This window comes from Micromonospora sp. NPDC003241, assembly GCF_053589795.1.
Genome location: NZ_JBSFSO010000019.1, coordinates 1 through 55428 on the forward strand (window position 1 = coordinate 1; position 55428 = coordinate 55428).

55 protein-coding genes, 1 tRNA gene and 1 pseudogene are annotated in these 55428 nt (G+C 71.8%); 33 read left to right on the forward strand and 24 right to left on the reverse strand.

Annotated elements, in window-relative coordinates; translation table 11 throughout:
* Window positions 1–129, forward strand: a pseudogene (locus ACWDVW_RS16965) (site-specific integrase); the annotation flags it as partial.
* An 85-nt stretch (window positions 130–214) separates the two neighbouring features.
* Here the strand turns inward: ACWDVW_RS16965 and ACWDVW_RS16970 are convergent.
* Window positions 215–286: transfer RNA gene (locus tag ACWDVW_RS16970), tRNA-Lys, on the reverse strand.
* Between the two features lie 134 nt (window positions 287–420).
* Between ACWDVW_RS16970 and ACWDVW_RS16975 the strand changes: the two genes are divergently transcribed.
* Both ACWDVW_RS16975 and ACWDVW_RS16980 read left to right on the forward strand, forming a co-directional pair.
* Entirely contained in the window at window positions 421–906 is a 486-nt protein-coding gene (locus ACWDVW_RS16975) for an anthrone oxygenase family protein (RefSeq protein ID WP_449949535.1), read from the forward strand.
* Window positions 907–1074: 168 nt separating this feature from the next.
* On the forward strand, window positions 1075–2157 hold the full coding sequence (locus tag ACWDVW_RS16980; protein ID WP_449949538.1) for an NAD-dependent epimerase/dehydratase family protein: 1083 nt from the start codon (window positions 1075–1077) through the stop codon (window positions 2155–2157).
* Between the two features lies 1 nt (window position 2158).
* Here ACWDVW_RS16980 and ACWDVW_RS16985 read toward each other — a convergent pair whose 3' ends face one another.
* From ACWDVW_RS16985 to ACWDVW_RS17005, 5 genes are all read right to left on the reverse strand, one after another.
* Window positions 2159–3388: a hypothetical protein gene (locus tag ACWDVW_RS16985; RefSeq protein WP_449949541.1), complete on the reverse strand. Its 1230-nt coding sequence runs from the start codon at window positions 3386–3388 to the stop codon at window positions 2159–2161.
* Between the two features lie 59 nt (window positions 3389–3447).
* Window positions 3448–4140, reverse strand: a complete 693-nt coding sequence (locus ACWDVW_RS16990) for an ABC transporter permease (RefSeq protein ID WP_449949544.1) — start codon at window positions 4138–4140, stop codon at window positions 3448–3450.
* Window positions 4137–4955, reverse strand: coding sequence for an ATP-binding cassette domain-containing protein (locus ACWDVW_RS16995; RefSeq protein ID WP_449949547.1), 819 nt, complete (start codon window positions 4953–4955; stop codon window positions 4137–4139). The genes ACWDVW_RS16990 and ACWDVW_RS16995 overlap by 4 nt, the downstream gene beginning before the upstream one ends.
* The gene (locus tag ACWDVW_RS17000) at window positions 4952–5290 is read right to left on the reverse strand and encodes a PadR family transcriptional regulator (protein ID WP_117229357.1); all 339 of its coding nucleotides are present in this window, start codon (window positions 5288–5290) and stop codon (window positions 4952–4954) included. Before ACWDVW_RS17000 ends, ACWDVW_RS16995 begins: the two co-directional genes overlap by 4 nt.
* Before the next feature lie 94 nt (window positions 5291–5384).
* Complete coding sequence (locus ACWDVW_RS17005) at window positions 5385–6104, reverse strand: PP2C family protein-serine/threonine phosphatase (protein ID WP_449949550.1); 720 nt, start codon at window positions 6102–6104, stop codon at window positions 5385–5387.
* A gap of 62 nt (window positions 6105–6166) precedes the next feature.
* Here ACWDVW_RS17005 and ACWDVW_RS17010 point away from each other — a divergent pair, with 62 nt between their 5' ends.
* On the forward strand, window positions 6167–7324 hold the full coding sequence (locus ACWDVW_RS17010; protein ID WP_449949553.1) for an AAA family ATPase: 1158 nt from the start codon (window positions 6167–6169) through the stop codon (window positions 7322–7324).
* A gap of 46 nt (window positions 7325–7370) precedes the next feature.
* On the opposite strand, the gene ACWDVW_RS17015 is transcribed toward ACWDVW_RS17010, so the two are convergent.
* Window positions 7371–7913 carry a helix-turn-helix domain-containing protein gene (locus ACWDVW_RS17015; protein ID WP_449949556.1) on the reverse strand — a complete coding sequence of 181 codons (543 nt, stop codon included), beginning with the start codon at window positions 7911–7913 and terminating at the stop codon, window positions 7371–7373.
* Between the two features lie 59 nt (window positions 7914–7972).
* On the opposite strand from ACWDVW_RS17015, the gene ACWDVW_RS17020 reads away from it, so the two are divergent.
* Window positions 7973–9427 (forward strand): benzoate/H(+) symporter BenE family transporter, encoded by a 1455-nt coding sequence (locus tag ACWDVW_RS17020; protein ID WP_449949558.1) that lies wholly within the window; start codon window positions 7973–7975, stop codon window positions 9425–9427.
* 24 nt (window positions 9428–9451) lie between these two features.
* On the opposite strand, the gene ACWDVW_RS17025 is transcribed toward ACWDVW_RS17020, so the two are convergent.
* The 4 genes from ACWDVW_RS17025 to ACWDVW_RS17040 form a co-directional block, all read right to left on the reverse strand.
* Complete coding sequence (locus tag ACWDVW_RS17025) at window positions 9452–9826, reverse strand: hypothetical protein (RefSeq protein WP_449949561.1); 375 nt, start codon at window positions 9824–9826, stop codon at window positions 9452–9454.
* A gap of 273 nt (window positions 9827–10099) precedes the next feature.
* Complete coding sequence (locus tag ACWDVW_RS17030; protein WP_449949564.1) at window positions 10100–10369, reverse strand: hypothetical protein; 270 nt, start codon at window positions 10367–10369, stop codon at window positions 10100–10102.
* Window positions 10370–10450: 81 nt separating this feature from the next.
* A complete protein-coding gene (gene mscL, locus ACWDVW_RS17035) occupies window positions 10451–10924 on the reverse strand; it encodes a large conductance mechanosensitive channel protein MscL (protein ID WP_449949567.1) in 474 nt (157 codons plus the stop codon).
* Window positions 10925–10963: 39 nt separating this feature from the next.
* The gene (locus tag ACWDVW_RS17040; RefSeq protein WP_449949569.1) at window positions 10964–11644 is read right to left on the reverse strand and encodes a FadR/GntR family transcriptional regulator; all 681 of its coding nucleotides are present in this window, start codon (window positions 11642–11644) and stop codon (window positions 10964–10966) included.
* Window positions 11645–11694: 50 nt separating this feature from the next.
* Between ACWDVW_RS17040 and ACWDVW_RS17045 the strand changes: the two genes are divergently transcribed.
* Window positions 11695–13011, forward strand: coding sequence for an MFS transporter (locus ACWDVW_RS17045; protein ID WP_449949572.1), 1317 nt, complete (start codon window positions 11695–11697; stop codon window positions 13009–13011).
* A 10-nt stretch (window positions 13012–13021) separates the two neighbouring features.
* Here the strand turns inward: ACWDVW_RS17045 and ACWDVW_RS17050 are convergent, their stop codons facing one another.
* Window positions 13022–13378, reverse strand: coding sequence for an STAS domain-containing protein (locus ACWDVW_RS17050; RefSeq protein ID WP_396741258.1), 357 nt, complete (start codon window positions 13376–13378; stop codon window positions 13022–13024).
* Between the two features lie 166 nt (window positions 13379–13544).
* Between ACWDVW_RS17050 and ACWDVW_RS17055 the strand changes: the two genes are divergently transcribed.
* Genes ACWDVW_RS17055 through ACWDVW_RS17080 form a run of 6 tightly spaced genes read left to right on the forward strand, consistent with a single transcriptional unit; the run spans window position 13545 to window position 19130 of the window.
* Window positions 13545–14405, forward strand: a complete 861-nt coding sequence (locus ACWDVW_RS17055) for an STAS domain-containing protein (RefSeq protein WP_449949575.1) — start codon at window positions 13545–13547, stop codon at window positions 14403–14405.
* The gene (locus ACWDVW_RS17060) at window positions 14405–14821 is read left to right on the forward strand and encodes an STAS domain-containing protein (protein WP_449949577.1); all 417 of its coding nucleotides are present in this window, start codon (window positions 14405–14407) and stop codon (window positions 14819–14821) included. The genes ACWDVW_RS17055 and ACWDVW_RS17060 overlap by 1 nt, the downstream gene beginning before the upstream one ends.
* Complete coding sequence (locus ACWDVW_RS17065; RefSeq protein WP_449949580.1) at window positions 14818–15237, forward strand: ATP-binding protein; 420 nt, start codon at window positions 14818–14820, stop codon at window positions 15235–15237. Before ACWDVW_RS17060 ends, ACWDVW_RS17065 begins: the two co-directional genes overlap by 4 nt.
* On the forward strand, window positions 15225–16247 hold the full coding sequence (locus tag ACWDVW_RS17070; protein WP_449949583.1) for an ATP-binding SpoIIE family protein phosphatase: 1023 nt from the start codon (window positions 15225–15227) through the stop codon (window positions 16245–16247). The genes ACWDVW_RS17065 and ACWDVW_RS17070 overlap by 13 nt, the downstream gene beginning before the upstream one ends.
* On the forward strand, window positions 16244–17593 hold the full coding sequence (locus tag ACWDVW_RS17075; protein ID WP_449949586.1) for an ATP-binding protein: 1350 nt from the start codon (window positions 16244–16246) through the stop codon (window positions 17591–17593). The genes ACWDVW_RS17070 and ACWDVW_RS17075 overlap by 4 nt, the downstream gene beginning before the upstream one ends.
* A 1-nt stretch (window position 17594) precedes the next feature.
* Window positions 17595–19130: a SpoIIE family protein phosphatase gene (locus ACWDVW_RS17080; protein WP_449949588.1), complete on the forward strand. Its 1536-nt coding sequence runs from the start codon at window positions 17595–17597 to the stop codon at window positions 19128–19130.
* Between the two features lie 19 nt (window positions 19131–19149).
* Here ACWDVW_RS17080 and ACWDVW_RS17085 read toward each other — a convergent pair whose 3' ends face one another.
* The gene (locus ACWDVW_RS17085) at window positions 19150–19371 is read right to left on the reverse strand and encodes a helix-turn-helix transcriptional regulator (RefSeq protein ID WP_396741244.1); all 222 of its coding nucleotides are present in this window, start codon (window positions 19369–19371) and stop codon (window positions 19150–19152) included.
* A gap of 188 nt (window positions 19372–19559) precedes the next feature.
* Here ACWDVW_RS17085 and ACWDVW_RS17090 point away from each other — a divergent pair, with 188 nt between their 5' ends.
* The 4 genes from ACWDVW_RS17090 (at window position 19560) to ACWDVW_RS17105 (ending at window position 22619) form a co-directional block, all read left to right on the forward strand.
* Entirely contained in the window at window positions 19560–19802 is a 243-nt protein-coding gene (locus ACWDVW_RS17090; protein WP_449949592.1) for a flavin reductase, read from the forward strand.
* A 62-nt stretch (window positions 19803–19864) separates the two neighbouring features.
* Complete coding sequence (locus ACWDVW_RS17095) at window positions 19865–20401, forward strand: PadR family transcriptional regulator (protein ID WP_449949595.1); 537 nt, start codon at window positions 19865–19867, stop codon at window positions 20399–20401.
* Complete coding sequence (locus tag ACWDVW_RS17100; RefSeq protein ID WP_449949598.1) at window positions 20398–21099, forward strand: ABC transporter ATP-binding protein; 702 nt, start codon at window positions 20398–20400, stop codon at window positions 21097–21099. The genes ACWDVW_RS17095 and ACWDVW_RS17100 overlap by 4 nt, the downstream gene beginning before the upstream one ends.
* Entirely contained in the window at window positions 21096–22619 is a 1524-nt protein-coding gene (locus ACWDVW_RS17105; protein ID WP_449949601.1) for an FtsX-like permease family protein, read from the forward strand. The genes ACWDVW_RS17100 and ACWDVW_RS17105 overlap by 4 nt, the downstream gene beginning before the upstream one ends.
* A 72-nt stretch (window positions 22620–22691) precedes the next feature.
* Here the strand turns inward: ACWDVW_RS17105 and ACWDVW_RS17110 are convergent, their stop codons facing one another.
* Entirely contained in the window at window positions 22692–24788 is a 2097-nt protein-coding gene (locus tag ACWDVW_RS17110; protein WP_449949604.1) for a S9 family peptidase, read from the reverse strand.
* Between the two features lie 83 nt (window positions 24789–24871).
* Here ACWDVW_RS17110 and ACWDVW_RS17115 point away from each other — a divergent pair, with 83 nt between their 5' ends.
* Window positions 24872–26215 (forward strand): FAD-binding oxidoreductase, encoded by a 1344-nt coding sequence (locus ACWDVW_RS17115; protein ID WP_449949607.1) that lies wholly within the window; start codon window positions 24872–24874, stop codon window positions 26213–26215.
* A gap of 10 nt (window positions 26216–26225) precedes the next feature.
* On the opposite strand, the gene ACWDVW_RS17120 is transcribed toward ACWDVW_RS17115, so the two are convergent.
* A complete protein-coding gene (locus tag ACWDVW_RS17120; protein WP_449949610.1) occupies window positions 26226–28283 on the reverse strand; it encodes a SpoIIE family protein phosphatase in 2058 nt (685 codons plus the stop codon).
* A 177-nt stretch (window positions 28284–28460) separates the two neighbouring features.
* Here ACWDVW_RS17120 and ACWDVW_RS17125 point away from each other — a divergent pair, with 177 nt between their 5' ends.
* Entirely contained in the window at window positions 28461–32831 is a 4371-nt protein-coding gene (locus ACWDVW_RS17125) for a HAMP domain-containing protein (protein ID WP_350697478.1), read from the forward strand.
* Window positions 32828–33388: a response regulator gene (locus tag ACWDVW_RS17130; protein ID WP_449949612.1), complete on the forward strand. Its 561-nt coding sequence runs from the start codon at window positions 32828–32830 to the stop codon at window positions 33386–33388. Before ACWDVW_RS17125 ends, ACWDVW_RS17130 begins: the two co-directional genes overlap by 4 nt.
* A gap of 102 nt (window positions 33389–33490) precedes the next feature.
* Here the strand turns inward: ACWDVW_RS17130 and ACWDVW_RS17135 are convergent, their stop codons facing one another.
* A complete protein-coding gene (locus tag ACWDVW_RS17135; protein WP_396741226.1) occupies window positions 33491–33826 on the reverse strand; it encodes an STAS domain-containing protein in 336 nt (111 codons plus the stop codon).
* A 139-nt stretch (window positions 33827–33965) separates the two neighbouring features.
* Here ACWDVW_RS17135 and hemL point away from each other — a divergent pair, with 139 nt between their 5' ends.
* The 7 genes from hemL (at window position 33966) to ACWDVW_RS17170 (ending at window position 41709) form a co-directional block, all read left to right on the forward strand.
* Window positions 33966–35300: a glutamate-1-semialdehyde 2,1-aminomutase gene (hemL, locus tag ACWDVW_RS17140; RefSeq protein ID WP_449949616.1), complete on the forward strand. Its 1335-nt coding sequence runs from the start codon at window positions 33966–33968 to the stop codon at window positions 35298–35300.
* Window positions 35301–35304: 4 nt separating this feature from the next.
* The gene (locus ACWDVW_RS17145; RefSeq protein ID WP_131053678.1) at window positions 35305–35952 is read left to right on the forward strand and encodes a histidine phosphatase family protein; all 648 of its coding nucleotides are present in this window, start codon (window positions 35305–35307) and stop codon (window positions 35950–35952) included.
* Window position 35953: 1 nt separating this feature from the next.
* Entirely contained in the window at window positions 35954–36532 is a 579-nt protein-coding gene (locus tag ACWDVW_RS17150) for a TlpA family protein disulfide reductase (protein ID WP_449949619.1), read from the forward strand.
* Window positions 36532–37392 (forward strand): cytochrome c biogenesis CcdA family protein, encoded by an 861-nt coding sequence (locus tag ACWDVW_RS17155; RefSeq protein WP_449949621.1) that lies wholly within the window; start codon window positions 36532–36534, stop codon window positions 37390–37392. The genes ACWDVW_RS17150 and ACWDVW_RS17155 overlap by 1 nt, the downstream gene beginning before the upstream one ends.
* Entirely contained in the window at window positions 37392–39101 is a 1710-nt protein-coding gene (locus tag ACWDVW_RS17160) for a cytochrome c biogenesis protein ResB (RefSeq protein WP_449949623.1), read from the forward strand. Before ACWDVW_RS17155 ends, ACWDVW_RS17160 begins: the two co-directional genes overlap by 1 nt.
* Window positions 39101–40162 carry a c-type cytochrome biogenesis protein CcsB gene (ccsB, locus tag ACWDVW_RS17165; RefSeq protein ID WP_449949626.1) on the forward strand — a complete coding sequence of 354 codons (1062 nt, stop codon included), beginning with the start codon at window positions 39101–39103 and terminating at the stop codon, window positions 40160–40162. The genes ACWDVW_RS17160 and ccsB overlap by 1 nt, the downstream gene beginning before the upstream one ends.
* Before the next feature lie 65 nt (window positions 40163–40227).
* Window positions 40228–41709: an AAA family ATPase gene (locus tag ACWDVW_RS17170; protein WP_449949629.1), complete on the forward strand. Its 1482-nt coding sequence runs from the start codon at window positions 40228–40230 to the stop codon at window positions 41707–41709.
* Between the two features lie 29 nt (window positions 41710–41738).
* On the opposite strand, the gene ACWDVW_RS17175 is transcribed toward ACWDVW_RS17170, so the two are convergent.
* Complete coding sequence (locus ACWDVW_RS17175; protein WP_449949632.1) at window positions 41739–41939, reverse strand: hypothetical protein; 201 nt, start codon at window positions 41937–41939, stop codon at window positions 41739–41741.
* 90 nt (window positions 41940–42029) lie between these two features.
* Complete coding sequence (locus ACWDVW_RS17180; protein WP_449949634.1) at window positions 42030–42314, reverse strand: hypothetical protein; 285 nt, start codon at window positions 42312–42314, stop codon at window positions 42030–42032.
* 432 nt (window positions 42315–42746) lie between these two features.
* Here ACWDVW_RS17180 and ACWDVW_RS17185 point away from each other — a divergent pair, with 432 nt between their 5' ends.
* Together ACWDVW_RS17185 and ACWDVW_RS17190 are read left to right on the forward strand one after the other, a co-directional pair.
* Entirely contained in the window at window positions 42747–43538 is a 792-nt protein-coding gene (locus tag ACWDVW_RS17185) for a helix-turn-helix domain-containing protein (RefSeq protein WP_449949636.1), read from the forward strand.
* Window positions 43526–43717, forward strand: coding sequence for a DUF397 domain-containing protein (locus ACWDVW_RS17190; RefSeq protein ID WP_449949638.1), 192 nt, complete (start codon window positions 43526–43528; stop codon window positions 43715–43717). Before ACWDVW_RS17185 ends, ACWDVW_RS17190 begins: the two co-directional genes overlap by 13 nt.
* Window positions 43718–43780: 63 nt before the next feature.
* Here ACWDVW_RS17190 and ACWDVW_RS17195 read toward each other — a convergent pair whose 3' ends face one another.
* On the reverse strand, window positions 43781–44665 hold the full coding sequence (locus tag ACWDVW_RS17195; RefSeq protein WP_449949640.1) for a transglutaminase-like domain-containing protein: 885 nt from the start codon (window positions 44663–44665) through the stop codon (window positions 43781–43783).
* A 232-nt stretch (window positions 44666–44897) separates the two neighbouring features.
* Window positions 44898–46310: a hypothetical protein gene (locus ACWDVW_RS17200; protein ID WP_449949643.1), complete on the reverse strand. Its 1413-nt coding sequence runs from the start codon at window positions 46308–46310 to the stop codon at window positions 44898–44900.
* 223 nt (window positions 46311–46533) lie between these two features.
* Here ACWDVW_RS17200 and ACWDVW_RS17205 point away from each other — a divergent pair, with 223 nt between their 5' ends.
* Both ACWDVW_RS17205 and mqnP read left to right on the forward strand, forming a co-directional pair.
* Window positions 46534–47994, forward strand: coding sequence for a menaquinone biosynthesis decarboxylase (locus ACWDVW_RS17205; protein WP_449949646.1), 1461 nt, complete (start codon window positions 46534–46536; stop codon window positions 47992–47994).
* On the forward strand, window positions 47994–48908 hold the full coding sequence (gene mqnP, locus ACWDVW_RS17210) for a menaquinone biosynthesis prenyltransferase MqnP (RefSeq protein WP_449949648.1): 915 nt from the start codon (window positions 47994–47996) through the stop codon (window positions 48906–48908). The genes ACWDVW_RS17205 and mqnP overlap by 1 nt, the downstream gene beginning before the upstream one ends.
* Window positions 48909–48996: 88 nt before the next feature.
* Here the strand turns inward: mqnP and ACWDVW_RS17215 are convergent, their stop codons facing one another.
* Window positions 48997–49983, reverse strand: coding sequence for a terpene synthase family protein (locus ACWDVW_RS17215; RefSeq protein WP_449949651.1), 987 nt, complete (start codon window positions 49981–49983; stop codon window positions 48997–48999).
* Window positions 49984–50158: 175 nt separating this feature from the next.
* Between ACWDVW_RS17215 and ACWDVW_RS17220 the strand changes: the two genes are divergently transcribed.
* The gene (locus ACWDVW_RS17220) at window positions 50159–50788 is read left to right on the forward strand and encodes a UbiX family flavin prenyltransferase (protein ID WP_449949653.1); all 630 of its coding nucleotides are present in this window, start codon (window positions 50159–50161) and stop codon (window positions 50786–50788) included.
* Window positions 50789–50817: 29 nt separating this feature from the next.
* On the opposite strand, the gene ACWDVW_RS17225 is transcribed toward ACWDVW_RS17220, so the two are convergent.
* On the reverse strand, window positions 50818–51084 hold the full coding sequence (locus ACWDVW_RS17225) for a BldC family transcriptional regulator (RefSeq protein WP_350697461.1): 267 nt from the start codon (window positions 51082–51084) through the stop codon (window positions 50818–50820).
* A gap of 268 nt (window positions 51085–51352) precedes the next feature.
* Here ACWDVW_RS17225 and ACWDVW_RS17230 point away from each other — a divergent pair, with 268 nt between their 5' ends.
* Window positions 51353–51811 carry an Lrp/AsnC family transcriptional regulator gene (locus tag ACWDVW_RS17230; protein WP_449949656.1) on the forward strand — a complete coding sequence of 153 codons (459 nt, stop codon included), beginning with the start codon at window positions 51353–51355 and terminating at the stop codon, window positions 51809–51811.
* A 22-nt stretch (window positions 51812–51833) separates the two neighbouring features.
* Entirely contained in the window at window positions 51834–52925 is a 1092-nt protein-coding gene (locus tag ACWDVW_RS17235; RefSeq protein ID WP_449949658.1) for a PLP-dependent cysteine synthase family protein, read from the forward strand.
* 12 nt (window positions 52926–52937) lie between these two features.
* Here ACWDVW_RS17235 and ACWDVW_RS17240 read toward each other — a convergent pair whose 3' ends face one another.
* Both ACWDVW_RS17240 and ACWDVW_RS17245 read right to left on the reverse strand, forming a co-directional pair.
* Window positions 52938–53567: a putative glycolipid-binding domain-containing protein gene (locus ACWDVW_RS17240; RefSeq protein ID WP_449949661.1), complete on the reverse strand. Its 630-nt coding sequence runs from the start codon at window positions 53565–53567 to the stop codon at window positions 52938–52940.
* 55 nt (window positions 53568–53622) lie between these two features.
* Window positions 53623–55251 (reverse strand): DEAD/DEAH box helicase, encoded by a 1629-nt coding sequence (locus ACWDVW_RS17245; protein ID WP_449949663.1) that lies wholly within the window; start codon window positions 55249–55251, stop codon window positions 53623–53625.
* Window positions 55252–55428: the final 177 nt, after the last annotated feature.

Below are 55428 nucleotides of genomic sequence, written 5' to 3' on the forward strand. Positions count from 1 at the left end.
CACCCCCGGGCGGCGATGCAGATCCTCCGGCACGCCCAGTTCGCCATCACGATGGAGATCTACACGGTGGTGTCCTCGGCGGCCACCCGCGACGCCCTCAAGCGACTCGGCAGCGCACTGGACCGATGACGCGGCTACTGCTGTACTTCGCTGCTGTACGAGCCATGCTGACGAAGACAGCGACCCTGCAAAGGGCCGCTGAACTGCGTAAGAGTGGGCCGCCAGGGACTCGAACCCTGAACCTATGGATTAAAAGTCCACAGCTCTGCCATTGAGCTAGCGGCCCGCGCGCTCAGGTTACCGGACACTGCGGGGATCGGGCTCGCGGCTGTCGAGCAGCCGTCGATGGCTGCTCGGTGGCCGGGTGGTGCCGGGTTGGCAGGATCGGCTCGGACGTCGGTTCGACAGGGGGAGGCGAGCGTGCCGGAAGGCGTACGGGTCGTGGTGCTGGCCGGGGGCGTGGCGGCCACGGGGCTGGTGGCGGGGCTGTTCTTCGCGTACGCCTGCTCGGTGATGCCGGGGTTGGCGGCGACCGACGATCGGACGCTGGTCGGCACGATGCAGTCGATCAACCGGAAGATCATCAACGGCTGGTTCATCTCGGTGTTCCTGGGTGGGCCGGTGCTGGTGGCGGTGGCGATCGTCGGGTACTTCGGTGACGGCGGGGCGGTGCTGTGGTGGTTGGTCGCCGCGCTGGCCCTGCACCTGGTGACGTTCGGTGTAACGGCGCGGTGCAACGTGCCGCTCAATGATCAGTTGGACGCCGCCGGGTCGGTCGACGGGATCACCGACCTGGCGGTGATCCGGCGTCGGTTCGAGGTGCCGTGGGTGCGCTGGAACCTGGTCCGGACGGGTAGCTCGGTCGGGGCCTTCGCCAGCTTGATCGGTGCGCTGCTGGCGCGGTGACGGGCTACGGACCGTCGGCCGGGTGGCCACGGCTTGAAAAGCGCGCCGGCGGATGAGGGCGCCGGGCGCGCAGGGCCGGGTCGGTCGGACGGCCGTCGGTGGACCGCCCGAGCGAGCCCGGAGCCAGGTGGGACGCGTGGAAAGCGACTGACCGGGTACGGACCGGACATGCGGATCGTGGTGGTGGGCGCGAGCGGCAACATGGGTACGGCACTGCTGCGTCGGTTGTGGCGTGAGCGCGGCGTGGAGATCGTCGGAGTGGCGCGGCGGCTGCCGCACGCGGGGGCCGGTGAGCCGTACGAGGGGGTGCGGTGGCACTCGTGCGACATCGGGCGGGCTGGTGCCGCCGACGAGTTGACCGAGGTGTTCGCCGGGGCGGACGCGGTGGTGCACCTGGCCTGGCAGATCCAGCCCAGCCACGACCGGCAGGTGTTGCGGCGTACCAACGTGGGCGGCAGCCGGGCGGTGGTGGACGCGGTGCTGCGGGCGGGCGTACCGGCGCTGGTGTACGCGTCGTCGGTGGGGGCGTACGCGCCGGGGCCGAAGGACCTGCCGATCAGCGAGCGGTGGCCGGCGACCGGGGTGGCCGCGTCGTCGTACAGCCGGGACAAGGCGGCGGTGGAGGAGACGCTCGACGGGATCGAGCGGACCCACCCGGGGTTGCGGGTGGTTCGCCTGCGGCCGGGGCTGATCTTCCAGCGGGAGGCGGGTACGGAGATCAGCCGCTACTTCCTCGGGCCGCTGGTGCCGGTGCGGCTGCTCCGGTTCGGGCGGCTGCCGTTGGTGCCGGCCAACCGTCGGCTGCGGATGCAGGCGGTGCACGCCGACGACGTGGCCGACGCGTACGCGCGGGCGATTCTGGGTGATGCGCGCGGCGCCTTCAACGTCGCCGCGGACCCGGTGTTGACGCCGGAGCTGGTGGCCCGGCACTTCCACGGCTGGACGGTGCCGGTGGCCGCCCCGGTGCTGCGGACGGCTGCCGCGCTGACCTGGCGGGCCCGGTTGCAACCGGTCGATGCGGGGTGGGTCGAGCTGGCGTTGAGCGCGCCATTGATGTCCAGCGAGCGGGCCGCGACCGAGCTGGGCTGGCGGCCACGGGTGGACGCGGTCACCGCGCTCAAGGAGTTGGTGGCCGGTATGGCCGAGCGCGCCCACACGGCCAGCCCGCCGCTCTCCGCCACCCCCGACCTGCCCGGCCGCCCCGCCGCCCTGCTCAAGGCCCGCCCCGCCGGCCAGGGCAACCCCTACTGACTCAGCGGACGGTGGAGGTGGTGATGGTGGGGGCGGAGCCGGCGCCCTGGTAGAAGATGCCGGGTTGGGTCTGGAAGCCGTGGCTGGGGTTGCGGCGCAGGGTCGAGTTCTCGATGCGCAGGGTGCCGGTGCGGTTGTTGCTGACGAAGAAGATCGCCCCGCCGCCCTCCTTGGCGTCGTTCCCCTCGATCACGGTGCCGGCGACGCGTACCGAGAACTCGTTGCCGTCGGTGTAGATCGCGCCGCCGCTGCCGCCGCCGGGGGTGCCGGAGCGGGCCGGGTTGGCGCCGGTGCCGACGGCGGCGTTGTCCCGCAGCACGCTGTTCAGGATGACCCAGGAGACGCCGATGCTGCTCAGTGCGCCGCCGTTGGCGCAGGAGCCGCCGGTGAAGGTGCTGTTGACCACGTACACGGGTTGGCCGTCGTGCTGGTCGAGGACGCGGATGGCGGCGCCGCCCACGTCGGGGCCGGTGCGGTCGCAGCGGTTGCCGACGAAGTGCGAGTCGACCACCTTGAGGCGGCCACCGCGTACGAAGATCGCGCCACCGCCGCCACCGTCGACGCGCTGGCCGGTGGAGTCGCCGTCGGCGAAGGTCAGGTTCTGCACGGTGAGCTGCGGGTGGTCCTGGTTCTGGCAGCGTGCGGTGGTCCAGCCCTGGAGGACGTCGCAGGTGTTCATGTAGAGGATGCGGCGCTTGCCCTGCCCACTGAGCGTGATCTTGCCGCCGCCGTCCAGCACCACCTTCGGGCCGTTGGCGTTGCGGACCTTCGCGGTCGCCGCCATCGTGATGGTCAGCGGGTCGGGGCCGCAGTCGAAGGTGATGATGCCGCCGGCCGCGACCGCCCGCACCACCGCTGCCGAGGTGCAACTGGCCGGGGTGCCGTCGCCGACGGTGCGGGTCGGGTTCGAGGTGTCGACCGCCTGGGCCACGGCGGGCACGGGTGCCGCGTCGGCCGGGGGCGCGCTGTCGCGTACGCCCGGACTGCCGGCCGCCCTGGTCGGGTCGGCAGCGGCGGCGGGGGTGCTGAGCGCGGCCTGGCCGGACGGGCTCGTCTCGGCACTCTGGTGCTGTCCGGGCGGTACCTCGGAGGTCGGCTCGGCAGGGTCGCCGCCGGACGCCGGCTGTTGGACGCTTCGCGGGTCGACGCGGGGTACGGACGGGCCGCCGCAGCCGGTCAGACCGACGGCGACACCGAGCGCGACCACGGGAACAAGGGATCTGAGACGCACCAGGTGATGCTAGAGCCTGTGCCGAGGTCCGCGACCGGTCGCGGACCCCGGGGTGACTTTCAGGCGGCCGGTACGTGGTGCAGGTGCCGGCGGCGGCGCAGTCGGACACTGAACACGCCCGCCACGGTCACGGTCAGCAACAGGGTGACCGCCAGCCCGTGCAGGACGCCCCGGGCCAGGTAGCCGTCGTCGACGTGGTCCACCGCCCAGGTGGCGATCTCCCGGCTGGACCAGAACGGGGTGAGTTTCGCGCCCTGACTGGCCGGGTCGAGCAGCATCTGCATCGCCACCACGGTGAGCAGCAGCAGGGTGCCCTCCAACTCGCGGGGGAGCAGGGCGCCGATCAGCATGCCGAACGGCGCGGCCACCGCCACGCAGCAGAGCATCGCCACGGCGATCCCGGCGTACCGCACGTTGGTCGTGTCGAAGACGGTGAGCAGGAAGAACGGCACGGCGATGGTCAGTCCGAGCGCCCACAGGCCGAGCATCCGGCCGAGGTACAGGTGGTGCGGCCGGTAGCCGGCGAGCCGGAGCCGGGGTTCCAGCTCGCGGGCGGCGCTGGTGGCGAAGAGCGCGGCGGTGCTGACCGCCCAACTGATGCCGAGGAACAGCGCCCGGATCGACTGCCCGACGTGCGAGTCCCGCCGGATCATCCAGAAGACCAACGGCATCAACAACAGGAGCAGGAGTACGCCCCGACGACGCGCCAGTTCCCGCAACGTCATCTCGGCGACGGTGGCCAGCCGCTTCACGCCCGACCTCCCTGTTCGGCGGAGGTCAGGTCGAGCACGACGTCGACCCGGTCGAGTTGGTTGAGCAGGTGCGTCACCACCACGATGGCCTTCCCCTCGTCGCGCAGCCGGGTCAACTGGTCCCAGAGGTTGACGTAACTGCCCTGGTCGAAGCCCTGGTACGGCTCGTCGAGCAGCAGCACGTCCGGTTGGGCGAGGGTGGACATGGTCAGGTTCAGCTTCTGGCGCGTACCGCCGGACAGGTGGCGGGCGAGCACGGCGCCCTCGGCGTCCCAGCCGAGGTTCCGGGCCGCCGCCCGACCGGCCCGCCGGGCGGGACCACGAGCCACGCCCTGACCGGCGCCGACCAGCACGAAGTGCTCGTCGGGGAGCAGGAAGTCGGCGGTGCCGCCCTGCTGGGGGCAGTAGCCGAGCCGGCCGGAGACGGTCACGTCACCGCTGTCCGGCGAGATCAACCCGGCGCAGATCCGCAGGAAGGTGCTCTTGCCGCAGCCGTTCGCACCGACCACGGCGGCGATCTGTCCGGCCCGTACGGTCAGCGAGGCGTCCCGCAGCACCGGACGCCGCCCGTACCGCTTGGTGATGCCCTTGGCGGCCAGCCGCACCGGCCCGGGACGCGGGCCGGGAGCGGTGCCGATGCTCTCCACGATCGCGGCGGCGTACGCCTGTGGCGGCCCGAAGATCTGCCACGGGTCGCCGCCACCCTCGCGCAGGTGTGTGGCGGCCTCGGCGACCACGTGCCGGGCGGCGTCGGTCGCCACCCGGCGCTGGTACAACTCGGCCGCGAACGCCCGCAGCCAGTCGTCGGAGTTCACCTCTCGACCCCCTTCGAGACGATGCCGGTCACCGGCGCCACGAACGTCAGCCAGGCGTTACCGCCATTGTGTAGCGCCGCCCGCCCGTCGTCGGTGAGCTGGTAGTACTTGCGGGCCGGTCCCGACCCGCCCTCCCGCCACTGCGCGGTGACCAGGCCGGTGCGCTGCAACCGCAGCAGCACCGGATAGAGCGTGCCGCCCTGGATCGGCCCGACGCCCGCGGCGTCGAGCGACTGGGCGAGCTGGTAGCCGTAGGACTCGCCCTCGCGCAGCAGGGCCAGCACGCAGAGGTCGAGCACACCTCGCAGCCACTGCCCACGACGATCGGGATCCACCCGCCGAACCCTAGTGGCGCTACCTAGATGGCACAACTACCTAGTTGGGCACGGAGGTGCCCCGGGACCGTTGCGGTCCCGAGGCGGCGGCGGCTCAGCCCGGCACGACGTCGGAGATCACCACGGTGACGTTGTCCGGCGCGCCGGCCTGGTGGGCCAGCTTCACCAACTGCTCACCGCACTGGTGGCGGTCGGTGTGCAGGCTCAGCGCGGCGGAGATCGCATCGTCGGTCACGTAGTCGGAAAGCCCGTCACTGCACAGCAGCAGCCGGTCACCGGCCACCACGGTCACCGAACCCATCGTCGGCGGCGCGTCCGCCCCCTGCACCGCACGCGTCACCAACGACCGCTGCGGATGGTGCCGGGCCTGCTCCGGGGTCAGCGTCCCCTGGTCGACGAGCGCCTGCACGAACGTGTCGTCCCGGGTCAACTGCCGCAGCTTGCCCTCCCGCAGCAGGTAGCAGCGCGAGTCACCGACCTGCGCCAGCACCAGCGTGTCGCCCGCGAGCAGGGCGGCCGTGAGCGTGGTGCCCATGCCGTCCCGGGCGGGCTCGGCGGCGATCGCCGCGTGGATGCGTTGGTTGGCGGTGCTCACCACGGCCCGCAGCGCGTCGGTGGCGGCGTCCGGGACGGTGGGCGGGATCAGCTCGTCCAGGATCCGGATGACGATCTCGCTGGCGACCTCACCGGCGGGCAGCCCACCCATGCCGTCGGCCACCGCGACGAGGCGCTCACCAGCGAGCGCGGAGTCCTCGTTGTTGGTGCGGACCAGGCCGATGTCGTTGAGGATGGCCGAGCGGAGGATCAGCGTCATGGGTCAAGCTTGCCAAGAACACCCTTCCCGCGTCTCTACGCACTACTGCGTAGGGTTGAGGAATGTTGCCGATGTCCATGGTCGGGCGCGCCGACGAGCTGGCTGAGCTGGGCCGGACGTGGTCCACCGTGGCTGGTCGGAGGCGTCGAACACCGGCCGTCGTGGTGGTCACCGGGGGTGCGGGCGTCGGCAAGAGCCTGTTGGTCGCCGCCGCACTGGACGAACTCACTCCGCGACCGGCGGTGGTGCTCAGCGGCGCCGCCCGGGTGCACAGTCCGGCACCGTACGACTGGCTGGCCGCCGTGCTCAGCGGACGCGACCCGGACCGGCTCGACCTGCCGGCCGACACCGTGCCGCCCGACGCGCTGGCCTGGCTCGCCCAACAACCCACCGCACCCCGTGAGCGCTACGCCCCCGACACGCTGCTGCGTCTCGCCGTACGGGCCGTCCGGGTGCTGGTCGGCACCGGCCCGGCCGTCCTCGTGGTCGAGGATCTGCACGCGCTCGACCCGGCCAGCCTCAACCTGATCGGCGAACTGGCCACCGCCACCAGCCTTCCTGCCCTGCTGGTGGTGGCCACCCGACCCGCCGCGCACGCGGTCACCCCGGAACTCGCCGGCCGCACCCTGGCGCGCCTCTGCGGCGTACCCGGGGCGGTACGCCAGCACCTCGGGCCGCTGCGCCCGGTCGAGGTGGCCGAGGTGCTGACCCAGGTGTACCCCGGCCACCCGCTGCCCGGCCGACTGGTACGCGGTGTCTGGCGGAGCACCGGCGGCAACCCGTACGCGCTCACCGAGCTGCTCGCCGCGTACTCGGGACAGCCGCCCGAGGCGCTGCTCTCCCCGGCCGACGTCCCGCCCGCGTTCGACGTACGGCCCCGGTCTCGCGGTCGAGGTGTCCCGCCGGCCGAGCGTGGGTCCGGCGCGTCGACGGCCGCGCCGGTGTCCGAGGCGTCGACGGCCGGCGGTGGTCCGGCGGCGGGGGTGTCGGGCGGGTCGGGCTTGTCGGTCGAGTTGACCGGGCGGGAGGTGGAGGTGCTCGACTGCCTGGTCGCCGGGATGTCCAACAAGCAGGTGGCCCGCACACTGGGCATCTCGGTGCGGACGGTCACCGTGCACGTGTCCAACCTGCTGCGCAAGACCGGCTCGGCCTCGCGTACCGAGGTGGCGCTCTGGGCGGTACGCCAACGGCTCGCCGAACCCACCCCCGCCGAGATGTAAGGAGGGGACCCTTCCTATACACGAGGCGTTAGTAGGGGTCCCCTCCTTACACCCGGGGGTAGCGCAGGAGCAGGCTGGCGGCTACCTCCTCGTCGCCTACGGCGGCGTACAGGTGCGGTACGTCGGACGTCCAGCGCAGGTGACCACCGGCGGCGGCGGTCAGCGGCGCGTCGACCGGGCCGGCGCGTAGCACCCCGGCGAAGACGGTGATGTGCTCGGTCACCCCGGGTTGGTGCGCGGGGGAGAGCTGGCCGGGGCCGGGCGCCACCCGCAGCCGGTACAGCTCGTACGTGGCGTCCGAGTCGTCGAAGACCTCCAGCAACGTCGCGCTGACCGCCGCGCCGCGTACGGTCGGCCCGGCCGACGGCCCGGAGAGCACTGCGGTCAGCGGTACGCCGAGCTGCGCGGTGATCGCGTACAGCGTCTCCAGGGTGGGGTTGCGGACGCCGTTCTCCAGTCCGGAGAGCGTCGCCTTGCCCACCCCGGCCAGCCGGGACAGCGCGGAGAGCGAGATCCCGCGTGCCTCGCGGAGGGCGCGGACCCGGTGACCGATCGCGACGGTGTCCGAATCTGGTGGTGGCTGCGACACCCCGCTATGGTGCTACACGCCGCTGTTCCGTAAACGGAACGGTTGGGAAGGGGTGGGTCATGGCGGGACGGACACAGCCGATCCTCGCGGGAGTGGTGACCGCACTGGTCGGGTTCGCCAGCTCGTTCACGGTGGTGCTGGCCGGGTTGCGGGCGGCCGGCGCGAGCGAGGCGCAGGCCGCCTCCGGGCTGCTCGTCCTCTGCGTCGCGTCCGGGCTCTGCGCCGCCTGGCTCGGCCTGCGACACCGGATGCCGCTGAGCATCGCCTGGTCCACACCCGGTGCGGCGCTGCTCATCGCGACCGGCCCGATCCCCGGTGGTTGGCCGGTCGCCGTCGGCGCGTTCCTCGTCTCGGGCCTGCTCATCGTCGCCGCCGGCCTGTTCCCGGTGCTCGGCCGCGCCGTCGCCGCGATCCCCAAACCCATCGCCGGGGCCATGCTCGCCGGGGTGTTGCTGCCGCTCTGCACCGCACCGGTACGCGCCCTCGTCGACGTGCCGCACCTCGCCGCTCCGGTGCTGATCTCCTGGTTGGTGCTGCACCGCTTCGCCCGGCGCTGGGCGGTCCCCGGGGCGCTGGTGGTCGCGGCCGGCGCGATCGCGCTGACCACCTCCGGCGGCGGCACCGGCGGACTGCGCCCGGTGTTCGAGCTGACCGCACCGGCGTGGAGCCTGTCGGCGCTGATCGGTGTGGCGCTCCCGCTGTTCCTGGTGACCATGGCCGCGCAGAACGTGCCCGGCACCGCCGTCCTGGTCGGCTACGGCTACCGGCCCCCGCTCGGCTCGGCGCTTCGGACCACGGGACTGGCCAGCATCGCCATCGCGCCCGCCGGTGGCCACGCGGTCAACCTGGCGGCGATCACCGCCGCACTGGCCGCCGGACCGGACGCACACCCCGACCCGGACCGCCGCTGGATCGCCTCGGTGACCGCCGGCATCGGGCTGGCGCTGCTCGGCCTGGGTGCCGGGGCGGTCACCACGCTCGTCGGCTGGGCGCCCCCCGTACTGATCGAGGCGGTCGCCGGACTGGCCCTGCTCGGCGCGCTGGCGACCGCCCTGACCGCCGCGCTGGCCGACCCCACGGTCAGGGAGGCCGCCGTGGTGACCCTGGTGGTCACCGCCTCCGGGGTGTCGCTGATCGGCATCGGCGGCGCGTTCTGGGGCCTGGTGGCCGGCTGCCTGATGCTGCTCCTCTTCCGCTCCCGCCGCCCCACGCCGACGCCGTCGACCCCGGCCGCCGAGCCCGTCGCATTCGCTTCCGCCAGGGAGCCCGCCGCGTCTGCCTCGACCGTGCCGCCCGGGTCCGCTCCGGCCGGGGAGTCCGTGCCCGGGTCGGTTCCGGCCGGGGAGTTCGCGCCGGGGTCCGTTCCGGCCGGGGAGTTCGCGCCGGGGTCTGCTCCGACCGAGGAGTTCGCGCCCGGGTCCGTTCCGGCCGGGGGGTTCGCGCCGGCAGCAGAGTCCGGCCCGGCTGCGGAATCCGCGCCGGCCGCTGTTCCTGGGCAGACTCGGAAGTCGTGAGCGGCGCCGGGGCGTAGGCGGGGGTCAGTCCTCCGCGGGGAGGTCGGCGGCGAGGACGTCGAGCCGGACCTCTCCGTCGACGACGGTGTTGATCTGGTCGGCCAGCACGTAGACGGCGCCGGTGGGGACCAGTTCGGTGGAGACCTTCAGATAGCCGGTACGCAGCAGGCGGGCGGCCAGGTCCGCAGGTACGTCGGGTTCCTCGGTGGCAGCGGACTCGATCAGCTCGTCCAGGCTGCTGCCGGGATCGGCGGTCGGCGCCTGCACGGTCACGGCGTTCGGGTCACCGCGCTGGACGAGGTCCACCGTGCCGACGTCGAGGCCGGCGGCGTCCACCACCCGCATGCCGGTGGTGACCCGCGAGACGGTGGCCTGTTGATCGATGCCCTGCTGCTCCATACCCCGCGCGGTTCCCGCCCCCCACTCCCCCTAAACCACCCACCCCCCACCCCACCCACCCCACTCCACCCACTCCTCTGCTCCGCCTCTGCTCCGTCTCTGCTCCGTTGATCAAGAAGTTCGGGTCGCGTTCGCGGCGGTGGCAGCGCGAAAACTTCTTGATCAACGCGGGCTGAAGGCAGCAACGCGGGCCGGGGGCGGCAACGCGGGCCGGGGGCGGCAACGCGGGCCGGGGGACAGCGGGGCGGGCCGGGGGGCAGCGGGGGCGGCGGGTTAGCGGGGTGGGGAGTGGTGGTCGGTGGGGGTGGTCCAGGGGGATGGGGGGCGGGGGGAGAGTTCGCGCCAGGTGTCGGGGCCCTGGAGCAGCGCGCGTACCGTTTCCTCGGCGTCGTCGACGGTGTCGTACTCGTAGAACCGGGATGCGCCCTCGGCTCCGCCGGCACGCTGTTCCACGTACCAGCGGTCGGCGTCCACTCGGAGGAAGACGTCCCGCCGGGCCAGCCGCCCCCATTTCCCGTTCCACCAGTGCTTTCGCTGCTCCATGGCGGGACTCTATCGAACATGTGTTCGACATGGAGCGGCCCCTGCGGGATTCCCACAGGGGCCGATGTGCGGGTGCCGGGTTCAGCGCCCGGTGGGCGGTTCCTCCCGGCGGCCGAGCACGTCGTCCAGGGCGCCGCGCTGCTGAGCCGGGGTGGTCCGGCCGGAGGCGACCAGGGCGTCCCGGATCTCGGTGAGCAGCTTGACCTCCTCGCTCGGCGCCGAGGGCGGCGGCTCCTCGCCCCGCTTGCGGCGCTCGGCCAACTTGTTCATCGGGAAGACGACCAGGAAGTACAGCGCCGCTGCGGTGAGCAGGAACGTGATCAGCGCGTTGACGAAGGCGACCCAGTCGAACGGGATGCCCCGAAAAGTTGGCGCCGAGCCCTCGATGCCCTTGTTGCTTCCCGTGATCAGCACCACGAAGACGCGGATCAGCGGTTCCAGGAACGACTTGGTGAGCTGCGTGACCACGCCGGTGAACGCGGCTCCGATGACGACGCCGACCGCGAGGTCGACGACGTTGCCGCGCATGATGAAGTCTTTGAAGCCCTTGAGCATCCGTACTCCTGAGGTGTCCGGTATTTCGTCGAGGACAACCTATGCCTTGGGTGCGGACTCCAGGAAAGTGCCGGCCTCCCGGGCCGCAAGCTCCGGGTCACCGGCCCGGATGGCGGCCACCAGGCGGCCGTGGTCGACGTGCCGGTCCGGTGTCAGGGCGTCGCCCATGGCCTGCGTGACGGTGCTGCGCAGGGCGGTGGCGACCGAGGCGTACAGCTCGGCGAGCATGCCGTTGTGCGCCGCCGCGACGACGGCGGTGTGCAGCGCGACGTCGGCCTCGACGAACTCGGCGACCTCGCCGCCGCGCCAGGCCGCCTCGCGGGCCGCCAGCGCGGCGTCGAGGGCGGCCAGGTCCTCGGCGGTACGTCGGCGCGCGGCGAGCCGGGCGGCCTCCACCTCGAAGGCACGGCGTACCTCGATCACCTCGGTCATCCGGTCGTCGGTGAGGCGGCGGGCCACCACGGGTGCCAGTTCGTCGGTGGAGAGCACGTAGGTCCCGGAGCCCTGCCGGCACTCCAGCACCCCGGCGTGGGCCAGGGCCCGAACCGCCTCGCGGACCGTGTTGCGCCCCACGCCGAGATCCTCGACGAGTTGCGGCTCGGTCGGGATGCGGCTGCCCACCGGCCATTCGCCGGCCATGATCCGTCGCCGCAGTCGGGTGATGGTCTCGTTCGTCCGTCGGCCCCGGGGCGGGATGGCGGAATCAATCGCTGGTGGCACTGGTTACAGCCACTCGCAGGAATTCATCCCATGATTGTAGGTTCGAGGTCATGACTCCGCCAACCGCCGGCACCCCCGCCCCCACTGCCCCGACCGCCGGCGCCGCACCCGCCGCGAGCGGGGACGGTCCGACCGGGGACGGGCCGGTGGGTGGGTCGGAGCGGGCGCGTACCGGATGGCTGCTGCTGGTCGGGATGTTGCTGGTGGCGCTGAACCTGCGGGCCGCGATGACCAGCCTCGGCGCACTGCTCGACGAGGTACGCGTCGGATTGGCGCTCTCCGGCACGATGGCGGGCGTCGTCACCACCCTGCCGGCGGTGGCGTTCGCGGGGCTGGGCGCGACCACGCCGTGGCTGGTCCGGCGACTCTCCGCGCCGCGACTGCTGGTGCTGGCGATGATCGCGCTCACCGTCGGGCAGGCGCTGCGGGTGCTCACCGACTCCGCCGTGGTGTTCCTGGTTACCAGCGCGCTCGCGCTGGCCGGGATCGCGGTGGCGAACATCCTGCTGCCGATGCTGGTCAAGCAGTACTTCCCGCACCGGACCGGCCTGATCACCGGGGTGTACATGATGACGTTGACCGCGGGGGCGACGGCGGCGGCCGCGGCTGCGGTGCCGGTGGCGCACGCCTTCGGCTCGTGGCGCGCCGGACTCGGTGTCTGGGCGGCGCTCGCGGCGGTGGCCGTACTCCCGTGGTTGCCGGCGGCGCTGCGGACCGGTGGGGCCGCGCGGCGGGTGGGTCGGCACGGCGGCCGGGCCCGCGTCCGGATCAGCCCCGGGCGGACCCGGCTCGGCTGGGCGATGGCGCTGTACTTCGGTGCGCAGTCGCTGAGCGCGTACGCGATCATGGGCTGGCTGGCCGTGCTGTTCCGGGACGCCGGTTTCCGGCCGCAGGACGCCGGCCTGCTGCTGGCCGGGGTGACCGCGCTCGGGGTGCCGATCGCGTTGCTGATGCCGACGCTGGCCGGCCGCCTGGGCGACCTGCGGCTGCTGGTGCTGGCGTTGACCGCCGCCTCCAGCGTGGCCTATCTGGGGCTGGCGTTCGCGCCGCATGGCGGGGCGTTGCTCTGGGTGGTGCTGCTGGCGCTGGGGCAGGGCGCGTTCCCGCTCATCCTGGCCACCATCGGGCTGCGTGCCCGGACGGCCGACGGCACGGTCGCGTTGTCGGCCTTCACGCAGAGCGTCGGATACCTCATCGCGGCGCTCGGGCCGCTGCTGGTCGGGATCCTGCACGAGTCCACCGGCGGCTGGACCGCGCCTCTCGGTTTCCTACTGGTCGCACTCGCGGTGCAGACCGGGGCGGGAATCGTCATCGCTCGCCCTCGATACATCGAGGACGAGCGAGGCCCGGCCGTGGCCGGTGGGTAACGCGGTGGGGTCAGGAGGAGGTGGGGGTGGGTTCCCCCGCGACCGCCTGGTCGACCGTCGGATAGGTGTGCAGGACCTCCACGAGGCCACTCACCTCGAGGATGCGCAGCACGCCTCGTTGCGGCGCGGCCAGCCGGACCACTCCGCCGGCCTCGTCGGAGCTGTTCTTCGCGCGGACGAACACCGACAGACCGGTGGAATCGCAGAACGAGACCTCCGACAGGTCGAACACGAGGCGGCTGCGCCCCTTGTCGAGCAGGTCGGTGATCTGGTCCTGCAGTTGCGGTGCGGTGGCCATGTCCAGTTCGCCTGCGACCGCCACCACGACCACGTCACCGCGTTGCTCCGTGTGCACCGTCAGGGACATATGCCAGACCTCCTGTTTATCGGAGGAACGGTATCCCACACGGGGGCCGGTACGCAGAACGGGAGCACGATGAGGTGTCCACCGTCATTCCCTTGCTTCGCGACAAGTAGTTTGAGGGCCTGCGGTGATAGAGTCCGGCCGGTCCAGGTCTAGGGGGGGTAGTGCGATGGCGTTGAGCGCTGACGAGAGTGGTCGCTTGGCCGACCTGCTCACCAGTCAGGCCGGACAGATCGTCCAGCGGTGGACCGAGGTCCTCGCCGCACAGTTGCGGGGCCGGCTCAGCCAGGCCGAACTGGTCCGGCAGGTGCAGGAACTGCACCGGGCACTGGTGGACGCGCTCGGCAAGGGCGTGGGCGACCTCGCCGCCGAGGAGGCCACCGAGCTGCGGGCCATTCTCGCCGAGGTCTCCCGTGGGCAGGCCCGGCAGGGCTTCACCGCCACCGAGACCGCCAGCGGCGTGTTCGCCCTCAAGGAGGCCCTGCTCGCGGTCATGGAGACCGAACAGGGCGCCGGCACCCTGCGGGACTACGTCGCCTTCTCGGCGCTGGTCGACCAGATGGGCCTGTTCACCTTCGAGACCTTCGTCCGCACCCGCGAGAGCCTGATCGCCGACCAGGCGGAGCAGCTTCTGGAGCTGTCCACCCCGGTGGTCAAGCTCTGGGAGGGCGTGGTGGCGGTGCCGCTGGTCGGCACGCTCGACTCGGCCCGCGCCCAGGTGGTGATGGAACGGCTGCTGCAGACCCTGGTCGACACCGGCTCGCCGTACGCGATCATCGACATCACCGGCGTACCGGCGGTGGACACCCAGGTCGCCCAGCACATCCTGAAGACCGTGGTGGCGGCCCGCCTGATGGGTGCCGACTGCATCATCTCCGGCATCCGGCCGCAGATCGCCCAGACCATCGTCGCGCTCGGCATCGAGTTCGGCGACATCGCCACCAAGGCGAGCCTCGCCGACGCGCTGCGGCACGTGCTGCGGCTCACCGGCGTCGAGGCGAACCGACGCCAGCCCCGCCGGGAGGCCTGATGGAGCGGGTGCCGATTCTCAAGATCGGCGACATCCTGCTGGTCTCCATCCAGCTCGACATGTCCGATCAGACGGCCGTGGCCCTCCAGGAGGACCTGGCCGAGCGGATCGTCGCCACCGGCTGCCACGGCGTGATCATCGACATCACCGCGCTGGACATCGTCGACTCCTTCGTCGGCCGGATGCTCTCCACCATCGCCTCCATCTCTCGGGTGCTGGACGCCGAGACGGTGGTGGTCGGGATGCGTCCGGCGGTCGCCATCACCCTGGTCGAACTGGGTCTGTCGCTCAACGGCATCCGGACCGCCCTGAACGTCGAGCGCGGGATGGAACTCATCGCGGCCGACCGGGCCTACGACGACTACGACGACGACTTGCACGACGGGCCGGATCCCGAGCCGACGGCGTCGCCATGACCAGCGGCGTCGACCTGGGGCGTCCCCAGGCGCAGACGGTCGGCAGCGACGAGGACGTGGTACGCGTCCGGCAACTGGTGCGTACCGTGGCGGTGGCGGTCAAGCTGTCGCTGGTCGACCAGACCAAGGTGGTCACCGCCGCCAGCGAGCTGGCCCGGAACACACTGGTGTACGGCGGTGGCGGCACGGTCGAGGTCTCCGCCGTCGACAACGGCCGCCGGTCCGGCATCACGATCGTCTTCGCGGACGACGGCCCGGGCATCGTCGACCTGGATCTCGCACTGACCGACGGCTACACCACCGGTGGCGGCCTCGGTCTCGGCCTCAGCGGCGCCCGGCGGCTGGTGGACGAGTTCGACATCCAGACCGCGCCGGGGCAGGGCACTCGGATCACGATCACCAAGTGGTCCCGGTGACCGCCGCGCCGGTCTCCGACCGGGGCACCTGGTACCGCGTGGAGAACGGCAGCGCTGGCAGCGCCGTGCGGCGGGCGGCCGAGCGCCTGGGGGAGCAACTGGCGCTGCCCGAGGGCCGGATCGCCGACCTGGCCATCGTCGCCGCCGAGCTGACCAGCAATCTGATCAAGCACGCCGACGACGGCGTACTGCTGCTCCGGCCGGTACGCCGCGAGTTGGACGCCGGTGTCGAGATGATCGCCCTGGACTCCGGGCCCGGCATGGCCGACCTGGCGCACTCCGCGCGGGACGGACACTCCACGACCGGCACCCTCGGCATCGGCCTGGGCGCCATCGTGCGACAGGCGAGCTGGTTCGATGCGTACTCCTGGCCGGGGCGGGGCACCGTCATCGCGGTACGCGTGTTCGACGGCGCGGACACCGCCCCCTCCTGGGTCGGCGGGCTGACCCGGCCGCTGACCGGCGAGACGGTCAGCGGGGACGGCTACGCCTGGCGGATCGTCGGCGATCGCCGGCAGGTGTTGGTCAGCGACGGTCTCGGGCACGGCCCGCTGGCGGCTGCGGCCACCGACGCCGCGCTCGCCGCGTTCCGCAGCGCCCCGGCCGCCGCCCCGGCCGAGGTGGTCGGGCACCTGCACCGAACGCTGTCGCACACCCGTGGCGTCGCGCTCGCGGTGGCCGAGCCGGACCCGGCGGGCGCGGTGCTGCGGTACGCCGGGCTGGGCAACATCTCCGGCGTGCTCATCGACGCGGACGGCCGGCGGCGCGGCCTGGTCTCGCTGCCCGGCATCGCCGGGCACCAGCGACCCACGATCCGGCAGTACGACTACCCGTTCGGCCCGGACAGCCTGCTGGTGATGCACTCCGACGGAGTGGTGGACCGCTGGCGGATCGAGGACTACCCCGGTCTCGTCGGGCGGTCGCCGCTGGTGACGGCCGCCACCCTGCTGCGTGACGCCGGCACCCGGCGCGACGACGCCGGGGTGCTGGTGGCGAGGTCCTGGTCATGAGCGTCGCCTCGCTGATGCAGATGGCGCTCCGGGTCGAACAGGACATCTTCGTGGCCCGGCAACGGGGCCGTGAGGTGGCCGGCGCAATCGGCCTGGAGCACCAGGACCAGGTCCGGATCGCCACCGCGATCAGCGAGGTGGCCCGGGACCTGCTGCGGGCCGTCGGTGGAGCGGACGTGTTCTTCGCCGTCGCCGACACCGTGGACGGCCGCCACCACCTGCGTATCGACCTCGTCCCGGTGGCGCCGCTGCCGGACGGGCGTTACCAGCCCGAGTCCGGTGCGGTGGCGCGTCTGGTGGACACACTCAGCGTGGTTGCCGAGAAGCAAGTTACGGTCGTGAGGATGTCGCGACGAATCCCGGCCACCGCGCAGGCGCTCACCTCCGAGCGTCTCGCCCAGTTGCGCGCCCAACTCGCTCAGAGCGCGCCGGGCACTGCGGAGGAGGAACTCGCCACCCAGAACACGCAGCTCATCGCCGCTCTCGACGAGGTACGCACCCAGCGCGACGAACTGGCCCGGCTCAACGAGGAACTGGAACAGACCAACCGTGGCGTGATGGCGCTGTACCACCAGCTCACCGACGAGTTGGAGGCGACCAACCGGGGCGTGGTGGCGCTCTATGCGGAGTTGGACGAGAAGTCGGCGCAGTTGCGTGCCGCGAGCGAGTCCAAGACGCGGTTCCTGGCGAACGTCAGCCACGAGCTGCGGGCCCCGGTCACCGCGATCATCGGGCTGGGCCGGTTGCTGGACGATTCCGCCTCCGACCCGCTCACCAGTGAGCAGGAGCGCCAGGTCGGCCTGATCCGTGACTCCGCCTCGGATCTGCTGTCCCTGGTCAACGAACTGCTCGACCTGGCCAAGGCGGAGTCCGGCCGGATCGAGCCGGCCATCGCGGACGTGGACCTCAAGGCCCTCTTCGGGCAGTTGCGGGGCACCCTACGGGCGCTTCCCACCGCCGGTGACGTGGCGCTGGTGGTGGAGGAACCGCCGACACCGGCCACCGTGCGGACCGACGAGGTGCTGCTCGCTCAGGTGCTGCGCAACCTGCTGCACAACGGGTTGAAGTTCACCGCCGAAGGCGAGGTGCGGATGCGCGCCGAGCGGCACGACGGTGGCTGGCGACTCTCCGTATCGGACACCGGACCGGGGATCCCCGCAGAGCTGCACGAGCGGGTGTTCGAGGAGTTCTATCAGGCACCCGGCCCGACCCGGTTGGGCGGCACCGGCCTCGGCCTGCCGTACGCCCGGCGGCTGGTGGCCCTGCTGGGCGGCACCCTCGACCTGGCCAGCGAGCCCGGCCGGGGCAGCACCTTCACGGTCTCGCTGCCGGCAGACGGAGCCTGACGTGGACGGCGCCGCGACAGTGCTGGTGGTCGACGACAGTCGGACCAAGCGCTACCTGTTGGTGAGCTGGCTGACCCGGGCCGGTTTCACCGTGCTGGAGGCCGAGACGGGCGGCGAGGCGTTGCGCCGCGTCGGGGTGGAGCCGGTCGACCTGGTGGTGCTCGACGTCCGGCTACCGGACATGAGCGGCTTCGAGGTCTGCGAGCAGCTCAAGTCGGCGCACCCGGCGCTACCGGTGATCCACGTGTCCGCGCACGCGATCGACACCGCCGACCGCACCCAGGGGCTGACCCGGGGCGCGGACGCCTACCTGGCGGAGCCGATCGAGCCGGAGGAACTGGTCGCCACCGCCCACGCCGTACTGCGCTACTACCAGGCGCGACAACGGGCCGAACTACTCGCCGAACGTCTCACCGGGTTGGCCGACACCACCCTGGCGGTGCACTCCGCGCCGAACTTCGCCCGGCTGCTGGAGTCGGCGGCGACGGGTGCCGCCGAGATCTTCAAGAGCCCGGCCGCGGTCATCGCCGAGACCTTCGACGGTGACTGCCTGGCCGGGGTCTCCACCGGTCCCGGTGCCGAGGGCCTCATCGTGCCCTGGGTGGTCGACGACACCGGCGTACCGACCGGCACCGTCGTCACCGTGCAGGATCCCGCCGGCTGGGCGCTCGCCGACTGGCCGACCGACGACACGGTCACGGTGGCCGCCGCCCGGCTGCGCGAGGACCGCGCGCCGATCTACGTCGTGGTCCCCACCGGCACCCAGACCGCCCGTACGCCGGTGCTGGTCCAACTCGCGCAGGCGGTGGCGTCGGCGGCGGAGGCGCAGCGCTCCTTCGACGAGGAGCACCGCATCGCGGTGACCCTGCAACGCAGCCTCCTGCCACGGCGCATCCCCGAGATCGCCGGGCTCGACCTGGCCGTCCGATACGAGCCGGCCAGCGCCCGGACCGAGGTGGGCGGCGACTTCTACGAGCTGGTGATGCTCGACGGCCACCTGCTGCTGGCCATCGGCGACGTGGCGGGCCACTCGCTGCACGCGGCGACGGTGATGGCCGAGCTGCGGCACGCGGTGCGGGCGTACGCGGTGGAGGGCCACCAGCCGGGCGAGATCCTGCACCGGGTCAACGAGTTGATGCGGACGCTGCTGCCCAACGAACTGGCGACTATCTGCGTGCTGCTGCTGGACCCGTCCACCGGACACGTCCGGCTGGCCAGTGCCGGGCACCTGCCGCCGCTGATCAATCAGGACGGCAAGGTCGAGTACGTGCAGCACTCCGCGCCACTGCTCGGCGTACGCGCGCCCCGCCCGGCGGACCTGGAGTTCGTCCTGCCGGCCGGTGCGACGATCGTCTTCTACACCGACGGGTTGATCGAGCGGCGGGACGCCACCATCGACGACGGGTTGGCCGCACTGTCGGCCAGTGCGTCCCGCGTCGACGACGACCTGGACCGCTTCTGCGAGCGCCTGCTCGTCGAACTCGCTCCGCACGAGATCCAGGACGACGTCGCCGTCGTCGTCCTTCGTCGTCGCTGAGACGTTCCTGAGGGGCGATCTACCCCTGCTCGTCGTCGTCCGTCTGACGTGGCTGCCGGTACTGGCGGATGTACTCCTCGACGTCCGCGCGTAGCCAGATCTTGCCGACCGACAACACCTGGTAGGGCTGCGGGAAGTTCGGATGCGCGGCGATCTGGCGGAAGCGGGATCGCCCCACGCCGAGCATCGCCAGGATCTCGCCAGCGGCCACCAGAGGCCCAGGCCCACGGTCCTTGCCCATGCCAAGGAAGGTAGGCGCACGATTGCCTGCCAATGTAAGCGCGCATGAGTAGGTACGCCTTTAGAGGCGCGCCAACATTGACAGGGGGGCGGGTGTCGGGTTGGAATCGGGGTAGGCCCCTCGGCTGCTGGAGGCCGAGCCCGGTGGCCGAGGGTTTGCCGCCCGCCTCGCCCCGGGAGGAGCCCCGAATGACGCAACGGCACGCCCCCGTCAAACCCCTCTGGTTCTGTGCCGCCTGCGCGCACGGCTGGCCGTGTGCGCAGGCCCGAGTCGAGTTGGCGGCCGACTACGGCCCCGGTCGACTGCTCGCGCTGGACATGGCCGATCTGCTCCGGGAGGCGACCGCCGACCTGACCCGGCTCGGAGCACCACCCGAGCCGATGTACTTCCACGTCCGCTTCCTCGGCTGGATCCGCAAGCCGACCCGATGAGCGCTCCGCTCGGCTCGCGGGGTCGCTTGACGGGTGCTATTCGCTGAGTGAATAGTGGACTCGTGTCCACGCCACACGTCCTGCTCGGGCTGCTCGCCACCGGCACCATGCACGGGTACGAGCTGAAGCGCGCGTACGACGAGCGGTTGCCGCAGGCCCGCCCGTTGGCGTTCGGTCAGGTCTACGCGACGTTGAACCGGCTACTCCGGGACGGCCTGGTGGTCCCGGCGGGACAGGAACGTCTCGCCGGGCCGGACCGCACCGCCTACGCGCTGACTGACGAGGGGCGGGCGGCACTGGACCAGTGGTTGGGCACCGTCGAGCCACCCATGCCGCACGTCAACAGCGCGCTGTTCGCGAAGGTGGTGGTGGCGCTGCTGGACGCCGACGCGGACCGGGCCCGGACGTACCTCGTCGCGCAGCGGCGGGCCCACACCGATCGGCTCCGCGAGCTGACCGCGCTCAAGACGGCACCGGAGGCCACCGTCGACGACGTCGTGGCAGCCGACTACGCCATCGCCCATCTCGACGCCGACCTGCGCTGGCTGCGCACCACCCTGGAGCGGGTCGCCGACTGGCACCGGGAGGTGCACTCGTGACGCAACTTCAGGCACGCGCGCTGGTCAGGTCGTACGGGCCGACACCCGCACTTCGCGGCCTCACCCTCGACGTCGCCGAGGGCGAGATCGTCGCGGTGACCGGGCCGAGCGGCTGCGGCAAGTCCACCCTGCTGCACTGCCTGGCGGGCATCCTGCGGCCCGACGCCGGTGAGGTGACCTGGCGCGATCACCGGATCGACACCTGGTCCGAGGCGGCCCGGTCGCGCCTGCGGCGTACCGAGTTCGGGGTGTTGTTCCAGTTCGGTCAGCTCGTTCCGGAGCTGACGGCGGCGGAGAACGTCGCGCTTCCGCTACTGCTCGCCGGCACGGGGCGGCGAGCAGCGCGGACGGCGGCGCTCACCTGGCTCGACCGGTTGGGCGTGGCGGACTGCGCCGACGTGCGGCCGGGCGAGATGTCCGGCGGGCAACAGCAGCGCTGCGCCACCGCCCGCGCCCTGGTCACCGAGCCACGGGTGCTCTTCGCCGACGAGCCGACCGGGGCGCTGGACTCGCTCACCGGCGAGCAGGTGCTCACCGCACTGGTCCGGCTCACCCGCGAGCAGGGCACGGCGGTGGTGCTGGTGACCCACGAGCCCCGGATCGCCGCGTACGCCGACCGCGAGATCGTGATGCGCGACGGCGTGATCGACCACACCGGCCTGGGGCTGGACGCACCGCTGACCGGCGGCGCGAGGTGAGACCGGGGACGCTGGCCCGGCTGGCTCTGGCCGGTAACCGTACCGACGCCGCCCGGGTGGTCCTAACCGCGCTGAGCGCGACGCTGGCCGCGCTCGCCGGGCTGGCGGCGATGACCGTGCTGGCCATCGAGAAGCCGCCGGGCCACGACTGGGAGCAGTCCGAGCAGTACGCGAACGCGCTGCTGCGCGAGCCGGGACTGCGCGGCGGCACCGCCTTCGCGTTGCTGCTGCTGGCCGTACCCGTGCTGGCCCTGGCCGGGCAGAGTGCCCGGCTCGGTGCCCCGGCGCGGGACCGCCGCCTGGCCGCCCTGCGTCTGGCCGGCGCGACCCCCGGCCAGGTCACCCGGGTCGCGATGCTGGAGACCGGCCTCGCCGCGCTGGTCGGGACGCTGGTCGGACTGGCGGCGTACCTCGGCGGGCGGGAGCTGCTCCACCGCCCGGACGCCCAGGGCCAGCTCGCCCTGCCCACCGACGTGCTGCCCTCGGTGCCGGCCATCGCGGCGGTGACGCTGGGGCTGCCGGTGCTCGCGGCGGCGGGCACCGCGCTGCTGCTGCGCCGGGTCACCACCACGCCGTTGGGCGTGTTCCGGCGGGCCGGTCGGACCCGGTCACCCCGACCGTGGCCGGCGCTGCTCATCGGGGTCGGGGTGCTGGCCGCCGCGCTGGTCGAGCCGCTGCGGCAGGCCCTCGAAGGCGTCGGTACGGACTGGATCGCGATCCTGTTCACCCTCGGCCTCTTCGCCGCCGTGATGGGGGTGGTGCTCGGGACCGGCTGGCTGTCGTACGCGGCCGGGCGGCTGCTGCACCGACTCGCCCGAGGACCGGCGACGCTGCTGGCCGCCCGGCGGTTGACCGACGACCCGTGGACCAGCAGCCGGACCTTCGCGGCGCTGCTGGCCAGCGTGCTCATCGGTGCCGGTGCGGCGGGGTTCCGCGCCTACTTCCAGCTTCGGCAGCGGATCGAACAGGAGGAGAGCCTGGCGGCCGGGTTGGGTGGCTCGGTCGACGGAGGTCGATCGTTCTATCTGAACACCATGGACCTGATCGACCTGGCCGTCCTCGTGGCGGTCGCCATCGCCACGGCGGGCCTGCTGGTCACGCTGGTGGAGGGCATCGTCTCCCGCCGTCGGGCGTACGCCGCGCTGGTGGCCACCGGGGTGCCCCGGGCCACCATCGGCACCTCGATCCTCATCCAGGTGCTGGCACCGGTGGTGCCCGCCGTGCTGCTCGCGGTCGGCGTCGGGTACTCGATCGGGCGGCTGTTCAGCGGTGACGTGGTCAGCGGCGGCTACACCCAGGAGGTGTGCCGGGCCGCTGTGGAGCTGTGCCAGGATCCGGCCACCCGCCCGTACCACGTCGAGTTCGTCGCACTCGAACGCGTGATCCGCACGCCGGACGTACCGCTCGACCAGCTCGCCCTGGTCGGTGGCGGCGCGCTGCTCGCGGTGCTGGTCACGGTCGGGCTGGGGATGCTGTTCCTAAGGGCCAACACGACGATGGAGGAACTGCGCGCCACCTGAGACGGCGTCCACCATGGCCCAGGGCAGGCGCGCCCTGGGCCATGAGCGTCCGGTGGCCGGATGACGGGCAGGTCAGGCGCGGCCGAGTCGGTCCAGGGTCCAGGCGTTGACGAACGCCTCCTCCCGCCAGGCGTCGTAGCGCCCGCTGGGCCCGCCGTGGCCCGCCTCCATCTCGGTCTTGAGCAGGTATTCGCCCTGGGGTGCGACGGCCCGCAGCCGGGCGATCCACTTGGCCGGCTCGTGATAGAGCACCCGGGTGTCATTGAGGCTGGTCATCGCCAGGATCGCGGGATACTCGCGGTCGGCCACGTTCTCGTACGGGGTGTACGACTTCATGTACGCGTACACCTCCGGGTCGGCGAGCGGGTTGCCCCACTCCTCCCACTCGGTGACGGTCAACGGCAGCGACGGGTCGAGGATCGTGCTGAGCGCGTCGACGAACGGCACCTGCGCGACGATGGCGGTGAACGCGTCCGGCGCGAGGTTGGCCACCGCGCCCATCAGCAGCCCGCCGGCCGAGCCACCCCGGGCGAGCAGCCGGTCCGACGACGTCCAGCCCGCCTTGGCCAGGTGCCGGGCGCAGGCCACGAAATCGGTGAAGGTGTTCTTCTTGGCCAGCAGCTTGCCCTGCTCGTACCAGCTCCGGCCCAGCTCGCCGCCGCCCCGGATGTGGGCCACCGCGAAGATCACGCCACGGTCCAGCAGGGACAGTCGGCCGACCGAGAACCAGGGGTCCATGCTGGCCTCGTACGAGCCGTACCCGTAGATCACGCAGGGCGCGGAGCCGTCGCGCGGGGTGTCCCGGCGGCAGACCAGCGAGATCGGCACCTTGGTGCCGTCGTCGGCCAGCGCCCAGTCCCGGTGCTGCTCGTAGTCCTCCGGGCGGTATTCCCGCCCGTCCGGGCCGGGCAGCACCGGTCGCCGCCGCAGCAACGTCATCTCGCGGGTCACCACGTCGTAGTCGTACACCGAGTCCGGGGTGACCAGCGAGGTGTAGCGCAGCCGAACCCGCCCGGTCCGGTACTCCGGGTTCGAGTCCAGCCCGACGGTGTGCAGCGGCTCCGGGAACTCGATGTCGTGCCCGTCGCCGCCGCCGACCGGCAGCACCCGCAACCCGGTCAGCCCGTTGGCGCGCAGCGTCACGACCAGGTGGTCGGCGAAGGCGTCGACGGACTCCAGCCGGGTGCCGGGGGAGTGCTCGATCAGCGGCACCCAGTCGCCCGGGGCGTCGGCCGAGGTGTACGCCAGCGCGAAGTCCTCCGCGCCGTCGTTGTGCAGGATCAGGAACCGGTGTCCGTGGTGCTCCACCGAGTACTCGACGCCCTGCCGGCGGGGGGCGATCACGGCCGGCTCGCCGGTGGGGTTGCCGGCCGGGATGACGCGTACCTCGCTGGTGATCTTGCTGGCGATGTCGATCAGGATGAAACGCTCCGAGCGGGTCAGCTCGACCCCGACCCAGAACCGCTCGTCGTCCTCGGAGTGCACCACCACGTCGTCGGCGGCGGCCGTGCCGAGCACGTGCCGCCAGACCCGGTGCGGACGCCAGGCGTCGTCCACGGTCACGTAGAACAGCACCGAGGCGTCGGCGGCCCAGGCGGTGCCGTAGAACGTGTCCGGGATCTCGTCGGGCAGCAGCTCACCGGTGGCGAGGTCCTTGATCCGGAGGGTGAAGCGTTCCTTGCCGGAGAAGTCGGTCGAGTAGGCCAGGTAACGGCCGTCCGGGCTGACGTCGAAGGCGCCCAGCGAGAAGAAGTCGTGCCCCTCGGCGAGCAGGTTGCCGTCGAGCAGCACCTCCTCGCCGTCCAACGGGGCACCGTCGGGGCTGATCGGCGGCGTGGTCTCGTCGTCGCGGACCGCACGGCGGCAGTGTACGCCGTACTGCTTGCCCTCGACCGTCCGGGAGTAGTACCAGTGCCCGCCCTTGCGGGTCGGCACCGACAGGTCGGTCTCCTGGGTACGCCGGCGGATCTCCTCGAACAGCTCCGTGCGCAGCTCGGCGAGGTGCGCCGTACGCGTCTCGGTCCAGGCGTTCTCGGCCTTGAGGTAGTGGATCGTCTCAGGGTCGTCCTTGGCGGCAAGCCAGGCGTACTCGTCGACGACGGTGTCGCCGTGGTGGACGCGTTCGCTCGGCACCTGCCTGGCTACGGGTACGGGGGTCTCGGTGGTCACGGGCGCCACGTTACCGGCAGGCCGGGCGTCTCGGGCGGCGCAAATCCCCACTCGGTCGTTCGAACACATGTACGATCGCTGCCATGGTGCCAGCGCGTTCCACCGGCGGGTCCGGTGCCCTCGACATCGCCCGTCGCCTCACCGACATCTGCGGCTCACGCTTCGCCCGGTTCGCCGGCCCGGCCGACGAGGTGGCCGGACGACCGGCCCGCTGGGTCGCGGTGCCCGGCGGCGCCCACGCGGCGGCCGAGGTGCTGCGGCTCGCCGCGCGGCACGATCTGACGGTGGTGGCGCGCGGCGCCGGCACCAAGATCGACTGGGGTGCCGTGCCGGCACGGGTCGACATCATGCTCGACACCGGTCGGCTCGCCGGAATCGGTCACCAGTCCTCCGATCGGGGCACCGCCGAGGTCGGCGCCGGCACGCCGCTGCGCGCGGTGCAGGCCAGCCTGGAGCGCACCGGTCAGCGGCTCGCGCTGGACGCGCCCTCACCCGGCGCCACGGTCGGCGGCGTGCTCGCCGCAGACGAGGCCGGTCCGTTGCGACTCCGGCACGGCACCGCCTGCGACCAGCTCGTCGGCCTGCGTTACCTGGCCGCCGACGGCGAGCTGGCCGAGGCCGGTGGCGGGGCGGCCGGGCTGGCCCAGGCCCGGCTGCTGTGCGGGTCGGAGGGCGCGCTCGGCGTGCTGGTCAGCGCCACCCTGCGGGTGCAGTCCCTGCCGGCCAGCCGGGTCTGGGTGACCCGCCCGGTGTGGACGCCGCTGGAGGTGCACGACCTGGTCCGGGCGGTGCTCGCCGCCCGGCTCGACCCGGCTGCCATCGAGGTGGACCTGCCGGCCGGTGCGGGACCCCGGCCGAGGGACCCCCGGGCCGAGGCGATGGCGCGCCACCCGTCCATGACGGGACGCCCGTCGACCGGCCCGGCGGGGGCCGGCTCGCTGGTGGTGCTGCTCGAAGGCGGGCCGTCCGACGTGGCGGAGCGGGCCGACCGGCTCCGGTCGATGCTCGGTTCCCGGTCCACCGTCGCCCGATCCGCACCGTCCTGGTGGCGCAGCTACCCGTTCGCCCCCGGTGACACCGCGCTCCGGCTGGAGGTCCCGATCAGCGACCTGCACGCCGCCGTCTACGCGTTGCGGGACGCGGCCGGCTCGCCGGTGCCGGTCCGTGGCTCCGCCGGCCTCGGCGTGGTGCACGCCGCGCTGCCCGGCACGATGGCCCCCGACCGGGTGGCGTCGATCCTGGTCGCGGTGCGCAGCGTGCTGCTCGCCCGACGGGGTCGCTGCCTGGTGCTCTCCGCGCCGCCCGCCGTCCGGCGGGCCGTCGACCTGTGGGGTGAGCTGACCGGCGTGGCCCGGTTGCGCGCCGTCAAGCAGCACCTCGACCCGGGTCACCGGCTGGCCCCCGGCCGCCTCCCCGGCGGCCTCTGACCCCCGGCGGTCAGACCGCGTCGTTGCGCAGGACCAGGATGGCGATGTCGTCCCGGGGCGCCTCGACCGAGAAGTTGATCGCGGTGGCGCGCAGCCGGGCCGCCACCACGTCCGCCGAGTAGCCGGCGAGCGGCGCGGCGGCGTCCCGGAGCCGACCGGTGCCGAACAACTCCCGGCCCCGGCGGCGCTCGGTCACCCCGTCGGTATAGAAGACCAGGCAGTCGCCGGGGTCGAGGGCGATGTCCAGGGTCGGCGAGGTGATCGTATCGAGCAGGCCGAGCGCGGTGCCGCCGGTGCCGACGAACCTGGCCGGGCCGCCCGCCGCGCGTACCAGCACCGGCCGGTCGTGGCCGGCGAGGTGCAGCCCCACATCGAGCTGCCCGTTCTCGCCCGGTCCGACCGCCGCCAGCGCCAGCGTGCAATAGCGCCCGGCGCCTCGCTCGACAAGCGTCTCGTTGAGCCGGGACAGCACCTCAGGCAGGGGCTTGCCGTCCCCGGCCAGCACCCGGATCACGTCCCGGACCAGCCCGGTGACCGCCGCGGCCTGCACACCCTTGCCGGAGACGTCACCGATCACCACCAGCCAGCGGCCGTCCGGCAACGGCACCACGTCGTAGAAGTCGCCGCCGACCTCGGCGTCGTCGCCGGTCGGCACGTACTCGGCGGCGAAGCCGATGCCCTCCACCACCGGCAGCACCGGCGGCAGCAGCGACTGCTGCAACGTCTGCGCCACCCGGCGACGTTCGGCGTGGATGCGGGCGTTCTCGATCGCCAGGGCGGCGCGGCGGGCCACGTCCTCCAGCACCGCGATCTCGTCCGGATCGTGCCGGTGCCGCTGGTGTCGGCCGACGGCCAGCGTGCCGAGGCGCTGACCTCGGGCGATCAGCGGCACGGCGAAGCCCTCCATCGGCGCGCCGAGCGGTGTCTGGGTGCCGTTGCGGCTCGCCTCGCGCAGCCGGGCCTGGACCGAGTCCGGTCCCGCCTCGCGCAGCGTGGCGTGCAACTGCGGCAGCATCGACTCGTCGGCGTGACTGGCCGCGGCCAGCTTGAGTCGACCCCACTCGTCGGTGGTGTGCACGGCACACCACTGGCCGAGCCGGGGCACCACGAGCTGCGGGACGAGCGCCATGGTCAGCTCCACGTCCAGGGACTGGGCGAGCAGCTCACTGGCCTCGGCGAGGAAGGTCAGCCACGCCTGCCGCCGGACGTCGGCGCGGCGCAGCCGGTCGTTCTCCAGGTGCAGCGACAACCGCTCGGCGGTCAGCAGGGCCAACGGCCGGGCGTACGCGGTGGGTGCCGCGTCGAGTTCCAGCTCACCGGCGTACGGGCGGTGCACCGCCAGCGGCACCCGGAGCAGGTCGTTGCCGGGGCGGGGCTGCCGACCGTACCGGGCGATCACCTGTGGGCCGTGCCCGTCGCCCCGGTCCAGGCGCACCACTCCACCGGCCGCGCCGACCATCTCCGCCACCCGGGTCAGCAGGCTGGTGGCGAAGTCCGGCAGCGGATCGTCCGCGTACGGGTCGGGGGTGGGCTGCATCAGGGCGCTCATCGCCCCGGCGCTCGGCACGGAGGTGTGCGCGCCGTCCGAGCGGCCGGTCGGCGGGGCGAAGTCGTCCGGGCGGGCGAGCTGCGACCCGTCGCGCTGTGGCCCGTCCCGCTCCAACCGGAACCACACGCCCTTGCCGCTGGGCAGATAGGTGGTGCCCCACCGGCTGGCGAAGTGGTCGACCAGCAGCAGACCCCGCCCGCGCTCGGCGACCTCTGTGATGTCGGTCGCCACGTTCCGGACGCCGACGGTCAGCTCGTCGACCGGCCCGGAGGCGAAATCCGACACGGTCACGGTCAACCCGGACGAGTCCGCGCTGACCTCGATGTCGAGTTCGGTACGGGCGTGCTCGACCGCGTTGGTGGACAGCTCCGTGGTGAGCAGGAGCGCCTCGTTGAGAAGTCCGTCCAGGTTCGCCTCGGCCAGTACGGACCGGACGACGGCCCGCGCGGCGGCCGGCGTACGCCGGTCGGCGGGCAGCCGGACCCGCCGGACGTGCTCCTCCGGGCCCCCGTCCGTCATTGGCCCCACCGCCGCTGACACCCTCGTATCCTGCCCCGGCACCCGCCTCGTGCCAAGCCGATCACCGGTCGGGTCCGTAATACGGACGGCGGTGCGCCGTGGCGGTTTCGAGGTCACGGGGACAATGATGGGGTGGCCGGCGCGAGCCGGTGTACCCCGATGCGAGTGCGAGGAATGATGACCACGGCGAAACAGTCGGCGATCGCGGACACCTCCGCCGCCGACCACGAGGCGGTCCTCACCGAGCTGGCCGAGGCGCTGCGACGGGTCCGCGGTGGCGATCTCAAGGTCAGGCTGCCCCGACGTTCGGGAGCGGCCGGCGAGGTGGCCGACGCCTTCAACGACGTGGTGTCGCTCCAGGAGCGGCAGCATCTGGACCTGCGCCGGATCAGCCGGGTCGTGGGTCGCGACGGTCGGCTGACCGAACGCCTGGACGAGGAGGGGCTGGACGGCTCCTGGGCGGAGGGGCAGCGCGCGGTCAACTCGTTGATCGACGACCTGGGTCGACCGACCACCGAGATCGCGCGGGTCATCGTGGCGGTCGCCGACGGCGATCTCTCCCAGCACATGGCGCTGGAGATCGACGGTCGCCCACTGCGCGGTGAGTACCTGCGCATCGGCCGCACGGTCAACACCATGGTCGACCAGCTCTCGTCCTTCTCCAACGAGGTGACCCGGGTCGCCCGGGAGGTGGGCACCGAGGGCAAGCTCGGCGGCCAGGCCGACGTCCGCGGGGTGGCCGGCACCTGGAAGGACCTCACCGACTCGGTGAACACCATGGCCTCGAACCTGACCGGCCAGGTGCGGTCGATCTCCCAGGTCGCGACGGCGGTGGCGAAGGGCGACCTGTCGCAGAAGATCACCGTCAGCGCGCGCGGCGAGGTGGCGGCGCTGGCCGACACGATGAACTCGCTCACCGACACGCTGCGCCTCTTCGCCGAGCAGGTGACCCGGGTGGCCCGCGAGGTGGGCACCGAGGGCAAGCTCGGCGGTCAGGCGGAGGTGCCCGGCGTGGCCGGCACCTGGAAGGACCTGACGGACAGCGTCAACTCGATGGCGTCGAACCTGACCGCCCAGGTCCGCAACATCGCCCAGGTCTCCACGGCGGTGGCCCGGGGCGACCTGTCGCAGAAGATCACGGTGGCCGCCCAGGGCGAGATCCTGGAACTCAAGGACACCGTCAACACGATGGTCGACCAGTTGTCGTCGTTCGCCGACGAGGTGACCCGGGTGGCCCGTGAGGTGGGTACGGAGGGCAAGCTCGGCGGTCAGGCCCAGGTACGCGGTGTCTCCGGCACCTGGCGGGACCTGACCGAGAACGTCAACCAGCTCGCCGGCAACCTGACCAGCCAGGTCCGCAACATCTCGCAGGTGTCCACGGCGGTGGCCAAGGGTGACCTGTCGCAGAAGATCACGGTGGACGCCCGGGGCGAGATCCTGGAGTTGAAGTCGACGGTCAACACGATGGTCGACCAGTTGTCGTCGTTCGCCGACGAGGTCACGCGGGTGGCCCGTGAGGTGGGTACGGAGGGCAAGCTCGGCGGTCAGGCCGAGGTGAAGGGCGTGTCGGGTACCTGGCGGGACCTGACGGACAACGTGAACTCGATGGCGTCGAACCTGACGGGTCAGGTGCGGAACATCGCGTCGGTGACGACGGCGGTGGCCAAGGGTGACCTGTCGCAGAAGATCACGGTCGACGCCCGGGGCGAGATCCTGGAGTTGAAGTCGACCGTGAACACGATGGTCGACCAGTTGTCGTCGTTCGCCGACGAGGTGACCCGGGTCGCCCGTGAGGTGGGCACCGAGGGCAAGCTCGGCGGTCAGGCGCAGGTGAAGGGCGTCGCCGGCACCTGGCGTGACCTCACCGACAACGTGAACTCGATGGCGTCCAACCTGACCGCCCAGGTCCGCAACATCGCCCAGGTCTCCACCGCCGTCGCCAAGGGGGACCTGTCGCAGAAGATCACGGTCGACGCGCAGGGCGAGATCCTGGAGTTGAAGTCGACCGTGAACACGATGGTCGACCAGCTCTCGTCGTTCGCCGACGAGGTGACCCGGGTGGCTCGTGAGGTGGGTACGGAGGGCAAGCTCGGCGGTCAGGCCGAGGTGAAGGGTGTTTCCGGCACCTGGCGGGACCTGACGGACAACGTGAACTCGATGGCGTCGAACCTGACGGGTCAGGTGCGGAACATCGCGTCGGTGACGACGGCGGTGGCCAAGGGCGACCTGTCGCAGAAGATCACCGTCGACGCGCAGGGCGAGATCCTGGAGCTGAAGTCGACGGTCAACACGATGGTCGACCAGCTCTCGTCCTTCGCCGACGAGGTCACCCGGGTGGCCCGCGAGGTCGGCAGCGAGGGCAAGCTCGGCGGTCAGGCGCAGGTGAAGGGCGTCTCCGGCACCTGGCGGGACCTGACCGAGAACGTCAACCAGCTCGCCTCGACCCTGACCACCCAGCTCCGCGCCATCGCCCGGGTCTCCACCTCGGTGACCCGTGGCGACCTGACCCAGCGGATCACCGTCGAGGCACAGGGCGAGGTCGCCGAGCTCAAGGACAACATCAACCAGATGATCGTCACCCTGCGGGAGACCACCCACAAGAACGCGGAGCAGGGCTGGCTCGACTCCAACCTGGCCCGCATCGGTGGTCTGTTGCAGGGCCAGCGCGACCTCGGCGAGGTCTGCCGCATGATCATGCAGGAGGTGACCCCGCTGGTCGACGCGCAGCTCGGCGCGTTCTTCCTGGCGGACAACTCCGAAGGGGTGATGCGGCTGCGGCTGACCGCCTCGTACGGCTATGTGTCCCGGGGACACGACGTCACCTTCGGGCCCGGTGAGGGACTCGTCGGCCAGGCGGCGATCTCCCGGCGCACGATCCGGGTCGGCGCGGTGCCGGACGGCCGCATCACGCTCCGCTCCGGTCTGGCCGACACTCCGCCGGCCGACCTGGTCGTGCTGCCCGTCCTCTTCGAGGGCGAACTGCTCGGCGTGATCGAGTTCGCCACCGTCACCCCCTTCTCCGAACTGCACCTGGCGTTCCTGGAGCGGCTGGTCTCCACCATCGGCATCGCGGTCAACACCATCCAGGCGAACCGGCGTACCGAGGAGTTGCTGGCCCAGTCTCAGCGGCTGGCCCACGAGTTGCAGGAGCAGTCGGCGGAGTTGCAGCGCACCAACGCCGAGCTGGAGGAGAAGGCGACGCTGCTCTCCGAGCAGAAGGGCAACATCGAGACCAAGAACCGGGAGATCGAACTGGCCCGGCTCGGTCTGGAGGAGAAGGCGCAGCAGCTCACCCGGGCCTCGGCGTACAAGTCGGAGTTCCTGGCGAACATGAGCCACGAGCTGCGTACGCCGCTGAACTCGCTGCTGCTGCTGGCCCGGCTGCTCGCCGAGAACTCGGAGCAGAACCTCAGCCCCAAGCAGATCGAGTTCGCCCGGACCATTCACGGGGCCGGGTCCGACCTGCTCTCGCTGATCGACGACATCCTCGACCTGTCCAAGATCGAGGCGGGTCGGATGGACGTGGAGCCGACCGAGATCCGGTTCGCGGAGATCCGCAACTACGTGGAGCAGGCGTTCGCGCCGCAGGCCGACGAGAAGGGCCTGGACTTCCAGGTACGCGTCGGCAAGGACCTGCCGGCGGCGGTGGTCACCGACGCCCAGCGGCTCCAGCAGATCCTGCGCAACCTGCTCTCGAACGCGGTCAAGTTCACCGACAACGGCGCGGTGACGCTGCGCATCGCACGTGCCCCGGAGCACGCGGTGTTCGACGTACCGGCGCTGACCAACGCCCGGCAGGTGCTCGCGTTCACGGTGATCGACACCGGCATCGGCATCTCCGACGACAAGCTGTCGCTGATCTTCGAGGCGTTCCAGCAGGCGGACGGCACCACCAGCCGTCGCTACGGCGGCACCGGTCTGGGACTGTCGATCAGCCGGGACCTGGCCCGCCTGATCGGCGGCACGATCACCGTCACCTCGGCACCGGGCCAGGGCTCGACGTTCACGCTGTACCTGCCCGACGTGCTGGCGCCGGACGCGGTGGTGGCACCGTCGCCACCCTCGCCACAGCGGGCCGGCCTGCCGTCGTCGCTGCTGATGCCGCCGGTGGAGTTGCTGCCGCAGCGGCCGGAGGCACCCAAGACCCGTCAGCTCGACGGTGCCACCGTGCTGATCGTCGACGACGACGTCCGTAACGTCTTCGCCCTGACCAGCGCGCTCGAACTGCACGGCATGACCGTCCTGTACGCCGACAACGGCACCGACGGGGTGCGCCTGTTGGCGGAGCATCCGGAGGTGGACATCGTCCTGATGGACGCGATGATGCCCGACCAGGACGGGTACGAGACGACCCGGCAGATCCGCCGGAACCACCGTTTCGTGGACCTGCCGATCGTCTTCCTGACCGCCAAGGCGATGCCCGGTGACCGGGAGTCGGCGATCGCGGCCGGGGCCAGCGACTACATCACCAAGCCGGTCGACCTGGACGAGCTGATCGAACTGATGACCAGCTCGATCAGTGGCAGCCGCACCGAGGAGGGCTCGTGACGCAGGTGGCGAAGGCGCTGCTGGTCGATGACCGCCGGGAGAACCTGATGGCCCTGGAGGCGATCCTCCAGGGCCTGCCGGTGCAGACGGTCGCGGTGGAGAGCGGCGAGGCGGCGCTGAAGCAGCTTCTGGTGGACGACTTCGCGGTGATCCTGCTGGACGCCCAGATGCCGGACATGGACGGTTTCGAGACGGCCAGTCACATCAAGCGGCGGGAACGGACCCGGCACGTACCGATCATCTTCCTGACCGCCGCCGACCGCGACGCCCAACTGGCGTTGCGCGGCTACGCGGTCGGCGCGGTGGACTACCTGACCAAGCCCTTCGACCCGTGGGTGCTGCGGGCCAAGGTCTCGGTCTTCGTGGAGCTGTGGACGAAGACCCGGCAGTTGGCCGCGCAGTCCGAGATGGTGCGGGACCGCGACGCCCAGTGGCGGCTGCTGACCGACGCGGTGGACGAGGCGAGCACCCTGCTGCGGAGCGCGGACAAGGAACCGGACGCCGTCTCGCGGGCAGTGGCCCTGCTGGAGCAGGCCCGCTGGGGCACCACCCCCTGACACCGCCCGATCGTGACGTCGCCGTGGACTGCCGCCCGGTGGTCCACGACAGCGTCACGATCGACCCGGCGGCCCGTGGTCGGGACCGGGTTGAGCGGTGTCTCAGCTGGTAGGGGCGTCGTTTCGGATCATCAGGGCACTGCGCAGGCCCGTGATGTCGAGTACCCGTATCAGGAACTCGCCCACGTTGCTCAGCAGGAGCAGGCTCTGCGCGTGGCTGGCCTTGCGGCTGAGGACCACGAGCGTCCCCAACCCCTGCGAGTCGCAGAAGGTGACCCCGCCGAGATCGAGCACGATCCGAGGCGGGGGTTCGGTGAGCACTTCGTTGACGACGGTCGACAGCTGGGCGGCCGTGAGCATGTCGATCTCACCGGCTAGGCGAAGCACCGCTTCGTCGCCAGTCCGGTGTACGGTGATGGACAGTTCGGCACGATCCACCGGGTCAGCCTATCGCGATCTCGGGCACCCGGCCTGTCGAGGCGAACCGCCTCCGCCCAGCGTGCCGCAGGTGAGCCGGATAACCCTGATCCGGGGTGCCTGCCGATCCGCCGTCGGGCGCTGACACAATGGCGGCATCGTGACCGAGGTGTTTCCCGCCGGAACCGACCGCTATCCGGTCGCCGCGCCGGCCTCAGAGGCCCTGTTCGACCGCGCCCGCGCCATCGTGCCGGGCGGGGTGAACTCCCCCGTGCGCGCCTTCCGAGCGGTCGGCGGCACACCACGCTTCATGGTCCGTGGCGAGGGACCGTGGCTCCACGACGCGGACGGGCGGCGCTACGTCGACCTGGTCTGCTCCTGGGGCCCGCTGATCCTCGGACACGCCCATCCCGAGGTGGTGGCGGCCGTGCAGGCCGCTGCCGCGCAGGGCACCAGCTTCGGCACCCCCACCCCGGGCGAGGTCGACCTGGCCGCCGAGATCGTCGCGCGGACGCCGGTCGAGCAGGTACGCCTGGTCAACTCGGGCACCGAGGCGACCATGTCGGCGATCCGGCTGGCCCGGGGGTACACCGGACGCTCCAAGATCATCAAGTTCGCCGGTTGCTACCACGGGCACGTGGACGCGCTGCTGGCTGCGGCCGGCTCCGGCGTGGCCACCCTCGGGCTGCCCGACTCGCCCGGTGTGACCGGCGCGGCGGCGAGCGAGACGATCGTGCTGCCGTACAACGACCTCGCCGCGGTGCAGGAGGCGTTCGCCGCCGAGGGCGAGCACATCGCCGCCGTGATCACCGAGGCGGCGCCGGGCAACATGGGTGTGGTGGCACCCCGGGACGACTTCAACGGCCAGTTGGCGCGGATCGCGCACGCGCACGGCGCGCTGCTCGTCATCGACGAGGTGATGACCGGGTTCCGGGTCTCCCGCTCCGGCTGGTACGGCCTCGATCCGGTCGACGCGGACCTGTGGACGTACGGCAAGGTCATGGGTGGTGGGCTGCCTGCGGCGGCGTTCGGCGGGCGCGCGGAGATCATGTCGCGACTGGCTCCGGCCGGGCCGGTCTACCAGGCCGGCACCCTCTCCGGTAACCCGCTGGCCTGCGCCGCCGGTCTGACCACGCTGCGGCTGGCCGACGAGGCGCTGTACCGCCGGCTGGACGACACCGCCGCCGTGGTGGGCAAGCTCGCCGCGGACGCGCTGGCCGCCGCCGGGGTGCCGCACCGGCTGTCGTACGCGGGCAGCATGTTCTCGATCTTCTTCACGGACGCCGACGTGGTCGACTACGACAGCGCCCGCACCCAGCAGGTGCCCGCGTTCAAGGCGTTCTTCCACGCGATGCTCGCGGCCGGGGTCTACCTGCCGCCGAGCGCGTTCGAGTCCTGGTTCGTGTCGGCGGCGATCGACGACGCCGCCCTGGAACAGATCGCCGCCGCCCTGCCGGTGGCGGCCAACGCGGCGGCAGCGACGACAGGGGTATAGCACAGTGAGCAAGACGGTGGTCCACGTGCTTCGGCACGGCGAGGTGTACAACCCGGACGGCATCCTCTATGGCCGGCTGCCCGGGTTCCGCCTCAGCGAGCTGGGTGTCCAGATGGCCAAGGCCGCCGCGCAGGGGCTCGCCGAACGCGAGGTCGTGCACGTGGTCGCCAGCCCCCTGGAACGGGCCCAGCAGACCGCCGAACCGATCGCCGCCCAGTTCGGGCTCCCCGTGGGAGTCGACGAACGGCTCATCGAGAGCGCCAACTGGTTCGAGGGCAAGAAGGTCTCGCCCGGTGACGGCTCCTTCCGTGACCCGCGCAACTGGTGGGTGCTGCGCGACCCGGTGACCCCCTCCTGGGGGGAGGCATACCGGGTGATCGCCGAGCGGATGTTCGCCGCGCTGCACGCCGCCCGGGTCGCCGCCGAGGGGCGGGAGGCCGTCCTGGTCTCGCACCAGCTCCCGATCTGGACGCTGCGTCGGCACGTCGAGCGCAAGCGGCTCTGGCACGACCCGCGACGTCGGCAGTGCGGGCTGGCCTCGCTGACCACGTTCCACTTCGACGGCGCCAAGATCGTCGGGATCGGCTACTCCGAGCCGGCCGCGCACCTGGTGGCGATCTCGCCGACCGCGCGGACGGCCAAGGGGGCCTGAGATGGGTGCCCGTAGGTGGGCCGTGGGCCTGCTCGCCGCCGTGACCGCCACGACGGTGCTGAGCGGCTGCACCGGCGGTGGCCGGGAAGCGGCCTGCGACAACGCGGGCGGCATCGTGGAATGCGCCCCGGACCAACGTTCCGACGCGCCCCGTCTCGCCGGTGAGCTGCTCGACGGCGGTTCCTACGACGTGACGCAGCAGCGGGGCCAGGTCGTCGTGGTCAACTTCTGGGGCTCCTGGTGCGCGCCGTGCCGGGCCGAGGCCGACGACCTGGAGAACACCTACCAGGCGACCAAGGACTCCGGGGTGACCTTCCTCGGCATCAACGTGCAGGACAGCCGGGACAAGGCGATCGCCTTCGAGGAGGGCTTCGGGATCAGCTACCCGAGCATCTTCGACCCGGGCAGCCGCCTCGCCCTCGACCTGGACATCCCGCCGAACACCATCCCCGCGACCGTGGTCCTGGACCGGGAGGGCCGGATCGCGACCGTGATCCGGGCGGCGGTACGCCAGGAGGGCCTGCAACCCATCGTCGAGCGGATCGCCGCGGAGTCCGCTGCGGCGTCCGGCCCGCGCTGATGGGCGAGACGTTCGGTCAACTCGCCGTCTCGGGGCCGCTGCTGCTGGCGATCGGCGCGGCGGCGCTGGCCGGGCTGGTCAGCTTCCTCTCCCCGTGCGTACTGCCGCTGATGCCGGGCTACCTGTCGTACGTGACCGGCCTGGCCGGCGCCGACCTGGAGGGCCGGGATGTAAGGAAGGGCCCCGTACTAACGCCTGGTGTAGAGGAGGGGTCCCCTCCTAACACCTCGGGCGGGGGCACGGCGCTGCGGGAGCGCACCCGGGTCAGCCCGGCGGTCAAGGGGCGCGTACTCGCCGGGACGCTGCTCTTCATCGCCGGCTTCACCGTGGTGTTCACCGCCACCGCGATCCTGTTCAGCAGCATCGGCCGGGTCTTCTTCGACTACGAGCGGGCGCTGGAGATCGTCGTCGGCGCGCTGATCGTGGTGCTCGGGCTGGGCTACCTCGGCGCGCTGCCCGGCTTCCAACGCGAGTTCCGGATCAACCGCCTGCCGAATGCCGGCCTGCTCGGCGCACCCGTCCTCGGCGCGGTGTTCGCCCTGAGCTGGGTCCCGTGCACCGGCCCGACGCTGGCCGCGGTGCTCGGCATGGCCACCACCAGCGGGCAGACCGACCGCGCGGTGGTGCTCGCGGTGGCGTACTGCCTCGGGCTGGGCATACCGTTCATCGTCTTCGGGCTCGGCTTCAACCGCCTGCTCGGGGTCTTCCGTACGATCCGGCGGCACAGCCGCTGGGTCACCCGGATCGGCGGCGTACTGCTGATCGTGATCGGGCTGGCCCTGCTCACCGGCGGGTGGACCAACGTCGTGATCTGGTTGCAGACCACCGTCGGGGTGGGTGATTTCGAGGTGAGCATCTGATGACCGCGGTGGACGACCGGCCGGCCGCCCCGGCCGAGTCACCCCGGCGCCGCCCCAACGCGCTGCTCGCTCTGCTGCGCAACTCGTGGCGGCAGCTCACCAGCATGCGTACCGCGCTGGTGCTGCTCTTCCTGCTCGCGGTCGCCGCAATCCCGGGTTCGGTGCTGCCGCAGCGCGGCGTCAACCCGGAGGACGTCCGGGACTTCTACACCGCGAACCCGCAGCTCGCCCCGGTGCTGGACCGGATCGGCGCGTTCGAGGCGTTCAGCTCGGTCTGGTTCTCGGCGATCTATCTGCTGCTGTTCACCTCGCTGATCGGGTGCATCACGCCCCGGCTGCGCGACCACGTCCGGGCGATGCGGGCCAGGCCGCCGGCCGTACCGAAGCGGCTGGAGCGGTTGCCTCAGCACGCGGTGGTGCCGGCGCCCGCCGGTGGCGCGGCCGCGGTCGCCGAGACCCTGCGCCGCCGCCGGTGGCGGGTGGCGGTACGCGGCGACGAGATCTCCGCCGAGAAGGGCTACCTCAAGGAGACCGGCAACCTGATCTTCCACAGCGCGATGGTGCTGCTGCTGGTCGGTGTCGCGCTCGGGTCCTGGTACGGCTGGCACGGCAACCGGCTGCTCGTCTCCGGCCCGGACGGCGTCTTCTGCAACACCCGCCAGCAGTACGCCGAGGCGAAACTCGGCCCGCGCGTCGACGACGACCTGCCCCGGTTCTGCATGCGGCTCGACGAGTTCGAGGCCGAGTTCCTGCCCAGCGGCCAGCCCTCGCACTTCAACGCCAAGGTCACCGTGGACGAGGACGGCGGCGCACCCCGGGCGGCCGAGTTCTCGGTCAACTCGCCGCTGCGCCTCGACGGCGCGAACGTCTACTTGCTCGGCCACGGCTACGTCCCGCTGATCCGCTACACCGACCGGTTCGGCAAGACCCAGACCAGCGCGGTGCCGTTCCTCACTACCGGCGACATGGGCCTGACCGGCGAGGGCCTGGCGGCCTTCCCGGACGCCAACGTCGACCCGGAGACCGGTGAGCGGAACGCGAACCTCCAGATGGCCTTCTCCGGCCTGTACCTGCCGACCGCGCCGCAGGAGCCCCCGTTCACCCGCTCCGAGTACCCGACGGAGCAGAACCCGCTGCTCGGCCTGATCGCCTACCGGGGCAACCTGGGCCTCGACGGCGGCATCCCCGGCTCGGTCTACCAGCTCGACCAGCGGCAGATCCGCAACGGCCGGCTCACCGAGGTGGGCTCGAAGGACCTGCGCAAGGGCGAGAGCTGGACACTCGACGACGGCACCACGGTCGAGTTCGTCGGCACCGAGCGTTACATCGTGCTGTCCGTACGGCACGACCCGGGCACGATGCTGCTGCTGGTCAGCTCCGTCGGGCTGGTGCTCGGGCTGATGGGTTCGCTGTTCGTCCGGCGACGCCGGATCTTCGTCCGGGTGCTGCCGGCCGGTGCCGGGACCGCCGGGTCCGAGCCCGCCGGTGCGGTGCCCACCGGCGTCGGCCTCGCCGCTTCCGGGCCCCCCGACAGTGGATCTCCGACGGGCGGTAGTAGCTTGGTCGAGGTGGCTGGCCTGCCCCGGACCGAACATCCGGGGTTCGCCGCCGAGTTCAGCCAACTGGTCGCCGCGATCGGCGACGACCGGCGGACCGGCGAGGCCATCGACCCGGACGAGCGGGCCGGGGCGCGAGAAGGAGCCGAGTGATGTCCGCACTCTCCGACCAGGTGGTGTCGATCGCCACCCTGGTGTACCTGCTGGCGATGATCAGCCACGCGGTCGAGTACGCCCTCGGCAACTCGCGGGTCAAGGTGGCGGCAGCCCCGGCCCGTGAGCTGGTCGGCGCGGCGGTCGGCGGCGGCTCCGGCGCGACGGGCGCAGCGGGCAGCGGCAGCGCGACGGGGGCGGCCGAGGACGGCGGTCCGACGGGTACGGCCGACGGTGTGGCCGGGACCGGTGGCGGAGCAGCCGGCGGCGGTGCGGCACGTACCCCTGCCGAACGCACCGCGCGGCGGGCCGCACTCGCCGGGTGGATCGCGGTGGCCCTCACCGCCGTGGGCGCGGCCCTGCACCTGGTCGGGCTGGTCACCCGGGGCATCGCCGCCGAGCGGATGCCCTGGGGCAACATGTACGAGTTCGTGCTCACGGTCTCGTTCATCGGCGTCTCCGCCTGGCTGGTGGTGCTCTGGAAGGTGCCGTCGCTGCGCCGCCTCGGGCTGTTCCTGACCCTGGTCATGGTGCTGCTGGTGGCCACCGCCGAGCTGGTGCTCTACACCCCGATCGTGCCGCTGGTGCCGGCGCTCAACTCGTACTGGTTCATCGTGCACGTGTCGACCGTCGTCTTCGCCTCGGGACTGTTCCTGCTGGGCTCGGTGCCGGCCGCGACGTACCTGATGCGGGCCGGCTACGAACGCGGCAAGCGCAGCTTTCCGTACACGCTGGCGAAGAAGTTGCCGGCGGCGGCCAGCCTGGAGCGGCTCACCTTCGTGCTGCACGCCTTCGCGTTCCCGCTCTTCACCTTCGCGGTGATCGCCGGGGCGATCTGGGCCGAGGCGGCCTGGGGTCGGCCGTGGGGCTGGGACCCGAAGGAGACCTGGTCGTTCATCTCCTGGGTGATCTACGCCGGGTACCTGCACGCCCGCGCGACGCCGAGCGTGAAGCGCAACGTGGCCGCCTGGCTGGCCATCCTCGGCTTCCTGACGGTGATGATGAACCTCTTCGGCGTGAACATCTTCTTCGAGGGCCTGCACTCCTACGGCGGTCTGTGAGGACAGAACCCAGGATGTAGAACTACACTTCTTATAACTGTAGTTCTACATTTTGGTGGACCGCCATGAGGCTGGCGAAGCCTGTCGAGATCTTCGACCGCGACGCGGAATGGGCCGAGCTGACCCGTTTCGCGACCGACGTTCGCCCAGGTGCAACGCTCGGAGTCGTCAGCGGGCGCCGCCGCCAGGGCAAGACCCTGCTTCTGTACGAGTTGGCAAAGGCCACCCGCGGGTTCTACTTCGGGGCGACCGAGGCGACTCCGGCCGAGTCCCTTCGGCGACTCGGTGAGGCTCTCGGCCGGTACGCCGGCAGCCCGGGCCCGGTGCAACTGTCGGACTGGCAGCATGCCGTTGACGCCCTGCTCGCCTTGGGCAAGGAGCGTGCCGTCACCGTGGTGATCGACGAGTTCCCCTACCTGGCCAGGGCCAGCCGGGATCTTCCGTCGATCATCCAGCACGCACTCACCCCTGGCCGACCTGAGCGCACCGGCTCACGTACCCGTCTTCTCCTGTGCGGATCGGCGCTCTCCTTCATGGGCGGCTTGTTGGCCGGCTCCGCACCGCTGCGGGGCCGGGCCGGGCTCGAACTGCCGATCGCGCCGCTGGACTACCGCGCCGCAGCGGAGTTCTGGGGTATCGGCGACCCGCGACTCGCCGTCCAGGTGTTCGCCATCGTGGGCGGCACGCCGGCCTACCGGCGGGAGTACGTCCAGGACGACGCGCCGGAGGGGCCTGACGACTTCGACGACTGGGTGGTGCGCGCCGTGCTGAATCCGGCCCGGCCACTCTTCCGCGAGGCGCGCTACCTGCTCGCCGAGGACCCGGATCTGCGCGACACCGCGCTCTACCATTCGGTGTTGGCGGCGGTCGCCGAGGGCAGCGCCACCCGGGGCGGCATCGCCGGTTTCATCGGGCGCAAGGCCACCGACTTGCAGCATCCGTTGACGGTCCTGGAAGACGCCGGGCTGCTCGTGCGGGAGCCTGACCCGCTGCGTAGCGGGCGAAGCCGGTACCGGATCGCCGAGCCGTTGATCACCTTCTACCAGGCTCTGATGCGTCCCGCATGGACCGCTCTGGAGCAGCGCCGTGGCGCGGACGTCTGGCGCCGATCCCAGCAGCGATACGCGAGCGCGGTGCTAGGCCCCGGCTTCGAGGAGTTGGTCCGGCAGTGGACGCTGCGTTTCGTCGCCCCCGAAACGCTGGGTGGCATCGCCGCCGAAGTGCAGGCGGCGGTGCTGACCGACCCGGCGAGCCGGACGAGTCAGGAACTCGACCTGGTGGCGCTCGGGGAACTGCCGGCAGGTGACGGCCCACGGCCGTTGCTGGCCCTGGGGGAGGCCAAGTGGGGTCGTACGCTGGGCCGCTCAGATCTCGAACGGCTGGTCCGGGCACGTGATCTGCTGCGGGGGCGGCCCGGTCTCGATCTGGATCACACGCGGTTGTTGCTCGCCAGCGCTGCGGGATTCACCGACGAGCTGCGGCAGCTAGCCGTCAGCCGACCGGACGTGGTCCTGGTCGATGCCGCCCGGCTCTACTCCGGCGAGTGAACCGGCTGCCGACCCTGGTCGGGCCGTAGTCACCAGTCCCTGCCAGGGCGGCTCAGGGTCTCGTCGACGCGCAACGTGATCTGGTAGGCGATCTCCGGCAGGTCGGCCAGCTCGATGCGCTCGGCACGCATCGCCAGCTGCGCGTGCAGCTCGCGGGCGACAGCGTCTCGCAGGCCGGTGAGCAGCGGTGACAACCCGTCCGGGTCACCGACGACGTACGCGTCCGACATGCGCCAATCCTGCCTTCCCCGACGCCCGCCGGCCCAGCACCGGTGAGATATCCCGCCGCTTGTCGCCTCAATCGTCGACGCGTTGTGGGCTCAACGGGCTGAGGTCTCGGGCGGACGGGGTGTGCGCGGGGCGGCCCAGCCGAGGAAGCGTTCGTGTAGCGACGCGGGCTTCGGCACGTTGTGTGGATCGAGTCGATACAGGTCGTCCACGGCGTCGTACAGCATCCCGGCCAGATAGATCGACAGGGCGATGCGGCTCTCCCGGTAGTCGGCCAGCAGGGTGAGCCGGGCGGTCGCGCAGGGCCACGGCATGCCGCAGGCCCGGCACAGCCAGAGCGGCCGGAGCGGTACGTGGACTTGCGGCACCGAACTCATCGGCGTCTCCCTTCACGGGTGTCGGGTGGGGCCGGCTGCCGCGTTCCGGTTTGCTGGTGGCGGAAGCAGGGCCGTCTGTCGCAGTGCGGAAGCAGGGTCGTCCGTCGCAGTGCGGAATTGGGGCCGCTCCGTTACGGGTGGACGCGGGACCGGCTCCGTCGAGGACGCGGGTCCGTCGGGTCGCTCTGCGGCTTGCCGGGGCGGACGCGGGCCTCCCTCGCGGGTGGAAGCGGGGCCGTCCGTCGCCGACGTGCCGGACGGCCTCGCCTCGGTTCCGCCCGTCCTTTCGGGTCGGATCCGGACGGTTCCGATGGGGACAGTCTGGTGAGGAGGCGACTACTGTCGGAAGGCATCCGGTCGCCCTGTGCGTCGGGCGGGGTCGCCGGTGAGGGGCGTGAGGATCGCGGAACGCGCTGGTGAGGAGACGTGGGGATGGACGAGCGGTCGCGCGTATTGATCGACGAGCTGCGGCACATGCGGGCGGCGCGGAAGATGACCCAGGAAGACCTGGCCCGGGCGATCAACTATTCGCCGTCGACGGTGGCCATGGTGGAGACGGAGGCGCGTAAACCGCCGCCGGACTTCTGGGAGTTGGCGGACACCGCCCTCGACACCGGCGGCGCGTTCGCCCGGATGCTGGTCCGGCTCGGGTCGCCGCAGTGGATGCGGGAGTGGGAGGCCAACGAGCGGCAGGCGACCGTGCTGCGCTCGTTCCAGAACACGGTGGTGCCGGGACTGTTGCAGACCTCGGCGTACGCCCGCGCGTTGTTCCGCAGCGTCGGCCTCTACGACGAGGAGGAGGTGGAGCAGCGGGCGTCGGCCCGGCTGGAGCGGCAGGCGGTGCTGACCGGCGAGCGACCGCCGCAGCTCGTCGCGGTGCTCGACGAACACGTGCTGCGTCGCCCGGTCGGCGGCCCGCTGGTGATGCGGGAGCAGTTGCGCCGCCTGGTCAAGCTGGCCACCGAACAGCCCCGGGTGCGGCTGCACGTGGTGCCCGCCTCGGTCGGCGCGTATCCAGGTGTCGCCGGGGCCTTCGTGCTGGCTACCCTTCCCGATGGGGAGGACGTCGCCTACCTGGATGACCAACTCAAGGGTCAGGTCATCGACGACACCGAGGACGTGCTGGCGATCCGGGCGTCCTGGGAGGCGATCCAGGGCGAGGCGCTGCCGCCCCGGCAGTCGATCGAGTTGTTGACGGAGGTGGCGGAGTCATGGCGGAGCTGACCGGTGCCCGGTGGCGCACCAGCACCCGGAGCAGCACCAACGGTGGTGATTGCGTCGAAGTGGCCGACAACCTGCCCGGCGTGGTCGCCGTCCGCGACAGCAAGGACCGGGACGGCGAGGTGCTGATCTTCGGCCCGGCCGCCTGGCGCGCGTTCGTGGCGCTGGCCCGCCGCCACTGACCTGCCGTCCGCCGCTCTCGTGGGCGAATCGGCCACCGGCCGCCCCTGGGCATGCCGGAGGGGTCAGATCGGTTCGTCGCGGTGGCGCAGGTCGTTGCGGACAATGGGCGGGACGCGTAGCCGCTGATCTGCGCAGAGTCGCCGCAGCTCGGCAGCGTGCCCGTCGGGATCGAGGGTGAGTCGGGCCAGCTCGTCGAAAAGCGTGATCCGCTCCTCGTCGATCGTCTCGTCCGGGCCGGGCATCGCACCCCAGACGTCCCACGGCAGCAGTTCCACCGCGTCGAGTGCGGCGGCGTCCCGCATCAGGTTGCCGGCGATCCACCACCAGCCGGCCTCGTCGGTCACGCTGAGCCCGAAGGTGTCCGGGTCGGCGCGGCCGGCACGGCATCGTGCCCAGGCATCACCGGCGACCAGGAACCGGTCACGCGGTACGTCGGTGGTGTCGAAGTCGATGCCGAACAGCTCCCGCTGAAGGTCGTCGAGCTGGGCGTCGACCATGATCCACCGGCGTTGCTCCGGGTCCCAGTACTCGCCGACCCAGTGGTCCTCGTACCGCCCCTGCGCCAGGTAGTCGCCGAAACCGCACCGGGCGCGGGCCGGCACGCCACGGGCCCGCAGCACGGTGACCAGCAGGACGGTGTAGTGCCGGCAGTTGCCCGCCAACCGCTGCTCGGGCTGCCGGGGGACGTCCGGCGGCCGGTCGTCCCGGCCGGCGATGCCGGCGAGCAGTTCGTCGGCGGGCCGCACGTGCACGCTGCTCCGGTCGGCGTCGGAGAGGGTGACGCCGTACGCCCCGGCGATGTGCTCGTGGATCACCAGTCCCTGGAGCGTCCGGGCGATCCCCGCCGGGTCCGCGGGCACCGCGTCGAGGAGTCCGGCGTACGCCCCGGCGGAGGTCATCCGCCCCGGCCGGGTATACCGGGCGAGAGTCGTCGGTTCGTGGTTCATCCGGCCTCCTCGGTTGGGTGGGAGACAAGAGTGGCAAGATTCGCCGACTCGCGGTGGCCCGTCACGATCCATTCTTGCGATCAGCTCGACAGGGCTCGACCAGCACCTCTCGTCCCTCCCGGAGGACTGCGGACAACAGCAATGCAGCAGCACCAGCGTGAGCCCTCGGCGTCGCAGGGCCGGTTCGGGATGGGCGGGGCCAGCCCCGGTCACCATCCCGAACCGGCCACGATCAGGACTGAATCTGGACGACGACCGTGACCTCGTCGTTGTCCCGGTCGTCGTCCCACCAGGAGGGGTACGGCCCGGGCATGTTGAGGCTCACCGCGCCGGCCGCACCACCCACGGAGGTGATCCGGACCCCGAAGTCGACCTGATAGGTCTCACCGGCGGCGAACACCGAGTCGGGCACCGCGCAGCGGTACCAGGAGGCGCCGAGTTGCGGCTCGCCGCCGTTCCAACCGTCCTCCGACTCGTAGAGCGCGAAACAGTGGTCGGGCACCGACTCCACGGTCACCCCGGCCGGCACCCTCAGATAGAACGGCGCCACCTCGCCCGCACCGTTGCGGAAGTCGTCGAGGTCTCCCGCGCCGTTGTTGCGGACACCTGCGCGCAGGGTGGTCGAACCGCCGACCGGACCGACGACCGGTTCCGCCAAGGCGGCCAGGTCCAGGCTGTTCGGCACGTTGTCGACGTAGAAGGAGGCCCAGTTGTCGCTCGGGTCGATCTCGTTCGTCAGGGTGCGGGCCGCTGCGGATGTGGTCTGGCTGGGCCGCAGCCTCAGCTTGGTGCCGCCCTCCCGGCGCTGGTAGCCGAGGTGCGTCGGCAGGGCCGCAGCGCCGGCAAGTGGCTCGACGAACTGGTCGAGGCTCTCCCCGGCGTACGCCGAGCTGCCGATCTCGAATCCGAAGCCGCCGGACACCTCCATCGTCGTTCCCGGCCGGACCCGTCCGTTCAGGTCGCAGACGACCGAGGTGCGGTGACCGGTGAGCGGGGCGTACCAGCAGTTGGACCAGGTTGACGGCGTCAACCCCGAGGAGAGGGTGAAGGTGATCCGGACTCCTCTGCTGGTCCGGTTGCCGACGTTCGTGAGCCGGATCGGCGCGGACAACAGATCACCGACCGCAGACGTGTCGACCCGCCCGTCGCCCAGGTTGACCAGGTCCGCGCCGTCACCGACGGACACTGTCGCCGTGGCGACGAAGGGATCGGCGTTGTCGGCCACCGCTTGGTACGACACGGTGGCGCTGTCGCCCCCGGAGGCACCGGCCAGTGGCCGGAACAGCACCGGAATGCTGCCGATCTGGAGGCTTGAGTCCGGGTCGACGTCCGGTGGGAGCGGGCAGGTGACCTGGGTTCCCGAAGTGGCGCACCAGGCGGGGAACTCGGCGGTAGCGACGCCGGACAGCCCGGTCAGGTCGACGACGACCCGCGGGTTCACCGCGTCCTGGGCGTACACGTAGAGCGGCTTGGCCTTGCCGGGGGCGCCGGCTGCACCGATCACGACATCGTCGAGCTGGGCCTGGAACCAACCGGACCCGGTCTCGGCCTGGGCCGGAGCACCGAGTGCCACGAGTGAGGCGGTGACCGCCAACACCACGGCGGCTCGTCCCGCACGGGCATGCGGGCGTTGCGCAGATCGCATGTGACTCCTTGCGTGGAGGGACCCGACGGCACGCCAACGCCACCGGGGGCGGAGCCGTTCGGGAACCATGAGCTTAGATGCGCAGTACGACACGCGACGCCCCGTGCGACGTGCTCTCCGCCCGAGAGCCGACCCGTCCGGACCGGCCGAGGGTGGGCCGTGCCACAGCACGGGCGGGTACCCGGCGTGGGCACGACGACGGCGCGTAGGACAGACTTGCTGCATGGCGGCTCGTGGGTTCCCGTACACCGATCTGAAGGACTTCCTGGCGGCGCTGGAGCGCGCGGGCGAGCTACGGCGCGTCGGCGTACCCATCGACCCGACGCTGGAGATCAGCGAGGTCGTCACGCGGACCGTGCGGGCGGACGGGCCGGCGTTGCTCTTCGAGCGGCCCACCCGGGGCGAGATGCCGGTGGCGATCAACCTGTTCGGCACCGAGAAGCGCACCGCGATGGCGCTCGGCGTCGAGTCGCTGGACGAGATCGGCAACCGGATCGGCGAAATGCTCAAGCCGGAGCTGCCGATGGGCTTCTCCGGCATGATGGGCGGCCTGGGCAAGGTGATGCAGCTCAAGTCGATGCCGCCCAAGAAGGTCAAGACCGCCCCGTGTCAGCAGGTGGTCTACCGGGGTGACGACGTCGACCTGAACCGGCTGCCGGGGCTCCAGGTGTGGCCGGGCGACGGCGGGATCTTCCACAACTTCGGGCTGACCCACACCAAGCACCCGGAGACCGGCAAGCGCAACCTCGGGCTGTACCGGCTCCAGCAGCACAGCCACAACACGGTGGGCATGCACTGGCAGATCCACAAGAACTCCACCGCGCACCACGCCGTCGCCGAGCGGCTCGGCCAGCGGCTGCCGGTCGCCATCGCCATCGGCTGCGACCCGGTGGTCAGCTACGCGTCCAGCGCGCCGCTCCCCGCCGACATCGACGAATACCTGTTCGCCGGATTCCTGCGCGGCGAGCGGGTGGAGATGGTCGACTGCCTGACCGTGCCGTTGCAGGTGCCGGCGCACGCCCAGGTGGTGCTGGAGGGCTACCTGGAGCCGGGCGAGCGCCTGCCGGAGGGGCCGTTCGGCGACCACACCGGCTTCTACACCCCGGTCGAGCCGTTCCCGGTGCTGCACGTCGAGGCGATGACCATGCAGCGTGACCCGGTCTACCACACGATCGTCACCTCGAAGCCGCCGCAGGAGGACCACGGCCTCGGCAAGGCCACCGAGCGGATCTTCGCGCCGCTGCTGCGTTTCCTCATCCCGGACATCGTCGACTACGACCTGCCCGCCGCCGGGGTCTTCCACAACTGCGCGATCGTGTCGATCCGCAAGCGGTACCCCAAGCACGCCCAGAAGGTGATGAACGCGATCTGGGGCGCGCACATGATGTCGCTGACCAAGCTGATCGTGATCGTGGACGAGGACTGCGACGTGCACGACTACCGTGAGGTCGCGTTCCGCGCCTTCGGCAACGTCGACTACGCCCGCGACCTGCTGCTCACCGAGGGGCCGGTGGACCACCTGGACCACGCCTCCTACCAGCAGTTCTGGGGTGGCAAGGCGGGCATCGACGCCACCCGCAAGCTGCCCACCGAGGGCTACACCCGGGGTTGGCCGGAGGAGATGACCATGTCGCCCGAGGTCGTCTCGCTGGTCGACAAGCGTTGGAAGGAGTACGGCATCTGATGGCGACCGCCGCCGTGGAGCCGGCTGAACGCCCGGGGCGCGTGAAGTCCTTCCTCAAGCTCGTGGCGATCGAGCACTCGGTGTTCGCGTTGCCGTTCGCGTACCTGTCGGCGTTGACCGCGATGCAGGTCAACGGTGGGCGGGTGCGGTGGCTCGACCTGCTGCTGATCACCGTGGCGATGGTCGGGGCACGGACGTTCGCGATGGCCGCGAACCGCATCCTGGACCGCCGGATCGACGCGCGGAACCCGCGTACCGCCAACCGGGAGCTGGTCACCGGGGCGGTGAGTCTGCGGACGGCCTGGACCGGCGCGGGCGTCGCCCTGGTGGTCTTCCTGGCCGCCGCCGCCCTGCTCAACCCGCTCTGCCTGGTGCTCGCGCCGCTGGCCGTGGTGCCGTTGGTGGTCTACCCGTACGGCAAGCGGTTCACCAACTGGCCGCACGCCATCCTGGCGGTGGCCCAGGCGGTCGGCCCGATCGGCGCCTGGCTGGCGGTCACCGGTACCTTCGCCGGCTCCGGACCGGCCTGGCTGCTCGGCGCGGCCGTCGGCCTGTGGATCGGCGGCTTCGACCTGATCTACGCCTGCCAGGACGCCGAGGTGGACCGCGAGATCGGCGTGCACAGCGTGCCGGCCCGGTACGGCCTGCGCTTCGCGCTGCACGCCTCCACGGTCTCGCACGTGGTGACGTTCGCGCTCTTCGGATGGTTCGGCGTGCTGGTCGGCTTCGGCTGGCTCTGGTGGATCGGTCTGCTGATGACCGCGGTCGCCTTCGGCTACCAGCATCTGGTGGTCACGCCGACCGACCTGAGCCGGGTCAACCGGGCCTTCTTCACCGCCAACGGTTTCGTCGGCATCGCCCTGTTCGCCTTCGCCGTGCTCGACCTGGTCGTCCGGCTCGGCCTGCGTCCCTGAACCTCGGCCGCGCGCCCTGCCGCCCTGCCGTGCGTGGGCGCCGGCTGGGTTCGGGTGGGGGGGGTTCGGGGTGTTAGGAAGGGACCCTTTATCTACCGGAGGCGTTAGTAAGGGGCCCCTCCTTACCCGCGTAGCGGGCACTCTCCAGCGTCCAGTCGATGGTGCCGCGCACGGCCCGCGACACCCCGTCGAGATGGGCGGTGACGGCCTCGTCCAGCGCCGGACCGAACGACTGCACGCGCGACCGCTGGTCGACGAACTCCCGCATCGTCTCGTGCCAGCGCCGGATCACCGACTCGATGGCGGCCTCCCGGGACAGCCGGTGTTCGGCGGCGGTCGCCAGCACCAGGTTGTGCCCACCTGCGGTGGCGTCGTCGCGCTCCAGCGAGGCGAGGTCGTTGTACCAGGACAGCAGGTCGTTGCCGAGGTCCCGGAACCGGCTCAGTGCCGGGTGGTGGTAGACCGCGTCGGGTAGCGGCCGACCGGTGACGAACTCCACCAGCGGATACGACACGTACGCGGCCGAGGTGGCGCGACGCAGCTCGACGTACTCGGCGACGCCGGGCCGGTGACCGCCGGTCTTGTTGGCCGCCTCCTGCCAGGTCCCGTCGAGGTGGTGGGCGACCGCGTCGGCGAATCGTGCCCGCCAGGGGGCCGGCATCCGGCGGCGCGGCTCCCGCCAGGCGGTCACCAGCAGCCGGCGCATCGGCCCGGCCAGCCCGGTCTGCGGTGAGCGGGTCTGCCCGCGCAGCACCGCGAGTACGCCCTCGCGCAGTCCACGGATCTCGGCGAGGGTGAACCGGTCGGGCTTGTCGCAGGCGTCGTCGACCAGGAAGAACCAGGTGAACAGTGCGGTGAGTACGCGCAGGTCGGGCTCGTCGGCGTCCGGATAGAGCCGGCCGGCGTAGCGGGCGAAGCGGGCCCCGGCCAACAGTCCGGCGGTTGCCGGGTCCACCGTCAGCCCGGTCTGCGGCAACCAGTGGATCAACCACTCCTGCACGTCGTCCGCGTACGGCGACAGCCGGGACGGGATCGGACAGGCGTCCCGCAGTGAGGGCAGGACGTACTGACTCATCCCGATCCCTCCCCCTGAGGTGCCGTACCGCGTGCGGCACCAGGCAGCATGCCAGGTCGCGATGGCCCCCGCACGCCGATCGGACATCGGTGGCGTAACGCCCCTCTACTGCCGGATCAGGGCAGGTCCCGGGGGTGCCGCACCGGCGTCGACGGTGACCAGGCAGGCTTGAGGGATGCGTGAACCATGGGTGGTCGGCGTCTCCGGGGCCTCCGGCACGCCGTACGCGGCCGCAGTCGTCCGCGGGCTGCTCGACGCCGGGGAGTCGGTGGACCTGATCGTCTCCCGGGCCGCCCGACTGACCGTGCTGGACGAGACCGGCAGGTCGTTCCGGGACGCCCACTGGGCCGACGACCTGGGTGCCTGGCTCGGTCGCGACCTGGCCGGCGCGGACGTACGGCACTGGCCGGCCGGTGACCTGGCGGCCGGGCCGAGCAGCGGCTCGTACCCGGTGCGTGGCATGGCGGTGGTGCCCGCGAGCACGGCAGCCTGCGCCGGCATCGCCATCGGGCTGTCCAAGGACCTGTTGCAGCGCGCCGCCGAGGTCAACCTCAAGGAGCGTCGACGGGTCGTGGTGGTGCCCCGGGAGACCCCGGTGACCCGTAGCCACCTGGAACACCTGATCGCGTTGCACGACGCCGGTGCGGTGGTGCTGCCGGCCAGCCCCGGCTTCTACGGCGCGGGAGCCGCCGCGTCGGCGGCCCAGCTCGTGGACTTCGTGGCCGGCAAGGTGCTCGACGCCCTCGGCGTACCGCACACCCTGTTCCGCAGGTGGGCGGGGAAGTTGAACGCGGACCGGACCTGACGACCGGTCCGCGTCCTGACCCGCACCACTCAGTACATGCCGGCGTTGGCCGGACCTGAGCCGGTCGAGGCGGCTGGGCCGTTGTTGCGTGGTCTGCCCATCTCGTCCGCCTCTTCCAGCATGCCCTCCCCTTCAAGCAGGGCCCGCACCTCGGATTCCCGAAACCGGCGGTGCCCTCCTGGAGTCCGGATACTGCCGATCCGGCCGGCTGCCGCCCATCGCGTCACAGTCTTCGGGTCCACCCGAAACAGCGCGGCGACTTCACCCGGTGTCAGCAGGCGATCTCCAGTGTCCACAGCCCCCTCCTCGCGTCGACGAAGCCCCCGGCTGAACACACTGCCCCCGGCCGGTGCGAGCCCAGAGCCGTCATGAGGGACGTATGGCAATTACAGCACCAGCGAACTGGCCTGTCCGCCAAACGCGAAAAACGCACTGAGTGAGAAGTTAGTAAATGCTACCGGCGGCACGCCCTTCGGACCCTGGGTATGCGAACTGTCACCCACTGCCATGCCCAACGGATACCGGCGTCCCGGTGTCACCCGTCGCCGACTAGGGTCACAGTCCGTGGACGCCATCGACCGCAGCCTCGTGGACCTGCTCCGGAGCAACGCCCGCCTGTCGTACGCCGAACTGGCCCGCCAGGTCGGTCTATCCGCGCCGGCAGTGCACGAACGCGTCGGAAAGCTGGAGTCCGGCGGGGTCATCCGGGCGTACCGGGCCGACGTCGAGCCGGAGGCCGTCGGGCTGGGCGTCACCGCCCTGATCGGCATCGTCGAGGACTCCGGCGCGGACACCGACGACGTGCTGGAGGCGTTCCGGGGGATACCGGAGATCGAGTCCTGCTACTTCATGGCCGGAGTCGAGTCCTTCCTGCTCAAGGCGCGGGTGAGCACCATCGCCGAGTTGGAGCGGCTGATCGTACGGCTGAACCGGACACCCGGCGTGGCCTCCACCCGCACCGGCATCGCCCTGTCGACCAAGTGGGAGAACCGGCCCCAGCCGGTGGCGCAGACCTCGTCCTGAGCGGCTTGCTACCTTTCCGAGCGTGACTCATCTCGACCGGTGCGACGAAGCAAGCCGGCGGTGGGTGACCGAGGCGATCGCCGCCGTCGAGGCGGACGCCAACCGGTCCGCCGACACCCACCTGCTGCCCTTCCCGCTGCCCCGGTCGTGGGGGATCGACCTCTATCTCAAGGACGAGTCGGTGCACCCGACCGGCTCGCTCAAGCACCGGCTGGCCCGCTCGCTGTTCCTGTACGGCCTCTGCAACGGCCGGATCGGGCCGGAGACCACGATCGTCGAGGCGTCGTCGGGCTCCACGGCGGTCTCCGAGGCGTACTTCGCGCGGATGCTGGGGTTGCCGTTCATCGCGGTGATGCCCGCCTCGACGTCGCCGGAGAAGATCGCCCAGATCGAGTTCCAGGGCGGCCGGTGCCATCTGGTGCAGGATCCGGCCAAGGTGGTCATCGAGGCACGCTGGCTCGCCGAGGACTCCGCCGGGCATTTCATGGACCAGTTCACCTACGCCGAACGGGCCACCGACTGGCGGGGCAACAACAACATCGCCGAGTCGATCTACGCGCAGCTCGCTCTGGAACGCCATCCCGTACCCGCCTGGGTGGTGGTCGGCGCCGGCACCGGCGGCACCAGCGCCACCATCGGCCGGTACGCCCGCTACCGGCGGCTGCCCACCAAGCTCTGCGTGGTGGACCCGGAGAACTCCGCGTTCTATCCGGCCTGGCAGGCGGCCGACTGGTCGGTCCGCACCGGCCGGGGCTCCCGCATCGAGGGGATCGGTCGGCCGACCGTGGAGGCGTCGTTCCTGCCCGCCGTGGTGGACCGGATGGTGCAGGTGCCGGACGCCGCCTCCCTGGCCGCCATGCGGGCCGGGTCGGCCGTCCTCGGCCGACGGGTGGGCGGGTCGACCGGCACCAACCTGTGGGGCGCCTTCGGGCTGATCGCGGAGATGCGCGCCGCCGGGCGCACCGGCTCGGTCGTCACCCTGATCTGCGACGCCGGTGACCGGTACGCCGACACGTACTACGCCGACGAGTGGGTGGCCGGACAGGGCCTCGACCTGGCCCCGCACCTGGCGACCGTGGAACGGTTCCTGGCCGACGGTTCCTGGCCGTCCTGAACCCACGGCGGCTCAGCGGGGCGTGCCGCGCTCCGCCAGTCCGGGGTAGTGCTGCACGAAGCCGTCCTGGTCCACGTCGACCTCGGCGCTGAAACCGTCGCTGGCGTACCGGAACCGGTGCGGGCCCAGCCCGGTGTAGACCTGCTCGGCGGGGAGCACGGTCAGGCTCGGCAGCAGCACCCAGGCCACGTCGATCCGGTGCGTGGTGTCGGCGGGCCCGGTGGTCAGCCCGAGCCGCCGCACCGGCAGCGTGTTGAACAGCGGCGAGCCGCCCAGGTCGACGTCGAGGGTGTCGGCCAGACGGTCGGGGTCCTCCAGACCGGGCAGCCCGGCCGGGGGCCGTCCGGCGGCGGAGAGGACCGCGTCCAGGTCACCCTGCTCGGCGGCGGTCACCCGCCACCGTCCGGTCGCCCGTTCCAGGCGTACGCTCCGCCGCCACCCGGCACCCTCGACCTCGACCTCCAGGCGGACACTGACCCACTCGGAGTCGGTGGCCACCTGGTAGCGGCAGGTGTAGGGCACCGGGTCGGCGGCGATCTGCGTGCCGTGCGCGGTCAGCCCGGAACTGTCGTCGACCACGGCGTGTTCGGCACCGGCCGTGTCGGACCGGGTCCACAGCAACGACTTCCGCGTGGTCGACATGGTGCGGACGTTACGCCACCGCGCCCGGCCCGGCAGGGCATGCGCCGAAGGAGGATCAGTAGGTGTGCGCCCGGGGCCGCCCGACCGACCCGCGCCGGTCCTCGCCCCGCACCTCCGAGCGCCCACCCCGGTCGGCGCCGAACCGGCGCTCCCCACGGGGCTGGTCACCGTAGGAGCGGTCACCGAAGCGGCGCTCCCCGCTCGGCTGGTCGCCGTAGGAGCGGTCACCGAAGCGGCGCTCCCCGCGTGGCTGGTCGCTGTAGCTGCGGTCGCCGAAGCGGCGCTCGCCACGCGGCTGGTCACCGAAGCGGCGTTCCCCGGCCGGGCGGTCGCCGAAGCGACGGTCGCCGCCGGGACGGTCACCGAAGCGACGCGGGCCTCCGGTCGGCCGGCCGGGCCGACGCGGCTCCTCCCGCTCCTCGCGTACCGGCACCCCGCTCGGCTCGCGGGCTCCGGTCAGCTCGGCCAGGGCGGCGTCACCGACGCGTACCCGGGTCTGCTCCGGCTCCACACCGGCCTTCTCCATCATCGCCAGGGTGGTGCGGCGCTGCTTCGGCAGCACCAGGGTCGCCACCGCGCCCGCCTCGCCGGCCCGCGCGGTGCGCCCGGCCCGGTGCAGGTAGTCCTTCGGGTCCTTCGGCGGGTCGACGTGCAACACCAGCGAGACACCGTCCACGTGGATGCCCCGGGCCGCCACGTCGGTCGCCACCAACACGTTGGTGCGGCCCTCGCGGAACTCGGCCAGGGTGCGGGTACGCATCCGCTGGGTCTTGCCGCCGTGCAGCCCACCCGCGCGGACGCCGACCGCCGCGAGCTGCGTGACCAACCGGTCCACGCCGAGCTGCGTACGGGCGAAGACGATGGTCCGGCCGGACCGTGCCGCGATCGACGCGGTCACCGGGAACTTCTCCTGTGGCGGGATCAGCAGCATGTGATGGTCCATGGTGGAGACCGCCGCGGTCGCGGGCGCGGTGGAGTGGGTCACCGGGTCGGTCATGAACCGCTTGACCAACGTGTCCACGTCGGTGTCCAGAGTGGCCGAGAAGAGCAGTCGCTGCGCGTTCGCAGGCGTCTTCGCCAGCAGCTCGGTGACCTCGGGCAGGAAGCCCATGTCGGCCATCTGGTCCGCTTCGTCGAGCACGGTGACCTCGACGTCGTCCAGGCGGCAGACGCCACGGTCGATCAGGTCGGCGAGCCGGCCCGGGGTGGCCACCACCACCTCGACGCCCCGGCGCAGGGCGTCGATCTGGCGGTCGTAGGGCACTCCGCCGACGGCGGTCTTCAGGAAGACGCCGATCGACTTGCCCAGCGGCAGGAGTGCGTCGTTGACCTGCATGGCGAGTTCCCGGGTGGGCACCAGGACGAGGGCACGCGGGCGCATCGGGCGAGCCCGGCCCCCCTCGGCCACCCGGGCCAGCAGCGGCAGCCCGAACGCGAGCGTCTTGCCCGAGCCAGTCTGTCCCCGGCCGAGCACGTCGCGCCCGGCGAGGGCGTCCGGCACGGTCGCGCGCTGGATCTCGAAGGGTGTGGTGATGCCCTGGCGGGCGAGGGCGCGCACGAGCGGCTGGGGCAGCCCCAGTGCGCCGAAGTCGATCGACTGGTCAGGGCCGGCGGCGTCGGCCGGCAGATCGGTGGGAACGTCGGAGGCGGACAGGGGCATGCCAGAGGCAGCGGAGGTGGTCAAGAAATGCCTTTCGAGCGGGGCGCACCTTCGCGATGTCCCGCCACGGCACTGCGCCGCCGGATCCGTCCGCAAGAACGCCCATGGGCGCGCGGTCGCGCGCCAGGTCAGTGATCGCCCACAAGTGTACGGCGAGTGTCGTCCCCACGCGGGGACCGGATGGGGGTAGTGGGCGGACTC

Excerpts from the sequence above, each read along its gene's own strand:
- ACWDVW_RS17125 (WP_350697478.1), top strand. The coding sequence starts at position 28,461 with ATGACCACGGCGAAACAGTCGGCGATCGCGGACACCTCCGCCGCCGAC.
- ccsB (WP_449949626.1), top strand. The coding sequence starts at position 39,101 with ATGTCCGCACTCTCCGACCAGGTGGTGTCGATCGCCACCCTGGTGTAC.
- ACWDVW_RS17180 (WP_449949634.1), bottom strand. The coding sequence starts at position 42,314 with ATGAGTTCGGTGCCGCAAGTCCACGTACCGCTCCGGCCGCTCTGGCTG.
- ACWDVW_RS17020 (WP_449949558.1), top strand. The coding sequence starts at position 7,973 with ATGGCGGGACGGACACAGCCGATCCTCGCGGGAGTGGTGACCGCACTG.
- ACWDVW_RS17050 (WP_396741258.1), bottom strand. The coding sequence starts at position 13,378 with ATGTCCCTGACGGTGCACACGGAGCAACGCGGTGACGTGGTCGTGGTG.
- ACWDVW_RS17085 (WP_396741244.1), bottom strand. The coding sequence starts at position 19,371 with ATGGGCAAGGACCGTGGGCCTGGGCCTCTGGTGGCCGCTGGCGAGATC.
- ACWDVW_RS17115 (WP_449949607.1), top strand. The coding sequence starts at position 24,872 with ATGGTGCCAGCGCGTTCCACCGGCGGGTCCGGTGCCCTCGACATCGCC.
- ACWDVW_RS17090 (WP_449949592.1), top strand. The coding sequence starts at position 19,560 with ATGACGCAACGGCACGCCCCCGTCAAACCCCTCTGGTTCTGTGCCGCC.
- ACWDVW_RS17025 (WP_449949561.1), bottom strand. The coding sequence starts at position 9,826 with ATGGAGCAGCAGGGCATCGATCAACAGGCCACCGTCTCGCGGGTCACC.
- mqnP (WP_449949648.1), top strand. The coding sequence starts at position 47,994 with ATGGCGACCGCCGCCGTGGAGCCGGCTGAACGCCCGGGGCGCGTGAAG.
- ACWDVW_RS17160 (WP_449949623.1), top strand. The coding sequence starts at position 37,392 with ATGACCGCGGTGGACGACCGGCCGGCCGCCCCGGCCGAGTCACCCCGG.
- ACWDVW_RS17045 (WP_449949572.1), top strand. The coding sequence starts at position 11,695 with ATGACTCCGCCAACCGCCGGCACCCCCGCCCCCACTGCCCCGACCGCC.
- ACWDVW_RS17190 (WP_449949638.1), top strand. The coding sequence starts at position 43,526 with ATGGCGGAGCTGACCGGTGCCCGGTGGCGCACCAGCACCCGGAGCAGC.
- ACWDVW_RS17065 (WP_449949580.1), top strand. The coding sequence starts at position 14,818 with ATGACCAGCGGCGTCGACCTGGGGCGTCCCCAGGCGCAGACGGTCGGC.
- ACWDVW_RS17185 (WP_449949636.1), top strand. The coding sequence starts at position 42,747 with ATGGACGAGCGGTCGCGCGTATTGATCGACGAGCTGCGGCACATGCGG.
- ACWDVW_RS17215 (WP_449949651.1), bottom strand. The coding sequence starts at position 49,983 with ATGAGTCAGTACGTCCTGCCCTCACTGCGGGACGCCTGTCCGATCCCG.
- ACWDVW_RS17205 (WP_449949646.1), top strand. The coding sequence starts at position 46,534 with ATGGCGGCTCGTGGGTTCCCGTACACCGATCTGAAGGACTTCCTGGCG.
- mscL (WP_449949567.1), bottom strand. The coding sequence starts at position 10,924 with ATGCTCAAGGGCTTCAAAGACTTCATCATGCGCGGCAACGTCGTCGAC.
- ACWDVW_RS16980 (WP_449949538.1), top strand. The coding sequence starts at position 1,075 with ATGCGGATCGTGGTGGTGGGCGCGAGCGGCAACATGGGTACGGCACTG.
- ACWDVW_RS17055 (WP_449949575.1), top strand. The coding sequence starts at position 13,545 with ATGGCGTTGAGCGCTGACGAGAGTGGTCGCTTGGCCGACCTGCTCACC.
- ACWDVW_RS17150 (WP_449949619.1), top strand. The coding sequence starts at position 35,954 with ATGGGTGCCCGTAGGTGGGCCGTGGGCCTGCTCGCCGCCGTGACCGCC.
- ACWDVW_RS17220 (WP_449949653.1), top strand. The coding sequence starts at position 50,159 with ATGCGTGAACCATGGGTGGTCGGCGTCTCCGGGGCCTCCGGCACGCCG.
- ACWDVW_RS17060 (WP_449949577.1), top strand. The coding sequence starts at position 14,405 with ATGGAGCGGGTGCCGATTCTCAAGATCGGCGACATCCTGCTGGTCTCC.
- ACWDVW_RS17195 (WP_449949640.1), bottom strand. The coding sequence starts at position 44,665 with ATGAACCACGAACCGACGACTCTCGCCCGGTATACCCGGCCGGGGCGG.
- ACWDVW_RS17175 (WP_449949632.1), bottom strand. The coding sequence starts at position 41,939 with ATGTCGGACGCGTACGTCGTCGGTGACCCGGACGGGTTGTCACCGCTG.
- ACWDVW_RS17240 (WP_449949661.1), bottom strand. The coding sequence starts at position 53,567 with ATGTCGACCACGCGGAAGTCGTTGCTGTGGACCCGGTCCGACACGGCC.
- ACWDVW_RS17170 (WP_449949629.1), top strand. The coding sequence starts at position 40,228 with ATGAGGCTGGCGAAGCCTGTCGAGATCTTCGACCGCGACGCGGAATGG.
- ACWDVW_RS17200 (WP_449949643.1), bottom strand. The coding sequence starts at position 46,310 with ATGCGATCTGCGCAACGCCCGCATGCCCGTGCGGGACGAGCCGCCGTG.
- ACWDVW_RS17030 (WP_449949564.1), bottom strand. The coding sequence starts at position 10,369 with ATGGAGCAGCGAAAGCACTGGTGGAACGGGAAATGGGGGCGGCTGGCC.
- ACWDVW_RS17010 (WP_449949553.1), top strand. The coding sequence starts at position 6,167 with ATGTTGCCGATGTCCATGGTCGGGCGCGCCGACGAGCTGGCTGAGCTG.
- ACWDVW_RS17155 (WP_449949621.1), top strand. The coding sequence starts at position 36,532 with ATGGGCGAGACGTTCGGTCAACTCGCCGTCTCGGGGCCGCTGCTGCTG.
- ACWDVW_RS17075 (WP_449949586.1), top strand. The coding sequence starts at position 16,244 with ATGAGCGTCGCCTCGCTGATGCAGATGGCGCTCCGGGTCGAACAGGAC.
- ACWDVW_RS17005 (WP_449949550.1), bottom strand. The coding sequence starts at position 6,104 with ATGACGCTGATCCTCCGCTCGGCCATCCTCAACGACATCGGCCTGGTC.
- ACWDVW_RS17120 (WP_449949610.1), bottom strand. The coding sequence starts at position 28,283 with ATGACGGACGGGGGCCCGGAGGAGCACGTCCGGCGGGTCCGGCTGCCC.